Genomic DNA, 57,671 nt, shown 5'->3' on the forward strand with positions numbered 1-57,671 from the left:
AGCCACTCTAATGGGAAAATTACACATTATAAAGACTATTGGAATCCAATGGTCGTACTCGAATCGGACTTAGGAGGTAACAAGCATGATCAATGATAAACCGTTGACACTTATTATAGGGGCTAATGGAAAAACGGGAAGCCGTGTTGCGGCCATACTTCAAAAGCATCATTATCCGGTGCGTTTGGCAGGAAGAACTAAACCATCTCTTTCTGATTCTGCCGATAACTATGTCTATTTTGATTGGTATGATTTCGAGACATATGCGCTAGCGCTGAAAAATGTGAATCAGGTGTACCTTGTCGTGCCAGTCATGGACATGACCCCAGAAGACGTCATGATTCCGTTCATCAAGGAAGCATTGTGGAACGGGGTTAAGCGATTCGTTTTACTTGGCAGTGCTTCGATCGATGAGAATGGTCCTATATTTGGCAAAGTACATCAGTATTTAAAAGCGCATGCTCCTGAGTGGGCCGTATTACAGCCTTCCTATTTTATGGAGAACTTTACGGAGGGGCCGCATCGGGAGACAACGAAACAACTCGGGAAAATTTACAGTGCTACGGGTGAAGGGAAAATTGGATTTGTTAGTGCAGATGATATCGCGGCGGTGGCCTTCCATGCTCTGACAGATGTAGTTCCTCATAATACGGAGCATATCATTACAGGGCCGGAGTCGTTGTCCTATGGACAGGTTGCAGACGTCTTGAGCCGTGTACTGGGTCAGTCCATCCAGCATGAATCTTTGTCCGATGATGAATTGAAAAACAGCATGATTCGCGCAGGAATGTCAGAAGAATACGCTGCTGCCCTGGCAGGACTGGATGTGCCTATCCGGGAGGAGGGGAGAGAAGATCAAACGACGGATACGGTGACAAAAATAACGGGGAATAACCCAATTTCATTCGAGCAATTTATTCAAAATCATATCGAAGTATGGAAATAATGGAAGAAATATTTTCATATTATGAGAAGACGGTGCCTAGTGCCCGTCTTTTTGCATGTCTACCAGCATGTTGACATCGTTGATTCAAATATGGATCTCTCCCTAACCAGGGACACTACGGAAAGCAGTGATTATACGAACACACTTTTGGGGAAATAGATGAGGATGAATGTTAGGGCGAGTTTTGAGAAACGCCCTAGATAAAGGGGCGAAGAGAGCGAATGATTCAGTTCGAAAATGTATCAAAACAATATCCTGATGGAACAACGGCTTTGCGTCAGGTTAACCTCAACATTAACAAGGGAGAACTGTTTGTCATGATTGGTCCGAGTGGATGTGGCAAAACCACCATGCTCAAAATGATCAATCGCCTGATTGAGCGAACAGATGGAATAGTGCGCATTAATAAACGCCCAATCGATGAATACAACATTCATGAATTGCGCTGGAATATCGGATATGTACTGCAACAGATTGCACTATTCCCGCATATGACAATTGCCGAAAATATTGCGGTTGTTCCTGAACTGCGAAAATGGAAGTCAGATCAAATCAAGGAGCGTATACATACGTTGCTGGACATGGTTGGTTTGCACGGAGATACGTACAGTGAGCGCAAACCTGCCGAACTATCAGGTGGACAACAGCAGAGAATAGGTGTGTTGCGTGCACTCGCTGCCGACCCCGAGATTGTATTGATGGATGAACCATTCAGTGCACTCGATCCGATGAGTCGGGAGAAATTACAGGACGATATTCTGGATATCCAGCGTCAGATGAAAAAAACAATTGTGTTTGTCACCCATGATATTCAGGAAGCGATGAAGCTGGGGGATCGCATCTGCATTATGAAGGATGGACAGGTTTTGCAGGTAGGCACCCCGGAAGAACTGATCCGACAGCCAGCTAATGATTTCGTACGTGAATTTGTTGGAGGTCCTAACACCGATACGAGTTCACAATCTGATTTTGATCTCGAATCCATCATGTCACCACTCTCACCGGGTCATGTGCCAAAATCAGCTAAAACTGCCGTTCCTGTATCCATTATGTTGACGGAGTTAGTTGATATCATGGCTTCCCATGACCATCTGCTGGTTGAACGTCACCGCCAGATTATTGGCGAGATCAGTCGAGTTGATCTGATGAAATACTGGTCTGGTCAGTTACAGGAACGAGGTGAAGGACATGAGTAGATTCACGGAGGTGTTCAGTGAGCGCAAAGGTCAGTTGTTGTCTGCTCTGCTGGAACATATTCAGATCTCATTTATTGCATTGTTCTTTGCTGTCCTCATTGCTATTCCGCTTGGTATATACCTTACTCGCAAACCAAGAGTGGCTGAACCAATTATCGGGGTCACAGCTGTGTTGCAGACGATACCTTCCCTGGCGCTTCTCGGATTGCTAATCCCGTTATTCGGCATAGGTACCCTTCCTGCAATCATTGCACTGGTAGTGTATGCGCTGCTTCCGGTACTCCGCAACACGTACACAGGCATATCCGAAGTTGATCCTTCCATGGTGGAAGCGGCGAATGCGATGGGCATGAATAGTTGGCAACGCCTAATCAAAGTGGAACTACCACTGGCGATGCCTGTTATTATGGCCGGAATTCGGACTGCTATGGTGCTTATTGTAGGAACGGCAACACTTGCTGCTTTAATTGGCGCAGGAGGTTTGGGTGCATTAATTTTGCTGGGCATTGATCGGAATGATACGGCACTGATCATCCTTGGAGCCATTCCGGCAGCCTTGTTGGCTATTTTGTTTGATGTACTATTGCGTCAATTCCAGCGGTTATCCTTCAAGAAAACATTGGTTACCTTGGGTTCGCTAGCTCTGATCGCGATACTTGTGATTACCATTCCCTTCGTGGCACGTGGTGGACAGAAGGATCTCGTCATTTCCGGGAAATTGGGGGCGGAACCGGAGATTCTGATTAACATGTACAAATTGTTGATTGAAAAAGACACAGACCTGACCGTTGAACTAAAACCCGGATTAGGCAAAACGCCATTCCTTTTCAATGCACTCAAGTCGGGTGATATTGACATCTATCCCGAATTTACTGGGACAGCGATCTCCGAATTCATGAAGGAAACAGCAGTCAGCACCGATCGGACCGAGGTGTACGAACAGGCAAGAGACGGAATGCTGAGCCAGTTCAACATGGTGCTGCTGAACCCTATGGATTACAACAATACGTATACGTTGGCCGTTCCAAAGAGCATCGCAGATCAATACAATCTCAAGACCATTTCGGATCTCAAACCGGTAGAACAGCAAATGAAGGCAGGATTCACGCTGGAATTCTCGGATCGGAAAGACGGTTACCTTGGCATTCAGAAGAAGTATGGGATTGAATTCCCGAACGTTGCAACAATGGAACCGAAGCTTCGCTATGGTGCTGTTCAACGTGGCGATATCAATCTGGTAGATGCCTACTCCACAGATAGTGAGTTGAGACAATATGAACTCGTTGTGCTGGAGGATGATCAGGAGTTATTCCCACCGTATCAAGGCGCGCCGATGCTTCGTCAAGAAACGGCAGATCAATACCCACAACTGGTTGAGGTGCTGAATCAGCTTGCTGGCAAAATTACGGATGATGAGATGCGTCAGATGAACTATGACGTGAACGTAGAGGGAGCGAATCCTGAACAGGTTGCAGCAGAGTACCTTAAACAGGCTGGATTGCTGTAACTTCAGGCATCCCTGCAATAGATGTACCAAAAGGATGAGGAGGAACCATGATGACACAAGAAACGTATGACTTGATTGCAATTGGAACAGGAAGCGCGGCAAGCTCTGTAATCACCCGTTGCGCTGAAGCTGGCTGGAGAGTTGCTGTAATTGATGAACGTGAGTTCGGCGGAACGTGTGCACTGCGTGGCTGTGATCCCAAGAAAGTGCTGGCTGGAGCGGCTGAGCTGATTGACTGGAATGAACGGATGCAAGGGAAAGGTATTCAGGGACAGGCGACCATCAACTGGTCTGAACTTATGGCCTTTAAACGCACCTTTACCGAAAGCATACCTAGAGCAAGTGAAGATCAATTCAAACAGGCCGGAATGGATACGTTCCATGGTAAAGCTTCATTTGTCGATGAAAACCATATTCAAGTGGGAGAAGAAGTGCTCCATGGCAAACACATTCTGATTGCTACTGGTGCAAGACCTGCGCCACTTGAGATTGAGGGCTCAGAGCATCTGATATATAGTGATGACTTTCTGGATCTGGAACAGCTGCCGGATCGATTAGTTCTGGTAGGCGGTGGATACATTGCATTTGAGTTTGCGCATATTGCGGCCAGAGCCGGGACGGAAGTCCACATCCTGCATCGGAGTGAGCAGCCTCTGAAGTCGTTTGATGCAGAGCTGGTAGAATCTTTGTTGCATAAATCAAAAGAGATCGGCATTCATGTTCACTTGAACGCGGAGGTGAAGTCCATACGGCAAGAGGGGAACGCCTATGTAGTTCATGGCACACGTAATGGTGCAGATCACCAGTGGCAGTGCGGACTTGTGGTTCATGGAGCCGGGCGTGTTCCTAATGTGGATGGGCTGGAATTGGAGAAAGCCAACGTCAGCTACAGCAAAAAGGGGATCACGGTGAACGAGTACTTGCAAAGTGAAAGTAATCCGAGAGTGTATGCTGCTGGCGATGTAACCGATACAAAAGGGTTGCCTTTAACCCCGTTAGCAGGTCAGGAATCCCGGGCTGTATCGTTCAATTTGTTGGAGGGAAATCAACACAAACCTAATTATAAAGTGATGCCTTCCATTGTGTTTACTGTCCCTGCCCTTGGAGCTGTAGGTATGAGCACAGAACAAGCCAAGAAAGAGGGCTATGAGGTGAAGGTAAATGATATGTCGAAATGGTATACTTACAAGCGAACTCATGAAAAATTTGCCATGGCCAAAGTGGTGATCGACAAATCAAGCGGGCGTATTCTGGGCGCGCATGTGCTCGGGAGCAAAACAGAAGAATTGATCAACCTTTTTGCAATGGCGATTCAGTTCAATCTGACTATCGATCAGTTAAACACCATGAATTTTGCATATCCTACTGCTGCATCGGACCTGGGTTCTTTAATTTAGAAGTGATGATGAACTCCCTTTAGGGACGGAAGGAAGGATGAAAACAACGATGTCATCGGATTTTATTGGGCTTCATAAAGGCAAGTGGACGAAGGAACCCGTTGCTGCACGGATGGATGGGGATCGTTTCGTTGTGGAAGCTCAGGAAGGCAGTGACTTCTGGGAGAACACATTCTACGGGTTCTGTCATCGGGATGGACATGCCATGCTTGCTCCATGGGACGGAACGGAAGCGATTGAGGTATCGTTTGATCTAAGCTCATTCACCGAATTATATGATCAGGCGGGATTAATGTTATGGTACGAAGAAGACCAATGGATCAAGGCCGGAGTTGAGGTTAATGATGGCGTGGCACATGTTGGAGCCGTCGTGACGGATACGTATTCGGATTGGTCACTCTCTCCTGTGCCAGAGTGGGGTGGACGAATCGTAACAATCAGAGCCTCCTACAGTAATGAGGCTGTTGTCATTCGTGCTCGCACAGATGAGCATCCTTGGCGTACGATTCGGGTTGCACGGTTTGCCTATCCGACGAACAAACACGCAGGTCCATTTTTGTGTTCACCGAAGCGTGCAGGGTTCGAAGTAGCCTTTACCAAGTGGAGGTCCACGACACCCGATCAAGACTTGCACACAGATCCACCGATTACAGATTAAAACAAGTTAAGATGCACGATAAACAATGAAACATGAACAGGTGTATCTGGCTTAGAAAGCAAGACAACACAAATAAGCGAGTCTTCCATTAACGGAGGACTTGCTTATTTGTGTGTTTAAACTTTGGACTATGAAGAGTCTCCAGTTACTCATTTCATCATTCACCGGGTTCAGCGAGTCCTTTTCACACATACAACAGAGTGCTTGCGAACTTTACTTGAGTTTAACGTTTATTTACTCGTGTCCGTATCCATGGACTGGGGTTCAGTCTCTTTTTCATCCTCATCATCATTGGATTTATTGAACTCCAGCATACGCTCCTCGTAATCGTCCAGAAACCATAATGGGTCCATACTGTCTTCCTCACCGTTGTAATTGATGACGATTTCTTCGCCAGCCTTGATGTCTGTATACGCGTAGAAGTCAAAGGTGTGGTTTTCAAAATTGATATCATAGGTAGCGTTAGGTTCATAGGAGTGGTTGATCAGACTACCGTATCCGAGCAGAATGGCGGTATGATTCGCTCCATATTCGAACACGTAATCTTCCAAAATCGTTTTTTCGACATGCTCATGATCTTCATTCGGGTAGGGCACAACGGGTGCCTGATGGATAAGCGTTCCTTTGGCAATATCAACAGTAGCAAATACCCCGCGGTTAAACTCACCACCATCACCCAACTTGGATTGTTTCACTTCAATCATATTTTTCACCTGATGCTCTTCGAAGAGCTCCGTTCTATATAGTAATAATTCGTTAAGGCAAAATTTTAACCCATACTTTCATATAAGGCAAATTTCAGACAAAAAGGTGTAATATTTTTTAATAGGGCGTTGAGTTGTGCAGGAGATAACGCTTATAATATACAAAGAATTAAGTCTATATAGAAAAGGTGTCATGAATGAGCATATTAAATGTAGAAAAATTAAGTCACGGTTTTGGTGACCGTGCTATCTTTAACGACGTTTCATTCCGCCTGTTGAAGGGCGAACATATTGGTCTGATCGGGGCTAATGGTGAAGGTAAATCCACCTTCATGAACATTATTACAGGAAAGCTTCAGCCGGATGAAGGCAAGGTGGAGTGGTCCAAACGGATGCGTGTTGGTTATCTGGACCAGCATGCTGTATTGAACAAAGGCCAATCGATCCGTGACGTTCTTCGCGGCGCGTTCCAGTATTTGTTTGACATGGAACAGGAAATGAATGATATGTATGGCAAAATGGGCGATGTGACTCCCGAGGAGCTTGAACAACTTCTTGAAGATGTGGGTACGATTCAGGATACGCTGACAAACCAGGATTTCTACATGATTGACGCCAAAGTGGATGAAACCGCACGTGGTCTGGGTCTGACAGATATTGGTCTGGATAAAGACGTCAATGATCTGAGTGGTGGACAGCGTACCAAAGTACTGCTTGCCAAGCTGCTGTTGGAAAAACCCGATATTTTGCTCCTCGATGAGCCTACGAACTATTTGGATGAATTGCATATCGAATGGCTGAAACGTTATCTGCAGGAATATGAGAATGCATTTATCCTCATTTCTCACGATATTCCGTTCCTGAACAGTGTAATCAACTTGATCTATCACATGGAGAACCAGAATCTAACTCGCTATGTGGGCGATTATGATCACTTCCAGGAAGTGCATGAGATGAGAAAACAGCAGTTGGAGTCGGCTTACAAGCGCCAACAACAAGAGATTGCTGACCTCAAGGATTTTGTAGCGCGTAACAAAGCAAGTGTAGCTACACGCAATATGGCGATGTCCAGACAGAAGAAACTCGACAAGATGGATGTCATCGAGATCGCCAAGGAGAAACCGAAACCGCAGTTCAACTTCCGTGATGCAAGAACATCCGGCAAGCTCATTTTCGAAACCAAAGGTCTTGTAATTGGATACAACGAACCGTTGTCCAGACCACTGGATCTGCGTATGGAGCGCGGACAGAAAATCGCCCTTGTTGGTGCGAACGGAATCGGTAAAACAACCCTGATGCGCAGTATTCTGGGTGAAATTCAGGCTCTGGAAGGAACCGTTCAACGTGGTGAACATCTGGAGATTGGTTACTTCCAGCAAGAGATGAAGGATGCCAACTACAATACATGTATTGAAGAGATCTGGCAGGAGTTCCCTTCCTATACCCAATTCGAAGTGCGTGCTGCACTTGCAAAATGTGGTTTGACTACAAAACACATTGAGAGCAAGGTAGCTGTACTAAGTGGTGGGGAGAAAGCCAAAGTGCGTCTCTGTAAGCTGATCAATAATGAAACCAACCTGCTTGTGCTCGATGAGCCGACAAACCATCTGGACGTTGATGCCAAGGAAGAGTTGAAACGTGCGCTCAAGGCTTACAAAGGCAGTATTCTTCTAATCTCCCACGAACCGGAATTCTACCGTGATGTAGTTACGGAGACGTGGAATTGTGAGTCGTGGACCACGAAAGTATTCTAAACAGAGGTTGTTCAAAAGTCACGGACTAATAATACGTGCGAGCTTGCGAACAAGCTCGAAGCGTGAGAAAAGGCGCGAATTTTGCTTGCAAAACAGGCAGAACTCGCGCTTTTTTGCGTGGTTTTAACGAAAAATGTTTGAATTGAATTCACAGTTGACAGCTGGAATAAGGCAATAATATAATTCAGGAAAGCGATTACATTTATATATTAAAAACCTGTTTCACTGCATAGGGGCAAGGAAGACACGGTATTCGTATGGGTATCATTGCACTTAGAAGGGAAGACGGGTCTTTTTTTTGCACTCTAATGAAACCGGTTTCATTAAAATGAGGAGGTGGACAAACGCTCGTTACTGACAACTGGTTGCTGAGGATAGGCTGAACAACAACACCGCGCGTTCAAGAACCATGCTTTCATCTTTCACGCCAAAGGAGAGAATGAACATTGGATAAACTCAGGAAACCCATGATATTTATGTTATCTGCAACACTTGCGCTGTCTTCGGGACCGTTGATGCTGCCGAGTAAGGCGTATGCCGAATTGAGCAGTATACCCCCCACGTTGTTGCAGGATGATTTTTCGGATGGGAATTACACAGAATCACCTGCGTGGAACGTAAGCTCAGGCGACTGGGAAGTGTTCGCTGACCCGACAGATGCGTCCAACTCCACGCTTTTCCAGAGCGATACCAATGAAGGCATCATCTCTACTGGAGACTCCATGTCGGACATGACCGTGTCCATGCGCTTTTATACAGGAGAAGGTAAAGGATTTCCGGGCATTTTGCCGCGGTTCCAAGATAAGAGCAACTTTTACTATTTTCAAATGCAGGTACCCAACAACAAACTCGTTTTCTCCAAACGGGTGAACGGAACAGATACTACTTTGAAAACGGTGGACTATGCGTTTGCCCAAAACACATGGTACACACTCAAAGTGGTGTTATCAGGTACCACCATTCGCGGGTATATCTCGGAAAACGGCTCCGATCGGTTGGTATTTGATCTGGTCGATCCTACATACGGGTCAGGTACCGTGGGCATTCGGAATAAGTGGCAGTCGGTACATGCAGATGACGTGATCATTGCGGAGCATCCGCCTGAGAACGACATTCAGCTCTCTATTGCTGAGCAGACAGCGTCTTCGGTTTCACTGCAATGGTCTGAAATCGTGGGTGCATCAGCCTATCGCTTGTATCGTTCCTCTACGCCTGAAGGCGGCTATTCCCTGGTAACCAATACCGGGACTTTAGGACACACGGATGAAGGATTAAGTGGGGATACGGTGTATTATTACAGGCTCGCTTATGAATACGGAGGCCTAACCGAATCATTATGGACTGCTCCGCTGGAAGTTCGGACGACTGCGTCGGCACCACAGGCTCCTGGCGAATTAAAGGCCGAAGCACTCAATGCTACAAGCGTGAAGCTATCTTGGTCTGCCGTGGACAAGTCAACGGGTTATCGCGTGGTTCGGGCCGAAGCTGGCAGTGAGCAATACGAGCAAATCTATGAAGGTAAAGGGCTCACATTCACGGATAATGCACTTGAGCCGGGCACCAGCTACAGCTATCGTGTGACAGCCTTTAATGCAGCTGGTGAGTCAGCGGCTGCTGTTGCTGAAGCTACGACATACTCCATTGACTCTCCAGCAGAGTTCGCTACCACAGCTGTGACGGACACATCAATCTCTCTGGGGTGGAATGTCCTGCCTGGATCTGATGTAACGTATACCGTGTCCCGTGCAACCAGTGCTACGGGTACGTATCAGCAGGTCTATAGTGGCAATGAAAACACGTTTAACGATAGTGGTCTGACGATGGGCACAGGATATTTTTACATCATTCAGGCGACCGTGGACGGCGTAACTTCTCCAGCATCCGCACCGTTGGGTGTTGCCACAGTTCGCACAAGCATTACACCAGGGCAATTGTGGCCAGATCTGGACGGGAAACCGATCGATGCACATGGGGCTGGTTTTTTCTATGATGAACAGACGGAGACTTATTACTGGTATGGCGAATATCATAAGGGCGGCTGGCCAGCAGTTGGTGTGCGTGTGTATTCATCCAAGGATCTGATGAATTGGACGGATGAAGGCATGGCTTTAACAACACTTCAATCCATGGATGATTTTGACAATGACCCGTTGATCTCCAAATTGTATGCGGGGCGTGAAGACCGCGTGGATATCTGGGCAGATATCCGCAAAGGACGGATCATTGAACGACCAAAGGTCATCTATAACGACAAAACAAAGAAATACGTGATGTGGGCCCACATGGACGGCGACAAAGACCCCTATAACGATAATGCGAATTACGGTAAGGCGAGGGCAGGTTATGCGATCAGCGACTCTCCAACAGGGCCTTTTGTGTATCAGAAGAGTTACCGGATGGACAGGGCTCCCGAAGGGGAGAAAGATTACTTCCCAAGTGATAAGGGCATGGCCCGTGACATGACGTTGTTCAAGGACGATGACGGTACCGGTTATCTGATCTACTCCAGCGAAGAAAACCTGACGCTCTATATCTCCAAACTGAATGAAGACTACAGTGACGTAACAGGGTGGCATAAGGAAGGACGAACGGATGACAAAGGCAATCCGGTACGAGATTCCACCTATCAGGCGGAATACGGCGTAGATTACGTGCGAGTGTTCCCGGGAGGGCAACGTGAAGCACCGGCGATGTTCAAGTATCAGGGGAAATATTATATTTTGACTTCCGGAGCTTCCGGCTGGGCCCCTAACGAAAACAAAGTGACGGTGGCGGATAACATTTTTGGCCCGTGGTCAACGCAGACCAATCCGTTCGTGCGCACGTTGCCAAGTGATCCCGATCCAGGCAAGGCATTTGGCACACAGACCACATCCGTCATTCCGGTCGATCCGGAAAAAGGCAAGTTCATTTACGTGGGGGATACGTGGAATGGTGGCAATTTCTCGAATGACGCCGCAAAATACGTGTTCTTGCCAATTGAGTTTGGAATAGGCTCCGATATCGCGATCAAGTGGTATAACAGTTGGAAACCTGAGCTGCTGAATTCGATGGGCAAGGTGGATATCGCTGATCCATTGCCAGAAGCCGTGGCGCTTGGCAAAGTACCATCCTTGCCAACGACATTGAACGTACGCGACGGTGGTGAACTGGTGTCAACACCAGCAGTATGGACGATTGATAACCGGGCCATGACTACAGAAGATTTTGCTAAGCCAGGACCGCTCACATTACAGGTAACGACACCGGAATATAACAACAAAAAGCAGGCGGTTCGTGTAAATGTCATTCCGGAGAATACACTATATTTTGTGAACAGCGGGGGTTACGAAACGGCTGATTACAGTCTCATAGGTGCTTATATGAAGGGAACGCTTGCGAACCCGGGAGCGGCCGATCAGATGTACGTTCCGGCTGAGGGAAGTAATTGGGGTTATGTCAGCGCAGATGCACTGCCATCCGGTTCGAATGGTGGGGATATATTCTCGACCGTACGTTATCTGAACGGTGGCAATATCAGCAATTCTCCTAAAGGCACAGACTTATCCTACAGATTTGATGTACCGAACGGAACATATGATGTGTACGCCGGATTCAACGATCCTTGGACGAATGCATCGCGCAGAGCCAATTTCATCATCAATGGCACCAATACCGGGGCTGTTACGTTTACGCCTGCCAGTGTTAGAGCCCACAAAGGCATCATTGTGTCGGACAACAAACTGGAGTTGACCGTGCGCAATACGGCATCGCAGGACCCGATGATTAGCTGGATTATGATCGTTAAGCCAGATGCTACGCCACCTGTTAATGACAGTGCTGGTCTCAATGCGGATGCGGTGGATTCAACGAGCGCAACGCTTCACTGGGATGCTCATCTTGGTGCAGCAAGCTACAAGCTCTACCGCGCAGATCGCGAGCAAGGTGAGTACAAGGTGGTCTATAACGGCAATGGACGGGAGTACACGGACAGTGAACTGAACCCCGGCACGGAATATTATTACAAAGTGGAAGCTTTGGATGCGACGGGGCAATCCATGAGAGGTGTATCTTCCGCTTATCAGGTGCATACGGCTCAGCAGAGCGCTGTAGATGTAGCTACAGGGATTACGGCGCTGGAACAGCCTTCCCCAGGTGCGAAGAAACTGAAGTTACCGATAGTGCCACAAGGTTTCACGGTGACGATTGCTTCCAGTTCGGTACTATCTGTCATTCAAACCGATGGAACGATTGTCCCGCCATCCAAGGAAACAACAGTAACACTGGAGTTGGAAATTACTCGAACTTCTGACGACAGTAAAGCCCTGACTGTACCGTTGACGGTGAAGGTGCAGGCATCTGCTCCTTCCCCTGGAGGCACGGACCCTGGTTCGGGCGGTAATCCAGGCGGCAGTTCCGGTGGAAATCCAGGAAATGGTTCTGGTTCATCCAGCAATGGCGGACAATCCGGAAGTGGTAACCCAAGTGCAGAGAATTCGGTACCACAACCTAAACCGGAGAAGGACCGTTCTGTTCTGGAGTTGCAGGGAAAGCCTGACCAGAAGGGTGTAGTGCAGTCCAACGTGGATGCTTCAACGATCAAAGATGCTTTTAAAGTTGCCCCCGTAACAGATGCGGGTCGGCGCTTGGTCGAACTACGGTTGAAGCCGGTTTCGGGAGCAACGGCATATGAAGTATCTCTGCCTGCCTCTGCGTTAATAGATCAGGGAGAGTCACATGTGTTCAACATTGTTACAGAGCTGGGGATGTTGGAGCTTCCTGCCACACTATTAACGAAGGATATCGTTGGTGATGGGATTGCATCCATCCGATTGGTCAGAACGGAGTTACCACAAACAGTCGCAGATCAGCTTGGTACGCAATATGGAGTCCAGCTTGAACTTCAACTGGATGGTCAACCATGGCCATCGGAAAGCCAGTTAATACTTCGTCTGCCTTACCAATCATCACAAAATGCTCAGCCGGATCGAATTGTAGCATTTGCCATTGGCGCGAACGGTGTGGCAAGCCCCTTGCCGCAAAGTTACTACGATCCAAAGAGCGGGCAGCTTGTATTTTCCGTAACATCACTCACAGGAAATTATGCTGTTATGCCTGTGGAGCAGACATTCGCAGATCTTGCAGAAGTGCAGTGGGCCAAGAAGGCAATGGAGGCTTTGGCTGTCAGAGGTGTAATTGATGCAGAGGCAAAGGGTGATTCCACGCAGTTACATCCAAAACAGGAGATGACCCGCGGCCAATACATGCAATGGTTGATGACTGCACTGGGTTTGAATGTTTCTTCCGGGAATGCTTTCTCTGATGTAAACGAAAAGGCTCCGTACTACGAAGCAGTTACAGCTGCGCGTTCACTAGGTATCACCAGTGGTACTGGTGACGGGCGCTTCCTGCCAGAGTCCACGATCACTCGTCAGGAGATGATGACGTTGACAGTTAGAGCACTTGCAGCGGCTGGTCTGGTTGACGCCGAGACGGCTGCAACGGATAACCTTACTCGTTTCCGCGACGCTTCCGAGATTCGCTCCTATGCCCGTGATAGTGTGGCATTACTTGTGGATCTGGGCATCGCACACGGGTACAACGGTGAGGTGAAACCACTTGCTGAAGCGACACGAGCCGAATCGGCTACGTTGTTATATGCGATGATGAGCAAACTGGTATGGAATAAATGATGTTACACCAAAATCGTAGCGTATGAAAAAGAAGGCTTACTCTGACCTGGAACACAGGTTGGAGTAAGCCTTCTTGATTGTACGCCCCCAATGGGTGAAAAGTAGGCTACTCAACGAACGAGTAACTTCCTATGCTTTTGCAGTAGTTAATTGTAATGTTAGTGCATTGTTAATTGTAGTTTTTTCCGATTTGATAGGCTTGTTCCAGCAAGCCTTCGATATGTTCTTTGGATTCTGAGATCGTTTCATAGAGAAATTCGACTCGGGATTCCTGCATTCTTGCATAACCCGCGATCCCGTTATTCAGATAATTGGAAATCATGTTGTAATAGTCGTATTTATGGAATGAAGCCTCCGTTCCTCCAGCTAGTGCAATCCACAGTGCCTTTTTGGAGTTAGCCTTGTTCAGCAGCCCCATGTTCCATACCTTGTCTAGATAAGCTTTGAGCATGGAGGGGACGTTGTACCACCAGATCGGGAAAACAAATACAATGGCATCAGCCGCAAGCACACGATCCAGCTCTTTGCGAATCACAGGGGCATGTTGTTTATCGGGATTTTGCCAGTCTCGCTCATCTTCTACGCCATATAATGGATCGAATCCGTCATGATATAGATCGAGGATATCAATTTCATGGGAATTCTCCTGCATACCTTCTATAAAACGATTCATCACGGCAAATGTTAGGGAATCCTGTCTTGGGTGAGTAACGACCAGTTTAACTTTCATGTAGGAGTAACCATCCTTTTTTCTTTTTTTGGTTAAACATTCTGACCAATGTTATTATAAGATTCATGACATCGTATTGAGAAGTACGCACCTTCGAGTGCTGTAGATACCTTGAGGTTCTTCGGTTACTTTTAATAATAGGTATACATATATGTGAATTATGGGGGAGTACAAGTGGAACAAGAAATGAAAAAATATGAGAGTGGTGTGCAGGCGATGCTGGAACTGGTCGGTGGAAAATGGAGGATTCTTATTCTGCATCAGCTGATATCAGGTAAAAAACGAACAAGCGAACTTCGCAGAGCCATTCCTGACATTACCCAGAAGGTCTTAACCCAGCAGCTGCGTGAACTGGAAAAGAATGAAATCATCCATCGAATCATCCATCCCCAGATTCCGCCCAAGGTAGAGTATGAGCTGACAGAGTACGGCTTGACACTACAGGAAATCATTGACCGCATATGTCTGTGGGGAGAGAATCACTTGGACAGAGTATACGGAGATAAAAGCAGAGTGCTTGGAAATCATTTTAGTGACTATATTCCACTTTCAACTTCAACTTGAGATGGCCGCCAAATTTAAAAATAAAACAAAACCGTCCTTGATTTGAAAAGGAGGGTTTTTGTTGTTTTTTGTCCTTTATCAGCGAAACTGATAAATGCTATAAAATCATTGAAATTGACCCTCAACACCCGGTGTGTTAGGTTTTAGAGAGAAGAAATTAAATTAATGTGATGATTTTAGTCGGAATTAAAATCGAAGCAATGCGCGAGGTGGCAAACAGTGGAACTTCAAGTGACAAACAGCCCTTTTAATCAAGAACAAGTTGAACTGCTTAATCGTCTTATTCCTACATTGACCGATGGACAACGTACTTGGTTGAGCGGATATATTGCAGCAATTCAGGCAAGCGCGACAATAGCGGCTCCAGCTAACCTGGTACAGGCTGTACCAACTACAGGTATTGCACCTGTCAGTGCTCCGCCAGTATCCCGAGAAGTTACCGTGCTCTTCGGTTCACAAACCGGGAATTCCAGTGGCCTATCGAAGAAGCTGGCCAAGAAACTTGAAGAGCAAGGTCTTCAGGTAACGTTGTCATCGATGGGAGATTTCAAACCGAACGGACTCAAGAAAATTGAAAATCTCCTTATCATTGTCAGTACGCATGGCGAAGGCGAACCACCAGATAATGCGATTCCGCTGCATGAATTCCTGAACAGCAAACGGGCTCCGAAGCTTGAAGGACTTCGTTACTCGGTGTTGGCTCTGGGAGATACCTCCTATGAGTTCTTTTGTCAGACAGGTAAGGACTTCGATAAACGATTGCAGGAGTTGGGTGGTACAGCCCTTGTACCGCGTGTGGACTGTGATGTTGATTTTGATGAAGCAGCTGCGGAATGGATGAATGAAGTACTGGCATCCTTAAGCAGTACATCTGCTGCTGCGAGTACGGTAACCACTGAGGCTGTTACAGCTGCGGTGAGCGGCGGGGAATCCGAATATGATCGCACGAATCCATTCAAGGCTGAAGTGTTGGAGAATCTCAATCTGAACGGCAGAGGATCGGACCGTGAAACACGCCACATTGAGTTGTCTTTGGAAGGCTCCAGCCTGGACTACGAGCCAGGTGACAGCCTTGGCGTATTCCCTGAGAATCATCCACGCCTTGTCGATGAATTGATTGCAGCCATGGGATGGAATGCCGATGAACGCGTGACCGTGAATAAAAACGGGGATCATGCATCTGTGCACGAAGCGTTGCTGCGTTATTTTGAAATTACAGCGGTGACGAAACCGGTCGTGGAACAACTTGCGAAACTTAATCCTGGGAGTGGCCTGACGGCGTTACTCGCAGATGATTCCGAATTCCGTACAGTCATGAATAGCTGTGATCTGCTGGATCTGGTTCAGGATTATAATCTGAAAGGAATTCCTGCTGCAGAATTCGTCGCTGCTCTTCGCAAAATTCCGGCACGTCTGTACTCCATAGCGAGTAGTTCGAAGTCTTTCCCGGATGAAGTCCATCTTACCGTTCGCTCGGTACGTTATGAAGCGCGTGGCAGAGAACGTTACGGTGTGTGCTCGGTACATCTGGCTGAACGAATCGAAGCTGGCGACACTCTGCCTGTATATATACAGCATAACCCGAATTTCAAGCTGCCTGAGAACCCGGATACACCGATCATCATGGTTGGCCCAGGTACAGGTGTAGCGCCGTTCAGATCTTTCCTTGGTGAGCGTGAAGAAACAGGAGCAGAGGGCAAGACATGGCTGTTCTACGGAGATCAGCATTTCGCCACTGACTTCTTGTACCAGACGGAATGGCAACGTTGGCTCAAAGATGGTGTGCTCACGAAAATGGATGTAGCCTTCTCGCGTGATACGGAACAGAAAGTGTATGTACAACATCGTATGCTGGAACACAGCAAAGAGTTGTACCAGTGGCTTCAGGAAGGTGCAAGCATATATATCTGTGGTGACGAGAAAAAAATGGCACATGATGTGCATGCTGCGCTCACCACGATTCTTGAACAAGAAGGCGGTTTATCGCCTGAGCAGGCATCGGAATATCTGACACGGTTGCAGCAGGAGAAACGTTATCAGCGGGACGTCTATTAATTACCGGCCCAGCCGGACTGCACCATCCCGCAGAGACGAGAGGAGAAAGCAGCATGGTTTATAATAACTTACTTAACCCACAGCGCACGAATAGCGATGTGGAAGATATAAAGATCAAAAGTGATTACTTGCGCGGAAGTCTGACCGAAACGTTGGCTGATCGCATCACGGGTGCAATTCCAGAGGACGACAACCGTCTGATGAAACACCACGGCAGTTATATGCAGGACGATCGCGACCTGCGTAATGAGCGTCACAAATCCAAGCTGGAGCCTGCGTACCAATTCATGTTGCGTGTGCGTGCTTCCGGTGGAATTGTAACCCCGGAGCAATGGTTGATGATGGACAGAGTGGCACATAAATATGCGAATGAGACAATTCGTCTGACCACACGTCAGTCTTTCCAACTGCATGGCGTACTGAAGTGGGATCTTAAGAACACCATTCGCGAAGTAAACGATTCGTTGCTAAGCACACTGGCTGCATGTGGGGACGTAAACCGTAACGTGATGTGTAACCCGAATCCAAATCAATCCGATGTGCATGCTGAAGTGTATGAGTGGGCATGTCAGGTGAGTAATCATTTGGACCCTCGCACGCGGGCTTATCATGAGCTGTGGCTGGACGGAGAGAAAGTGATTGATTCCCAGGACTCCGACGAAGAAGTTGAACCAATCTATGGCAAAGTGTATTTGCCACGGAAGTTCAAGATCGGTATTGCTGTACCACCATCCAATGATGTGGACGTCTATTCACAGGATCTTGGCTTTATTGCTATTGTGGAGAACGGCAAGCTGCAAGGCTTCAACGTTTCCGTTGGCGGTGGCATGGGGATGTCTCATGGTGACGCCAAAACCTATCCTCAGGTGTCCAAAGTCATTGGTTTCTGTACGCCGGAGCAAATGATTGATGTTGCAGAGAAAACAGTTATGATTCAGCGTGATTATGGAGATCGTGCAGTTCGTAAACATGCTCGTTTCAAATATACGCTGGATGATCGTGGTGTGGAGTGGTTTGTCGATGAGCTGACCAGCCGTCTGGGATGGAAACTGGATGCGGCACGTCCGTATCATTTTGAGACTAACGGAGATCGATACGGTTGGGTAAAAGGTAATAATGGCAAATGGCACTACACGCTGTTCATTCAGAATGGTCGTGTAAAAGATGTAGAGGGCTATCCGCTCATGACGGGTCTGCGTGAAATTGCCAAAGTGCATACGGGTGATTTCCGTCTCACTGCGAACCAAAATCTGATCATCGGTAATATCAGCAGCCAGAAGAAGAAAAAGATTGAAGCGCTGATTCAACAGTACAATCTGACCGATGGTGCGCATTACTCAGCGCTGCGCAGAAGTTCGATGGCTTGTGTTGCGCTTCCAACCTGCGGCCTTGCGATGGCTGAGTCCGAACGTTACTTGCCGTCTCTGATCGACAAACTGGAGCCAGTTCTGGACGAAGCCGGGCTGAGAGACGAAGAGATTGTCATTCGCATGACAGGCTGCCCGAACGGATGTGCAAGACCGATGCTGGCGGAGATTTCATTTATCGGTAAAGCACCAGGTAAATACAATATGTATCTTGGTGGCAGCTTCACCGGACATCGCTTGAATAAGCTGTATAAAGAAAACATTGGCGAAACCGAGATTCTGGACACGTTGACGCCAATGGTGAACCAATATGCCAAAGAGCGCTATGAAGGTGAACATTTCGGAGACTTTGTCATTCGTGCAGGCTATGTTCCTGAAGTGTTGGATGGTCGACAATTTCACGCTTAATTGACCGGGTAAGATGAACTGAAGTTAGGACTGATTTAGGGACGGAAGCATTCCTTATGGGGTGCTTCTTGTTTGTTATATATGGAGTGAGTAGAGGTAATGTTAGTTGTTGCTGAGAGATTATGAGAGGATAAACTGAGGCTAATCTTCAAATAGAGATGGATAATCACCGCAGTTACTCCCAGTTTTTCGTAGGTATTAACTTGTTGAAGTACGCTCAACAAGATATAATGGCATAGTAGAAAGCAGATTACATGTTGAAAGTGAGCGGAAACGATATGGGTCGTAAGTGGAATAATATCAAGGAAAAAAAAGCTTCAAAAGATGCAAACACGAGCCGGGTCTACGCTAAATTCGGCGTTGAGATCTATGTAGCTGCCAAGAAGGGCGAACCGGACCCGGAAGCGAACCGTGCACTGAAAGTCGTGCTGGAACGTGCCAAAACGTATAATGTACCCAAAGCCATCATTGATCGTGCGATGGAAAAAGCAAAAGGCAGCGGGGATGAGAACTATGAAGAGTTGCGTTATGAAGGCTTCGGACCGAATGGTGCGATGGTCATCGTTGATGCACTCACCAACAATGTGAATCGTACAGCGCCGGAAGTGCGCTCTGCGTTTAACAAAAACGCGGGTAACATGGGTGTCAGCGGTTCTGTTGCTTACATGTTTGATCCAACAGCGGTTATCGGTATAGAAGGCAAAAACTCCGAGGAAGTACTGGAACTTTTGCTCGAAGCAGATGTGGATGTACGTGATATCGTGGACGAAGACGATGCTGTAATTGTATATGCGGAACCGGATCAATTCCACGCTGTACAAGAAGCATTCAAAGCTGCTGGTATTACTGAGTTCACAGTAGCCGAGCTGACCATGCTTGCGCAAAACCATATTGAACTTCCAGAGGATGCACAAGTTCAATTCGAGAAACTGATTGATGCGCTTGAAGACCTTGAAGATGTTCAGCAGGTCTACCATAACGTGGAGTTCGTGTAAGAGAACGAGGCGATACGTGGTTTGATTGTATAAAAAGAGTGTCTGACCAATCTACGGGATTGGACGGACACTCTTTTTTTGTTCGTTTATGAGTCAGACTGAAGTGTTCCAGGGGACTGCTCTGTTTTTTCCGAATTCCCCCCACCGAACTTGAATAACACAATTCCGCCCACAATGACAAGTACACCGAGCAGTTGATTCCACGAAAAAGGAATTTGCTCCAGACCGAGCCACCCCATGGAATCAAACAATAGCGCAAAGCTCAGTTGGGACGTCAGCACGATGGAGATGGCATATGTGGGGCCAAGCAGCTTCATGCCTTGTACGAGACAGAAGACCACACCAACACCAATGGCTCCACTGAGCCAGTACCAGAGTTGCATATGCTGAAAGCTGAATGTATTCTTGCCCTCCACTAGCAGAGAGATGAGGAACGAAGCAATGAATCCGGTGAAAAGCACCAACGTTGTTGTGGACCATGAACCGGTGCGTTCATTGACTTTGCTATTAAAAATCGTTTGCAGACTGACAAGTGCACCTGCCAGTAGTGCAAGCGAAATTCCTGTAATTAACATGGTTGTCGAACTCCTTATTCATAAATGTTGTGACCTGCTATTTCCCTTAGACCGGCTCTATCCTTGATCATAATCAATCCCTGATGTCGTTCGATTAATCCGTCTGCACAGAGCTTCTGGATGACCCGATTCAGGTGTCGATAACTGGTGCCGATCAGATTCGCGATGTCGGTCAGATTGAATGCGTCCAGCTCTTCGTGAACGATACTGCCCGCTTCTTCTGTCGAGATGGAGAGCAGGTAGCTGGCTAGACGAACCTCAACGGGATACATCAGGTTGAAATTGGAAAAGTTCGAGTCAATGTAGAATTTGTGAGAGATAATTTTGAGCAAAAATTTAAGTAAAGGTGCATAATCGCTGGCAAGCTCAGCAAGCCATTGATAATGAATGCGAAGCATCACCACAGGTGACACGGCCTGAACCGTATTAACAATATCGCTTTCACGGACATACTCTATGTCACCGACAACTTCAAGCGGTGTTTTGAAGCAAAGCACCAGTGTTTTGTCCTGTGCGGAGGTGGTGAAAATCTTGATTTTACCCTCAACCAGTACGTACAAATATTCGGAAGTTTCCCCTTCACGACAGATCAGTTCACACTTCTCAATGTGGCATAACGTCATATGTGTACGCAGGGGCTCGTGAAATATCTTTTCGAGTTGATATTGCTTCAGATACTGCATTAATTGTTGCTCGTTATGGATCTCTTGCACGCTGTTATTCACCCCCGACGATATGTTTCAATTCTTCTCCAAAATCTATAGTTTCATAATAATGACACCAGTCACCATTAAGGCAATGCCCAGAAATTGCGGCAGTTTCATCTTTTGTTTCACCACGCCGAACCATCCGTTGCTATCCACCAGAAAAGTCAGGAACAGCTGAGCAATGAGCAGGGCCGAGATCGTGAATGTAACCCCAATTTGCTGAATGGCCGTCACTTCACTGAAAATAATGATGGCGCCAAAAGCACCTCCAGCCAGGTACATAGGTTTTACTTGTTTGAGTCCTTGAAGGTTGGTGTCTCTAACAAACATTAGGGTCAGCGCTGCTAATATGAATCCTGTCAGTTGTGTAATCGTAGCGGCCTGCCATGTGCCCATGTCGGTGCTAATCCGAGTATTGGCAACCCCTTGGAGCGTGATACACGCGCCGCCCAGTAATGCAAAAATAATTCCTCTCATATGTACGCTCCTTATTCAATCACTTCGACTTCTATTTAATGATAAACTCACCCCAAACGCCAAGGACAAATGTCCTGAGCTTTGAAGTCATAGCATCTAGAGTACAATAAAGAACCCGGGAAATCCAGATGGGGCATGAAGAGATGCGTGGCATATATGCTCAGTACTCATTTTTCATCATAGCTAGCTATCCAGGAAATGAAACGAGAGTCTGCCGAGCGTACCCCGGAGCATAGAAAGTATCCAAAGCTCCAGGGTAGGACAGGCAATGAGATTAGATGCAATACAATCAGCTAGAAAATCCTCTCCGTACAAATCAATGATTCTATTAGATCACAGTGTACACAGGCTTCTCGCCTACAAAACGAACAGACAATTCGGGAAAACGTTCTGCCAACCTGTCTGCCAATAGCTTCATTCCCGGAGCCTCGCTCTCAGCATGTCCCAGCATGATCAGTGCCTTGGACTTGCCTTGTTGTACGGCATCACGGATATATTCCGGTGTTTCCCACTCGAATCCTTCCCCAGCAATGATGAGGTCCAATTGCTCATTCTGAATCAAGGGAATCGTCACATGTCCATTACCACGAAAACCTACCAGTACCGCTGCGCGTCTACAGACTATTTCCGCATTGCCTGCAACGCGTACATAATCGATCCCCAGGGAACTTTTCACATGGTGAGCAATAGCTTCAACGGTTTGTCCTTCCGGAAAAGAAAGGACGTCTGCTTCCGGTAGTCGTTGCTCCACATAAGAGGACCACCCCAAGGCCTGAATCAGTCCTTCGGTAATGCCATCCGGTTGGAAGCGGTGGATGATATCATGACATCGATAGATGGAAATGCCTGCTTCGTCGATCAACTTTCTTTTGTCCATATAAACCGAATCATTTGCAAGCCAATCCGTATGACTGTGATGGTTATAAAACGGAGATTCATGCGCAATGATCAAGTTCGCACCGTGCTGTATGGCTTGTTCAATAACATAATGTGTGGGCATAAAAGCAAAGATAATACCTTTGACCTTACAATCAAGTGAGCCCGTAATGAGCTGATCTACCGTGTTTTCCGGCAATTCAATGTTATCTGTGAGGTGAAGCACAACGTCTTGAACAGTAAGATCCATAGAATGCATTCCTCCAGTGACAGGATATAAAGTTAGTGTACCATGTTGACATCTGAAATCTACTGCCTTCCAGATTATAGGGTCGTTTTTATTGTTTTCGGTTAATACTACAACATACGGATTACAGTCAGTTAAGATAACAACGGAGGAATGTATTGGGCTGTACACGGATGTTGGATTCATATAGTTTTCTCAAACAAGAATAAGTATACTTACATAGAGTCTTTGCTTGTATTAAATGGAGCTGAGTGCAAGGAAAGCAGTTTCCATTTCAATATACTGGGAATCAGTTGAGGATAAGTGTTCATTTGCAACAACAGAACAGATTGTGAAAGGGGATAACTACGATGACAGCAACAACTATTATGGAACGTCTGAAGAGCGAGACAGCTCATTATCACAGACAAGTAGAACAGAACCCTTATGCAAAAGCCATTATGAATCAAACTGTGACTATAGAAGAATATAGAACTTATTTAGAGAAATTTTATGGATTCCTGAAACCGCTGGAGGATCAGGCTGTGCAGCAGCCTTTCTGGGAAAGTACGGGACTGGATATTGAGATTAGAGGCAAGGCTGGACTCTTGGAAAAGGATTTACGAAATCTGGGTGCCAGTGAAGAAGAGATCACTCAACTTCCGCTCTGTGAAGAATTGCCAGATATTTCAACACCTGCGCGTTTGTTTGGATATCTGTATGTAATTGAGGGGTCCACGAACGGTGGACAGATTATGACCAAACGTTTGTCGCAGTTCCTGCCCATTGAAGCTGATCGTGGATTGGAATATTTCAATGCTTACGGCTCAGATACAAGAACAAGATGGAGCGAGTTTACAGGTTTGCTGCAGCAGTTCATCAGCACGCCAGAAGATCATGACAACATGGTACACAGTGCATCAGAGACATTCCGACTACTGGATCAATGGATTAATACGTAGGGCGAACTTTTTTTCATTATTTTAAAAGGTATCTATATAAGTTGAACTAATCATTTACACCTAACGGAGAGGACAGAAAAAAGCTGGAAAAGCGAAGCGTTCGCATTTATAACCGGATTTTTCCCTCTAGAAAGGGAATCGATAAAATCTGGGGATAACAGCGATTGGAAGGTTATTCTGTCATCGTAGTATCGTGTAAATAATTATTAATTCAACTTATATAACATCATGAGAGGGGATTTTCCTGGCCATGGCCGAACCGAAGTCCAAGAAAGAACAAAATTTGTTAAACCGCACATTGCTTCATCAGGGAACATACACAAATGATCCGATAGATCTGAATAACTGTGACAAAGAACCCATTCATATCCCCGGCTTTATTCAACCTCATGGTGTTCTTTTGGCCATCAATACCAGTCTTACGCCAACCATTGTTCAGTGTAGCCAAAATACGGAGGACCATCTGGGTATTGCCTATGAAGACGTTCTGGGCATGCCTTTGGAAAATCTGATCGGCGAGGAAGATGTACGCAAACTGTTGGCTAGCAGCTTCAATGCAGATGTAACCTCTGATTTGCATTACATGGATCTGACCATTAAGGTATCCGGTGAGAACCGGGTCTTCTCCTCTGTTCTTCATGAAAGTGAAGGTCTGCTTATTCTGGAGATCGAGCCTTTTTATGAAAAAGAGGACATGGAGACTACCGACTTTGAGTGGATATCCCGATTCTTCGGTCGAATCAAAAGTACAGATAGTCGCGTGGAAGCAAGTCAGATTGCGGCTGAACAGGTGAAGGAAATGCTCGGTTACGACCGGGTGATGATCTATGAGTTTGACGAGCAATGGAATGGTAAAGTTATTGCTGAAGCGCGTGAACAAGAACTCGAACCATTCCTGGGACATCACTATCCGGCATCGGATATACCAAAACAGGCTCGGGAGTTGTATCTTCGCAATTGGCTGCGAACGATTGTGAATGTAAATTATGCACCTGTGGGGATTGTGCCTATGCTTCAACCGCTCACAGGCAAACCGCTAAATTTGAGTCTTTCGGTCTTGCGCAGCGTATCTCCACTTCATATCGAATATTTGCATAATATGGGTGTAGGTGCGACTGTAACGATCTCGCTCATTCATAACAATCAACTGTGGGGACTCATTACATGCCATCATTATAAGGCCAGATATGTACCCCATCGCGTACGGAATCTGTGCAATTTCCTGGGCGCGTTTTTCTCGAATGAATTGTTTCAGCGTCAGCAACTCGATGATTATCAATCAGAGATTCAATCACGTGAAGCCGCTTCACGAATTGCCAACATTTTTATCGGTAACACAAGTCCTGCCCGAGTGCTTGAGGAATTACAGGGAGAAGAAGAGACGGTGTTAAATCTGATGGGTGCTACCGGAGCAGCAATCTGTTACCAGGACAAGTTGTTGTTGTATGGTGAAACGCCAAACAGTGGACAGATTCGTGAACTGGCAGGTTGGCTTGCAGGAAAGTCCGAGGATTATAGTTATCATACGTCGAAGCTGAGTGCAGAGTATGAAACATCCAAAGCTTATCAGGATAAGGCTTCCGGGGTTATTTATGTTGCCATTTCGCCTGGACAGCATAACTACATGCTCTGGTTCCGACCTGAGGTTGTCCAGGTTGTCGATTGGGCGGGTGACCCAGCCAAAGCGGTGCTCAAGACGGATGACGGCATGCGTCTGTCGCCTCGTAAATCATTCGAGAAATGGCGTGAGTTTGTAAAATCAACTTCGTATCCTTGGACATCCAAAGAGCTTAGCGTGTTACCTTTACTCAAAACCATTGTACGTCGGCAGACAGAGAACCAGTTGGTTCAGGCCGAAGAACAGGCGCTGCAGAATGCTCGTATTTTGCGACAAAATGAACAGCGTTATTTGCAGTTAATGGATTACTCGCCCGTGGCATTTTTTACTTTGACTGACGGCCAGACTATCTACTGTAATACGAAGGCTGCCGAGTTGCTCGGGTTCGAGAGTTCCAAAGACCTGATGGGCAAGGACTTCAGGGCGTTGTTACCTGAGCAAACGAGAGTGACGTTGCAACAGAATTTTGAGGAATTAAAGCACAATAACACAAGTTTGATTACCAGCCAGTCGTATTTCACCACAGCAGCAGGTACCTCATTGTTGCTTGAAATTACACTTGCTTCTGTTACGCACGCGGGTAAACCTTCTGTGATGGTCCTATTGCACAGCGGCGCTTCCCACCATGAACAGGACAATTACACTGAAACGACGAGCCAGCTTCAGAACTATCTGACGACAGATCCGTTAACGGATATGCCAATTCAGACGGTGTTCAAGTCACAGCTTCAAGCTGACTGGGATGACTGTTTACAGGAAAAATGCAGTCTGGGACTGCTCATTATAGATATTGACGATTTCCGTTCGTATAATGCAGCATACGGCCTTCAAGGAGGCGACCTTTGTCTGCAATGGATCGGTGAGGTGCTTACCGTGGTTAGCGAACAGCATGAAGCGCAGATCTCTCGTCTTGGCGGAGGTACATTCATGTTGAAATTAAAGAGCACAACGTCTGAATATGCAGCTAAACTTGCGGAAGAAATTAGACGGCACGTGCTCGCTCTCCAGATTCAGCGGGAATTAACGGGTCCGAGCGGAGTTGTCACTGTTAGTGTTGGCGGTGCAGTACTGGTGCCAGAAGAGCTTTTCGATGCATCCGACCTAATCGAAAAAGCGAGTCGAGCGTTGGCCCAAGCGAAAAGTGAAGGGAAAAATCGCGCAATTGTCGTGTGATTACGCCTGTGCAACGTTCGATTTGAAACGATACAATCATTATTTGAAAAAAGTTAAACAGACATGATAAAAAGAGGGCAGAAATGCCTTCTTTTTTGTGTCCAAGAATGTCTAAATTTCGTCACCGCAGACACAGGACAAGTGATATAATGATCCCTATGGATACACTTGTTCGTATTCTGTCTTGGAGGAGGGTGAGATAACGTTCTATGAAAGACAACTCAAGACAATTGGAATTTATGGAGATAGATCTGAGTGAAGAACCTGAAACAGCAGCAGTTCCAGTTCCTGATCGTTCAACCATTGTGCAGTCTGCACATGATACGATGCAGCATCGTGGAGGCATATTGTCCTCAGAGAAACGTTTTGTGGAGGAAGCAAAGCAGTGGGTAGAGATGGAGGGGGATGTATCCCCGTGGGTTCCCTTTATGAGTTACTGGCCAACGTATGGCGTGATGAACGAAGCCCAGCGCAAGTGGTATATGTTTTGGAGAAAGGAAGTACGTCAGGGGAGATACCCGGATACCGATCTGTCCTATCTATTTGTTCATATCTACGAGTTAATTAACGGCATTGGCTGGCAGAATCCTCAGGATGGTTATGATCAATTGAAGCAGCTATGGGTGAACTACCGTGAACGGCTGCCGCAATTAAATATATATATGCAAGAATGGATGGTCGATTATGTGCTGGTCCACCAGATGGAGATGTCCTTATCCGAGGTCATGGGCCTTTCGGGCGGATACCTGCCAGCAGAGATGCTAGATAGGGAGTTGCAACGTATTTTACAGGATAAGGTATCGGATATCTCGCTGAATATGCTGCAAAGATATTATGATTACGATATTACACTTAGTAAGTTCTACAGAGATGGCGGCAAAGAAGTGATGGAGCAGTACATCCCGCGGGTCATGGCCTTGGTTGATTCGTACTTGGAACGTACGCGACAAGTTGGACTGCTGCCTGAGTGTGATCCCAACGATGAACGTACGATGGAGCGCGTACTGTTTCGCAAAGCGGTCTATGATGATTCGATCTATGGAAGATCGGTATCTTTCAGGTATATGCCCATAGGTGAACAAGCTGAGTTTGTACAGATGGTTACGCGGATCTATCGATGTACTGAAAATAAACTTCGAGAACTGCTCGGATTCAGAGGCCGATTGCGTGGACAGGCATTAGAGCCTGAACTTGCAAATCTCATTGAACGTTACCTGGACAAAGCATATGCGACTGAGCAGGCCGAGACGGTGGAACAACCGGTGATTCGTATTGATACGGAAAAATTGGCATCGTTACAGCAAGAAAGTGAGTACGTGCGATTGGCGCTTACAATTGAGGATGATCACCCTTCTGAAGTGAAGGATGAAGAGGTTAACAACGCAAATGTAGCAAGTAATTCATTCGATATACTGGAAGCAAGGAATGAGATCGCTCCAACTGAAGGTTCCATGGAATCGGAGCCATCCGCAGTAGAGATTGCAACAGGAGCGCAAGTAGAATCTATTAGGTTGCAGTGGGACGAGTCTGCTGAGGCTGATCTGGATGAAGAATGGCTGCTCTTTGCCAAGGAACTCTCCCCTCAGCAGGTGCAAACGATTCATGTTCTACTTGGCGCAAGTCCAGATACGGAGCTGATGCGTCTGGCTGAGCAATATGGAACGATGCCTACGCTTCTGCTGGATGAAATTAATGATGTGGCTATGGAAACGATCGGTGATCTTCTGATTGATGCTGATCGGATTGTTCCTGATTATATAGATGTGTTCGAACATGTGAAGAGGTGATATTCAGTGACAGAACTTAAAATACCAAAGCGGCTGACCACCGCACTTGTAAATTCATTTACAGCTGGTGTTGTCCCGAGAATTGGACTGGAGCAGATTGCCGTTGGCCGGAAACCGGAAGTGGAAGCCATTTTGCGGGATATGGACAATATTGCGGAGGGTGGAGCAGCGTTTAAACTCATTACGGGTCGTTACGGCAGCGGTAAAAGCTTTCTTTTGCAGATGATTCGTAACTATGCGATGGATCGGGATTTTGTTGTGGCAGATGCGGATCTGTCACCTGAGCGTCGATTGGTGGGAACCAAAGGCCAGGGACTTGCCACATATCGCGAACTGATGACTCGTCTGTCTACACGCACACGCCCGGATGGGGGAGCGTTGGAGCCGATTTTGCAAAAATGGATCGCAGGGCTGCAACAATCCACGATGCAGAGTCAGAACCTGCGCCCGGATGATCCCGCTCTGCCGCTTGAGGTAGAGAAACAGATTTATGCGGTGACGGGGGAAATGCAGAATCTGGTTCACGGCTTTGATTTTGCCAAAGTACTGGCGTCATACTGGAACGGGTACAAGCTGGCTGATGATGATCGCAAACAGGCGGCCCTTCGCTGGCTTCGAGGAGAATTTGCAACCAAAACGGAAGCGAAAAAGGAACTGGCTGTTGGCGTTATCATTGACGATGACAACTGGTATGACTACTTCAAATTATGGTCTGAATTCACAGCGCGCATTGGTTACAAAGGATTGCTGTTGTTCATTGATGAAGCGGTGAATCTGTACAAAATTACAAACAGTGTCTCCCGTCAAAGCAACTATGAGAAATTGCTGACCATGTTCAATGATACGATGCAGGGCAAGGCAGAGCACCTGGGCATATTTGTAGGTGGTACGCCGCAATTTGTGGAGGATGAACGGCGCGGACTATACAGCTATGAAGCGCTTCGCTCCAGGCTTATTGATGGTCGTTATGCAGTTAAAGCGTATGCGAATTACACAGGTCCGATCCTAAAGCTGGCGATGTTATCGCATGAAGAGATTCTGATTCTGCTCCAGAAGCTGCGACAGATTCATGCCCTGCATTTTGGATACAGTGCAAGTCTTACGGATGAACAATTGGTTGATTTTATGCAAACGGCGGTGAACCGACTGGGTGCGGATGAATTGCTGACCACGCGTGAAGTGGTACGGGACTTTATGGATGTACTGCATACGCTACACCAGAATCCTGAAGTGACTTATAATCAATTACTTGGTGAGCGGGCTGCCAAACCTCAGGAAACGGGTAAAGGGGCAGATGCTTCACCAAATACGGATGATCTGGACGACTTTCTGGCGGAGTTTGAATTATGAGTGATAATCCATTCTATCGGCTGGCGCCATTCGTGCAGGAATTTATATATAAAAAAAGATGGGAATCGCTTCGTCCTGCCCAGATTGAGGCCTGCAATATCTGTTTTCATACCCCGCATCATATGCTGATTGCGGCGGGCACTGCCTCTGGCAAAACGGAGGCGGCTTTTTTTCCTGCATTGACCGAGCTGTATGAACGGCCTTCCAAATCAGTGGGCATTTTGTACATTGGACCTCTGAAAGCCCTGATTAACGACCAATTCGAACGTCTTAAGGATCTGTTAACCGAAGGAAATATTCCGGTTTGGCACTGGCATGGGGATGTGCCTCAGGCGGAGAAAACAAAACTGATGAAAAATCCGTCCGGTGTGCTTCAGATTACGCCAGAATCGCTGGAAGGTCTGCTCATGAATCGACCGAATGCGATCCCGGCGCTGTTTCATGATCTGCGCTATGTCATCATCGATGAGGTGCATGCTTTCATGGGAGCGGATCGGGGCATTCAAGTACTCAGCGAGCTTGCCAGAATCGAGCGTATGGCTGGTTGTGCACCGCGAAGAGTGGGCTTGTCCGCTACGCTTAGTGACTATGATGCGGCTACATCTTGGCTTGCTGCCGGAACGCAGCAGGGAGTGGATGTGGTCTCTTCTCCAGGTGGTCGCAAGCTGCGACTGCGGGTGGAACATTTCTCTTTTCCAGATGCGCAGGATGAAGAGCAGGCGGAGCAGCTTCATAACGCACGCAAAGCGTACTACGACTTCATCTATGAGAGCACACATCGTAAAAAAGCGTTGATCTTCACCAACAGCCGTACGGACGCTGAGGTCACTATTCTTGAGATGCGGCGGGTCGCTGCTCGCAGGCAAGAGCGTGATGTGTTCCATGTGCATCATGGAAGTATCTCCGCCATGCTGAGGGAGGAAACGGAAGCCGCCCTCCGTACTGGATCAGGCCCCGCGGTTGCTGCGGCAACGGTCACGCTTGAACTGGGTATCGATCTGGGCGAACTGGAACGTGTGGTTCAGCTCGGTGCACCCTATAGTGCTTCCAGCTTTGTACAGCGTCTGGGACGTTCAGGGAGACGAGAGGACATGGCATCGGAGATGCTTTTTGTATGTCCGGAGGAAGAGGACGAGGAAGCGCAATTGCCAGCACGTATGCCGTGGACGTTGATGCGTGCGATTGCTGTTATCGAACTGTATGTAAAAACGAAGTGGGTCGAGCCGCTTGAAGCCCGCAAAATACCCATAGGTGTGCTCTATCATCAGACGATGAGCATGTTGAAAAGTATGGGGGAGGCTGAGCCGAGAGATCTTGCAGAAGCCATCCTTTCGCTTGCTCCATTTGCGTTGATTAGACCTGATCAATATCAGGTTTTCCTGAATTACCTCATTGAGACGGATCATCTGCAATGGACAGAGGATCGAACATTGATCATCGGTCTGACAGGTGAGAAAATTGTGAATAATTATCGCTTCTACGCCGTGTTTAAAGACGATGAAGAACATAAAGTACTAAACGGCTCGGAAGAGATTGGTTCCATTACAACCGTGCCTCCACCTGGCTATTGCTTCTCGCTCGCGGGCAAACTGTGGAAAGTGGAAGAGGTCGATCACAAGCACAAGGCTGTGTATGTGAAGTCTGCAAAAGGTAAGGTAGATACGTTATGGCTTGGAGCGGGAGGAGATATTCATACGTCGGTGGTACAGAAAATGCGTGAAGTGTTGTCCGACTCAGTGATCTATCCTTACCTGTCACCACAAGCCGTCAATCGACTTGAACGGGCGCGCCGCCTAGCTCGTGAAAGCGGACTGTTGAAGCAGGTTGTCATTCCGGCAGGGGGAGATTCGATGTATGTTCTTCCTTGGGTGGGAAGTAAATCATTCCGTACATTGGAGCGCCTGATGAAGCATAATCTGTCCAAGAAACTTGCCTTGCGGTCCGTTGTGCCCATGGAGCCATATTATTTTGTGGTGTCCGGCAAGGTCGATGAACGAACATTGTTAGCCGAGATCATGAGTGAGTGTCGGACGGCTGAAGACGCATCTGCGTTACTGGCTGAAGATGAAGCTCCTTATCTGGGCAAGTATGATGAATTTGTCGCGCCGCCTTTGATCCGTGAGGCTTTTGCCGTGGATGGGCTGGATCTGGATGGATTGAAGGAAGGTTTACAGCAAACATTGGAGTGGGACTCTTCAGGCTCTAGTCGAACCTGACGTTTTTTTATACGGAATAGGGTTGACACCATCTCACCTCCCATGTAATATATGAAAAGTCGTCACACACGAAATACATCAAATTGCATATATCATTTCGTATAACCTCGCAGGCCGAAAGTGTACACAGGGCGAGGGTCTCTACGGGAAGCCTATACTTCCTAACTACGATGCCAAGGAATCAATGTATTCCTTGCTCGTAGTTAGGATTTTTTGCATTTAGATGGTGTCTGTGACCTTGGCATGAACCAACATGCGGGCGTATTTTTCTTATCATCAGGAGGTTTATTCACAATGAAATATTATCTGTCCGTTCTCGCGGGAGCGATGAGCTATGGCATATTATCCACGATTGTGGTTCTGGCGTATGGCGAAGGATATAAACTTGGAGAGGTTGTGGGAACACAGCTGATTACGGGTTTTCTTCTTTCCTGGATGCTGGCGCTATACACAAGATTTAGAGCAAAACGCAAGTCACAGGCAAATGGCAAAACATCAGGAGCCGTGGCACAGGTATTCAAGCGGTTGACGTGGAAACAACGTCTGTTATTGATGGCTGCCGGAACACCAACGGTAATTACAGGACTCGTGTATTATCAGTCTTTGCGTTATATCCCGGCTTCACTTGCCATTATCCTGTTGTTCCAGTTCACATGGATTAGCGTATTGATTCAGGCGATAAGCAAACGTCAACGTCCAGACAAAGTCACGTTCCTGACGTTGATCATTCTGTTTGGTGGAACCTTGCTGGCAGCGGGTTTCCTGGAACAGGGACTGGGTGAGTTCAACGGTCTGGGTATTGCTCTTGGACTAATGGCAGCCGTAAGTTATTCCCTGTTTGTATTGTTTAGCGGCAAAGCCGTACCTTCAGCGCATCCGGCGTTCCGCAGTGCGTGGATGGTTACAGGCGGATTGATCCTGCTGTGCATTTTGTTCCCGCCGACATTCCTCTTTAATGGATTGATCTGGAGCCAGTTGCTTGTATTTGGATTGTTACTTGGATTCTTCGGGGCATTCATTCCACCCGTACTGTTTGCTATCGGCGTGCCGCATATTGGAGGCGATATGGCCGGAATTCTGGGTGCAGTGGAGCTTCCAATTGCAGTACTGTTATCCTCTATCGTGCTCCATGAGCATGTCAGCGGATTGCAATGGTTCGGGGTTATCATTGTGCTTATTGGGGTTGCCCTGCCAGAGTTGTATAAATTACGCATGAAACGAAGTCGGAATACACCGATATATTCCTGAGTTATACAAAAAGGGATATTGCGAAGCATGAACGGGAATACCCGTAGATAAGCCTGAGAAATCAGGCTTTTTTTATTGAAGCAATATGGCTCAATCACAATAGCCCAGAGGGGTCATTTTCATTATCATGCGAATCAGGTATGCTTAAAGAATACACCCGTCTGTTGATTGAATATTGATGGGACATCAAATGAGGAGTGTTTACATGAAAAGCTGGTTTGGAAAAACATGGCCTTGGTTAACGCTGGGTCTGACCGTTGTTGTACTGCTTGGATCATTTTTGGTTTATTTTATGGGCAAAGACGTATCCCCGGGATCGGCAAGTGCTGTAACTGCACAAGCTGAGACACCGGAGGATCTGGAGGGATATGAAGTCATTGATGTGGATGTGAGCAACGATGGTTTTGGACCGGACGTTATCGAGGTGAAGGCTGGCGTACCGACCAAAATCAACTTTATTCTGACCCGGTCGGTGACACATGTGAAATCAGTGGGATCACAAAAGCTTGGCATGGATCTATACATGCAAAAGGGACCCAATTATTATACGGTCGACAAAGATCTGCCCAAGGGAGAATATGAGATTCATTGCGGCATGTACATGATATATGCAACGATTAAGGTCGTATAAGCAGAAGGAGCATGGTTTCGGGTTACCGAGCTTTGCTCCTTTTTTTGGTGCGTGATATCATGGGAAAGTGGGTAAAATCGATCAGGAGGTGGCGAAATGAAAGCGCTATTTATTGGAGGGACAGGCACCATCAGTACGGCCATTACGGAGATGCTTGCACAGCAAGGCTGTGAACTGTATTTGATTAATCGAGGCAATCATAACCATGACTTACCTAAGGAAATCAACGTACTTCAAGCGGACATTAATGACGAGACATGTGTAGCGGAACTGATCGCTGATCTGGAATTTGATGTTGTTGCAGACTTTATCGCCTTTGTACCATCTCAATTGGAGAGAGATTACCGTTTATTTAAGAATAAAACAAAGCAGTTTATTTTTATAAGCTCAGCATCTGCGTATCAGACACCTTTGGCTGATTACCGGATCACGGAAGGCACGCCATTATCGAATCCATACTGGGAGTATTCTCGCAACAAGATTGCATGTGAAGACTATCTGATGAAACAATACCGCGAGCATGGATTTCCAGTGACCATCGTGCGTCCGAGCCATACGTATGGCGACAAATCGGTACCTCTCGGTGTTCATGGTGCTCAAGGCAGCTGGCAGGTTCTCAAGCGCATACGTGAAGGCAAACCCGTTATCATCCATGGAGATGGTACCTCACTGTGGACCATTACGCACAATACTGATTTTGCCAAAGGGTTTATCGGGCTTATGGGAAATATCCATGCCATTGGTGAATCGGTACATATCACCTCAGATGAATCCGTCACCTGGAATCAGATTCATGAGATTATAGCTGGCGTGTTGGGAGTTAAGCTTCATGCGGTACATGTACCCTCTGAGTTCTTAGCTGCATGCAGTGACCAGGATCTTCGCGGCGGATTGCTGGGTGACAAAGCCAATACCGTTGTATTTGACAACAGTAAGCTGAAGCGGCTTGTTCCGGAATTTGTAGCAACGACAAGAGCTGATCAGGGCATTCGACGTACGATTGAGCACATTCTGGAGCATCCTGAATTACAGACCGAGGATCCGGAATTTGATGGTTGGTGTGACAAGGTCGTTGGCGCATTGGACGAAGCGTTATTAAAGATCAGAGATGAGAAATGAGAAGTAAGGCGATCATGATCAAATGTTTACATTCATGCGCTTAATCGTTATAATCAAGAAAAAATGACACTTGTTAGGGGAGGCACCCCAACTTAGGACATCGTTCCTTTGTTGGGGTGCCTTCCTTTTTTTGTGTGCCTAAAAGGAGAGTAGACGTTGAAAAAATCAGGAAAACGTGTGAAGAAACAAGCGGAACAGCTAACCAAGGTGGTGCTGGCATTTGCATTATTATCACCTCAAGCCCTGTTGCTTGAATGGGGCGCAACGACGGTAATGGCTGAAACGGTTGAAACGATCGGGATTGTATCCGATACGTCCAGCATGAAGGCTGTACAGTCCTCCAAGGTGAAAGTGGAGATGAACAGTGACGGTAAATACAGAATTGTATTACTACCAAACACAAATGTATTTTACGGTGGTGATACAGGGAATGTATCCACCATTATCGACCACAACGGATCCCCTGTGAACTTCAAAACATTGCCGCTGAATTATTACCGAATTAACAATAATGTGATTGAAATGTCCCGGCAAAAGGACAATGTGGAATATATTTTGCGTGTATCTATCGTTAATGCTACCTCACAAGGTGGTTACATGAAGGTTGAACTGGAAGCTATTAACCGAAGTGGAACGGCACTAAATTTGGGTGGAACGTTTTATTGGGATACGATGGTGAATGGCAATGATGCATCTCCGTTTGAAGTCATAGAGAATGGATGGCGCAATTATAGTGGTGGTGTTCAGGTAACGGCTTTTTATGCCAATACGTACAATGTTGTGAATGCAGATCGCATATATATGGGCCAGTACAGCAGCCCAGACAGCGCCCAACTCACAGGAGGGTCTTCACCTTCAGCGTTCACTCCAGGCCAGACCGTTACGGCGAGTGATACAGCTGCACAATTTTGGTGGGACGCCAAGACAACAGCGAATCAGGCTTCACGTAAATTTTCAACCATTGTGGGGATTGGCCCCAAAAATGCTCCACCTTCATTTACCTTAACAGCACCCTCTTCGGGTCAAACCTATTACAAAGGCGAGCAACTTCAGATCTCTGGTACAACGCGAGATACGGATGTAGGCGACCTATTGACCGTGAAATGGTCCATTGATGGTGGGTCCGAGAACATTCTTACCCAGATGACCGCAACGGGTTCAAATCAGTCTTTCAACACCAATTACACATTGCCTGATACCCTGCCAGATGGCACACACACATTGCAAGTATGGGTCATGGATGACAAAGGTGGGGTATCCTCCGCAGGAACCGTTAACTTTACGGTAAGAAGTTTTGTTGTGCCCGGAACGCCGACATATTCATTGGTTAATTCTAATAACTTGACGGTAAATTGGGATAAGAAGGCGAATGATGTATCCGTTACGTATGAACTGAAGAATATGACCACGAATCAGATCGTGGATACAGGTGCGTCAAACAGTCGGCAAGTGACAGGGCTCACTCCGAATACCAGTTATTCTTTTGCTGTACGTGCCAAAAATTCAAGTGGTTCCTTCACGGGGTACTCCAGTCCATCCACCAAATATACATTGGCCAATCCACCCGCTGCTGCGGGTGTGACACAATCAGGCAACTCTGTTACAGCGAGTTGGAATAATAATAGTAACCCTGACGGCACTCATTACAAAACCGAAATACGCAGTCCAGGTGGGCAAGTCCTCGCAACGGGAACAACAACTTCCACACGTACAGCGTTTGCCCTGACCGGACTCGCGGACGGAAAATATGAAGTATTTGTTGCGGCACTGAATGGAGAAGGGATACAGACCCCATTTATATCCGCTGGAGAGATGATGAAAGATACGACGGGCCCAACTGCTCCTTCTGTTACACTCACGCCATCCTCATGGACCAAGGAAGATGTTCTCGTCACGGTTGAAGAGGGGAAAGATGTCTTAAGCGGAACTCAGAAGACTGAAGTGAAAGTTGGTCCGGCAGGAGAATGGCGTGAATACAGCGCTCCGTTTACCGTAAGCAGTGAAGGCAACACAACGGTTATGGCACGCAGTATTGATGCGTTTGGTAATACAGGACAGGAAACGGCTGTGACAGCCAGAGTAGATCGGACGGCACCAACGCCTCCCGTCATATCGTTGAACCCGCCGGAATGGACAAAAGCGCTGGTAATCGTGACATTAACGGAGGGTACGGACGAAGCAAGTGGCATTGGTCTGACACAGTATAAGCTGGGAAGTGAGGGAGAATGGATCGACTACAAGGCTCCTTTTACACTGAATGAAGAAGGGATAACCGAGATTTACGCACGAAGTGTTGACTGGGCCGCCAATGTCAGTGCTTCCACTTCAGCAACAGCCAGAATCGACAAGACTGGGCCTGAGCAACCAACGATTACGTTAAGTGAAGAGGATTGGACGAATCAGGATGTAACTTTTGCAATAAACAGTGGTGAAGATTCTGGCAGTGGGCTTGCCAAGAGCCAATATCGACTTAACAAAGAAGGTCCTTGGATCGATTACAAGGGCGAAGTGACGGTTGCCGATGAGGGAGAAACGATCATATATGCACGCTCACTTGACCGTGTAGGCAATATAAGCACGTCCGCTCAGGCTACAGTTCGAATCGACACGACAGCTCCAACCGAGCCGGTGATTCGTTTAAGTTCTTCTGGATGGAGTAAAGAACATGTGCAATTCACGATCGCTGGTAGTGTCGATGAACGAGCGATATCCTATGAATACAGCATAAATGATGCCCCGTATATGACAGGAAATAGCGGTACAGTTAGTACAAACGGCGCTACCACCATTCGAGCCCGAGCAAGAGATACCGTTGGTAATGTGAGCAAGGAAGTGAGTCGAATCGCCTATGTGGATCAGATGGCTCCCACGATTACATTTGCACCGAACGGACATGGCTGGACGGACATGGACATATCCACTACCATTCAGTATGCCGACGCCTACTCAGGCATTCAAGAACTGGAACGATTCTATCAAGTTACGAACAGTGCAGAATCACCGGATCATTGGCTTGAAGCTCGCTCTGACGAGCATAAAATATCCATCGAATCGGAAGGCATATGGTACATCCATGCCAAAACCATGGACAGAGCAGGTAATACATATGAGACAACATCATCACCTTACCATATTCAACGCAAGCCCGAGCAACCGAGTCATGTGAGAATGACACAGATTGCTGAGACATCAGCTGAACTTACAGTGGATTTGCCAACAGGGGGAAGGTATACCAATGGATATCAGTATGAGATAACGAATAAAACGACAGGACAGTCATGGACACTGGACTACCCTAACCACAGTATAATCGATCACTCTCTAAGCGGTGGTCAAGTCTATGAATATGAAGTTAAAGTGAGAAACCATACCGGAGTAAGTGATGCAGTAAGCGCTCAAGTATTATTGATCCCGGCAGCTCCCGGAACGTTGCATGTTCGAAAATTAGATTCCCAGCCGCATTTGGCCGAAATCCAATTTGATTCAGTACAGGGAGCAGATGCTTACCGCATCATTGCTGCAACTGCGGACGGTGTCACCGTGTTTGATCAGACGGTATCTGACCCTGCAAACCTACCCTATATCAGCAACCTCGTTCCAGGAACCATTCATAACATTTCGGTAACGGCAATGAATGAAAGTGGAGCAGGTGGAAGCAGTAGAACCGGATTCCTCACACTGCCGGCAATGCCCGGTGAGTTTATGGCCGTTCAAATTCAGGAGCATGATATTTCATTAGAATGGGAGACAGTGACTTCTGCAACGTATTATGGTCTTTCACGCGATGGAACAGCCATATATGAAGGAGAACAGACGGAGTATCTGGACTCGGGTCTGGATAGCGGAACGGAGTACAGCTATACGTTAATTGCCGGAAATGAGACAGGAACAGGACCGTTGGCAGGATTACCTTTGCTCAAGACTTTACCTGGGCAGGTGTCCGGCTTACAGGTATCAGATGCTTCCACAGGGAGCCTGCGACTGAATTGGGAAGCAGTACGTGGAGCCGATCGTTATGAGTTATGGTTGAATGGAGAGAAGTCGGGAACGGTTCCTGCCGGAACCCAGGAATGGATCTTTCCGGGACTGAGTTCAGGAACATCTTATCAACTGGATGTACAAGCAGTGAACGGAAGTGGACAGGGGATGCGAAGCTCAGTATCAGGAACAACACTACCAGAGAGCCCGTCGGGACTTCACGTTGTTCAAGTAACTGAACAGGGAGCAATTTTGAGCTGGGAACCTGTAGGTGGGGCAACGAAATATCGGGTGGACATCGATGGACAGAGCCATGAAATATCAGATACACAACTCGCAGTTCACCACCTGTCAAGCAGTCGTGAGTATACCTATGAAGTACAGGCGGGCAATGCTGCCGGGTACGGTGCATCCACCAGTAGTACAATCCTTACGCTACCTAGCAGGCCGGAAGGACTGAATGTCACATCGACTGATGAGACAAGTATGGGACTTACATGGCAAGCTGTAGATACGGCGAATCTCTATATTGTGAAAATCAATGGAACAGAAGTGGGCAGAACATCAGAACTGGCCTACACGGTTGAGGGATTATTGCCAGGTACAGAGTACGCTTTAGAAGTTCAGGCTACGAATGCTACTGGTCTAGGTGAGACAGCGCAGCTCATACGATTGTCCAAACCTGTGTCGCCTGCCGAAGTACTTGTTAATCCAGGAGTACATCATGCAAAAGTTTCCTGGTCTGTCGTGGAAGGTGCCGCTGAATACGTGATTGAGCAGAAGGGCAAGGAGATCTATAGAGGAATGGAGAATGAAGCAATGATTACAGGGCTCCAGGATGGAACCTGGCATCATTATCAACTATGGGCAGTCAACAGACAGGGAACCCGTTCTGAAGCCACGGATGTATCTCTGCTGACTTTGCCTGAGAAACCCGTTAAGGTTGCAGTATATGATGTGGCAAAAAACAGCCTGGGTCTGGATTTCAGTAACACTGGTGTCCAAGGGGCGAATCATTACGTCATTGAACGGGATGGAAGAGAGATCGCTCAGATGGATTCAAGTGAAACCCAATTTGTAGACAAGCATCTGTCGCCAGGAACGAAATACACTTATGTAATTCGGGCAGTCAATGCGAGTGGAACGAGTGGGCCGCTTACTTTCAGTGTAATGACTCAAACGTTGCCATTGATTGCAGAAAGTATAACAGTGAAAGCCGGAACACATGCGGTGGATCTGGCTTGGGATGTTGTTAAGGGAGCGGCTGCATATGAGATTCGTAATCAGGTAACGGGAGATGTACAGAGCGTCTCTGAACCGTCTGTACATCTCATTAGCATGCTGGATGGCACAGCGTATGAATTCGAACTCGTCGCGATTAATGAAGATGGTCATCGGTCAGAGTCTATTCAGATTCAGGTTTTAACAAAACCTATATCACCTCAGACGGCAGGCATAACACACATCACCGATCAGACTGCGGTGCTGGATCTGACTGGAAGCTCTACACGGGGAGCAGAGCAATTCATCATTATGCGGGATGGTGTTGAAGTCGCTAAGGTTCCAGCAGATCAAGCTTCATTTGAAGATCATGGACTGACACCAGGAGAGCATTACATGTATACCATCAAAACATCGAATGCAACGGGTGAGAGTGACACAGGTTTCGAAGTTCACGTGCGAACGTTGCCTGCGACCAATAATGAACCTTTACATGCAAGCATGATTGGGGAAAAGGAGGGATTGATCTCTTGGCCAAAGGTACAAGGTGCGGAGGGATATACCATACGTATCGGAGATCAGATGTTCACCACTATTGAAGAAGGGGATATCACAGAGGTGAGATTAACTCATCTGGAGAGTGCAACCCGATATGATCAGGTACAGATTATTCCTTATAATACGGCTGGTTCAGGAAGCCCAATGACCGTGACTCCTTTTTATACCTTGCCTCATGTTGATTCACTGGAAATGAAGATATACCCGGAGACAGACCATGCCAAATTGGAATGGGACTTCCCTTATGGGAACGAAACATTCGTTGTATTGCTGGATGGTACAGAAGTATACCGTGGCAAGCAAAAAGAGTTTATCGTTGATCAACTGGATGCAGGCAAGCAGTACCAGATTGAAATTTACACGGAGAATGATCAGGGAGATGTATCGGAGATGAAGGCGTATTCTGTCCTGACCAAGCCAGCAGCTCCTGTCAAAGTGGAGTATCATTCGGCGAAGGACCACATTCGTCTTCTATTGGAACAGAGCCGGGTTGAAGGTGCCGAGCAGTTCATCATTGAGCGTGACGGTGTGGAGGTTGCTCGTGTTCCTGCTGACGAACTGTTCTATGACGACAAGGAACTTGAACCGGGCGTGAACTACAGCTATACAGTCAAGACCATGAATGCTTCGGGCAGTAGTGATGGTGGTTATTACCTTCATGCAATGACTTTGCCCGGTAGTGCTGCTTCACCTCCTGTAGTAGAGGGACGTTCCATGGTTGGTGCAGACATTGTGTGGGAACTGATTCCTGGTGCTGCGGGTTATCGAATCTATCGAAATGAAGAGCTTGTGGGAACAACAACGGAGACATCAATACATGTGTCTGAATTAATCAGTGCAGAGCGTTATACTGACTTTGCAATCATTCCATTTAATGAGGCAGGGGAGGGTGAGGCGCTAAAGGTTCCGGAATTCGAGACGTTGCCTTCCGAGGAACTGACAGTAGCAGCCATAGCACAAGGTACTAATACGATTAAGCTAACTTGGGAACTGGATTCAATGAATGAGGTGATTGTGATCACCCATAAAGATCGTGAGATCTACCGTGGCACACAGCGCAGTTATGTATGGACAGGACTGAATGCCGAGCAGCATTATGAGGTGGTTGTATGGACGGAGAATTCAGCAGGTGAGAAAAGTGAAAGCAAACGGGCCGCAGCCATGACTTTTCCGTATCCACCATCGGCCTGGAGCGGTAGTGGTACAGCTTCAAATCCAGCAGATACTTTGGTAAAAGCCGATGAGGTGAGTTCACAACCTGAACCTTCTGATGAGCAACCTGAGTTACCTGCGAAAAAAAGTATCAAATTTATCGATATCAGTCAAACATTCAATAAAGATCAGATTACCTGGCTTGCGGAACAAAATATCATTCAAGGTGTAAGTGAAACTCGCTTCGAGCCACGCCGTCTGATCACGCGTGCAGAATTTACCGCATTAATCGTGCGTCTGATGGGTGTGGATACAACGGTTAATGAACAACAACATGGATTTCAGGATGTAAACGACGACGATTGGTTTGCTCCTGAGATTAAGGCAGCCGTTCACCATGAGATGGTCCAAGGTATGGGGAATAGGAAATTCGCTCCACATGCGCTGGTGACACGGGAACAGGCATCCAAGATTATAGCCAATGTTGTCCGTAAAATCAGACCGGAACCGCTGACTTCCCCAAGAGCGTTTACCGACCAGACTGATGTATCTGATTGGGCCAAAGAAGAAGTACAGGAACTTACAGGTTTGTACATGATTACTGGATATGAAGACGGCAGCTTCCGTCCCATGCAGCACTTAAGCAGATCCGAAGCTGCAGCGCTGATCTTCCGTTTAAATAAGCTGATTCAAGTTATGGATGAGAAGCGTACAGATCAAGTGGAGAAAGCGTCAGCGTTCGATCGTCATATCTAGATTGAATTGATTCTTACATGTGATACTGTAATCATCGGCAGTAACGACATTACCGCTTGATTGGTTTTTAATGTTATAATAGGTTGCCAATATGATAAAAAAGGGTAATGAACAATGGTGATGAATAATGAATAATAAATTTATCCGGATATATGAAGATATTGCAGATCGTATTCGGACCGGAGAGATTGAGGCAGGAACGCTGCTTCAATCGGAACTGGATCTATCGGAAAGTTATCAAACGTCTCGAGAGACTATTCGCAAAGCATTGAAAATGTTGTACGAAGAAGGTTATATTCAGAAGATTCAAGGCAAGGGCTCGATTGTACTGGACATACGCAAGATCGATTTTCCCATCTCAGGTCTGGTTAGCTTCAAGGAATTAGCCAAAAAAATGGGACATCGCGCTCAAACGTATGTGAAGGTTTTCGAGGAGCAACAAGTGGATCAGGCGTTGCACAGGAAAATTAACTTTGGTCTGAATGAACAGGTCTGGGAGATCAGACGTGTGCGCAAAGTGGATGGAGAGCATGTCATACTGGACAAAGATTACATTAGCCAGCGGCTTGTTCCTGGGCTCAGCAAAGAGATCTGTAATGATTCCATCTATCAGTACATTGAGCAAGAGCTGGGGCTTTCCATTTCGTTTGCCAAAAAAGAGATTTTGGTGGAAGAACCCACCGCTGAGGACAGGGAATTACTTGACCTTGAAGGTTTCCACAATGTAGTTGTGGTGAGGAGCCAAGTCTACCTGGAGGATGCCAGTCAATTTCAGTATACGGAGTCGAGGCATCGACCGGACAAGTTCAGATTTGTGGATTTTGCACGTCGCAGATAAGTTAATCAAGATCGATCAGAGAGTACCTTTCACTGCATTATTCAGTGGATAGGTACTCTCTTTGGTTATGAGGGAATCCGAAGATCGTCCATCAAGAACCGCTTAATGTCAATGTTCTTCCTGCATGTCGGAGCGTATGATCACAATATATACGAGGCCGAGGAGTGAGCGAATTGAATCACGTGACAGCAAAATCAAATGTTCGCATATGGGAAGAAACCAGAGATATTCCAACCTATGGTACAGGTAAACCGGACAAAAATCCGATGTTTCTTGAAAAGCGAATCTATCAGGGAAGTTCGGGTAAGGTGTACCCACATCCCGTGATCGACAGCATTGAAGATGAAGCAAAAATGAAGTCGTATCGATTAATTATTCTCGAAAATGAATATGTACGTATTGAGATGATGCCCGAACTGGGTGGACGGATCTATCGCGCGCTGGATCGGACCAACAACTACGATTTTGTATATTATAACCGGGTAATTAAACCTGCACTTGTGGGTCTGGCAGGGCCATGGATTTCTGGGGGAATCGAATTCAACTGGCCACAGCATCATCGGCCCAACACGTTTGGTCCAGTCGATTATACATTTGGCAGTAATGAAGATGGAAGCGCTACCGTGTGGGTGGGTGAGATTGATCGCATGTATGGTACCAAAATGACCGCTGGCTTCACATTACATCCCGGCAAAGCCTATCTTGAAATCCATGCCGAGGTATACAATCGCACCAGCACACCTCAAACTTTTCTATGGTGGGCCAACCCGGCTGTAGCCGTCAACGATCATACGCAATCCGTCTTTCCACCTGATGTAACGGCTGTGCTGGACCACGGAAAACGGGACGTATCCCGCTTTCCCATCGCAACGGGCACTTATTACAAGATGGACTATTCCGAAGGTGTGGATATCTCGCGCTACAAAAACATACCGGTTCCAACATCCTATATGGCGTATAAGTCGGATTATAATTTTGTAGGGGGTTATGACCACGGGGTTCAGGCAGGCCTGCTGCATGTAGCCAATCATCATATTTCTCCGGGCAAGAAGCAATGGACCTGGGGGAATGGGGAATTCGGGCAAGCCTGGGATCGCCAGTTAACGGACGAGGATGGACCTTATATTGAATTAATGACCGGCATCTATACCGATAATCAGCCTGATTTTACGTGGTTACAGCCCTATGAAGCGAAATCATTCTCGCAGTATTTTATGCCGTATAAAGGAATTGGTATGGTCAAAAATGCAACGATTGATGCAGCAGTTAATCTGGAAATGGACGAAACGACCGGAATGGTAACCGTGATGGTATATGCGACGTCGGTTTTTGAACAAGCGACCGTTGAAGTGATAGGACCAATCGCGGTATATCTCCATGAGAGATGTAATATCTCACCTACGGAACTATATAAGTCTTCATTCCTGTGGAGCGGACAAGATGAATGGTATCAATTGAAGTTAAGTGTTCGAACTGCGGAAGGTAAAGTACTTGTTACCTATCAGCCTGAAAGGTCTGAGATACAGGAAGTGCCCGATCCGGCGAAACCACTTCCGCTACCATCTGAGATTCTTACGAATGAACAACTATATCTGGCTGGTCTTCATTTGGAGCAATATCGGCATGCCACGTATGAACCAGAACCTTATTATCTGGAAGGTTTGAAGCGTGATGCAACGGATATCCGTCTAAACATTGCGTATGGCACATTGCTGCTACGTAGAGGTCTGTTACAAGATGCAGAGAAGCATTTCAGACATGCCGTACAATCGTTGACGTGGAAAAATACGAATCCATATGATAGTGAAGCATTTTACCAACTCGGTCTGAGTTTGAAACTACAGGGGAAACAGGAAGAAGCCTACGCAGCACTGTATAAAGCCGTATGGTCTGCACAGTATCAGGATACAGGTTATTACATGCTTGCTCAGATCGATACGGCGTTACATCGGGACATCGAAGCGTTGGATCACATCGAACGTTCGCTGATTCGCAACACCAGAAATTATAAGGCTCGGCATCTGAAGGTGGCTCTGTTACGCAGAATGGGTCAAGATAAACAGGCGATCCAATATGCGCGTGAGACATTGGAACTGGACCCGGTTGATTTTGGAGCCGCACATGAATTAGTCCTGATCTACAGCGGAGTAACTGCACCTTCAGAGAGAGAACAAGCGGAGCAAGCACGTGAGCATTTCCATCGTCTGATGCGAGGAGACGTTTATAATTATCTGAATGTAGCCGCGGATTATGCGGATAGTGGGTTGTGTGAAGAAGCACTTACGGTACTCTCCTATGTTGAATCCGAAAATTCACGGCCGTATCCTATGGTTGGTTATGCTCAGGCCTACTTGTATCGTCAGCTGGGGGATGTTGAGCAGGCCCGGGAATGTCTAAGACAAGGGAGAGCTGCTCCAACGGATTATTGTTTTCCTAATACGTTATTTGAATTCATGGTGCTTCAGGATGCATTGGCAGTGGATTCGAATGATGCGCGTGCTCACTATTACCTGGGAAATTGGTTATATGATCATAAACGATACGAGGAAGCAATCACCCATTGGGAAACTTCACGCGAGGTGGATGCTGCATATTCGACTGTACATCGGAATCTGGGACTGGCTTATTATAACAAGTCGAATCGGCCCGATCTTGCACTGGCATCATTGGAGGAAGCTTTCCGGTTGGATTCGCAAGATGCAAGGATCTTCTACGAGTTGGATCAGCTGCGCAAGAAGGTGGGGTATTCCTGCGAGCATCGAATCAAACAGCTGGAACAACATATGGAGTTGGTTCACCACCGTGACGATCTGTACATTGAGTGGGTAACTTTATTGAATATGCAGGGTAGCCATCAAGAAGCATGGAATGCCCTTCAGACCCGGCGGTTTCATCCATGGGAGGGTGGAGAAGGCAAGGTAACTGGACAATATGTTACGGCACTGACGGAACTGGCGAAGCGAAATCTGGAGAAACAACAACCTGAACTGGCATTGGAGCTGTTGAAGAAGGCTTTGGTTTACCCGGAGAACTTAGGTGAAGGTAAATTGGAGGGAGCCGGAGACAACCCAGTTTACTTTTATCTTGGCTGTGCCTACCAGCAACTGAAGAATAATCAGGCGGCAGAGGAGAATTTCCACAGAGCATCCATCGGTTTGAATGAACCGGCAAGCGCGATGTTTTATAATGATCAACCGCCGGAATCCATCTATTATCAGGGTCTGGCCTGGCAGAAGCTTGGCAGTGTGAAGGAAGCCAACCGACGCTTTAACAAACTCATTGACTATGCGGAAAGACATATGCATGATCACATCCGAATGGATTATTTTGCGGTATCTCTGCCCGATTTCCTAGTGTTTGACGATGATCTCAACCAGCGTAATGAAGAACATTGCCGATACATGCGAGCATTAGGTCTTCTGGGGCTGGGTCGGACGAGTGAAGCCAAACTTGAGTTGGAGCGGGTATTGGAGAAAAACCCGAATCATCAAGGGGCAATCATCCATCGATAATTGATAATCGTTTCAACACAACCCATTTATATCGAAGGAGTTATATAACGCATGAATGATAATATAGCAGGTAGCCAGATTTGTTTCATATTGGATGCGGAAGATAAAGAGATTCGTGCGGGTCGCATGACTGGCAGTGGAGGCAAAAACCCACGAGGGGAATCGTATGATTTTACCAACTATTATATGACTCGTAATGCTAAACCTCATATTCCCGTGGTAGGTGAATTTCACTTCTCCAGATTCGCTTACTTACATTGGGAAGAAGAATTACTGAAGATGAAGGCAGGCGGAGTGAACATCGTCGCTTCGTATGTTTTCTGGAATTTTCACGAGGAGCAGGAAGGGGAATTTAATTGGTCAGGAAATCTGAATTTGCGGCACTTTGTGGATCTGTGTGGCAAACATGAACTGCCTCTGATCGTGCGAATTGGTCCATTCTGTCATGGGGAAGTGCGTAATGGTGGAATGCCGGATTGGTTGTTCAGTTATCCATTCGAAGTCAGGTCGAACGATGAAGGATATCTGCATTACGCCAAGCGATTATATCGGGAGATTGCCCGTCAACTCAACGGTTGTTTTTATCAGGAGGGTGGCCCCGTAATAGCCTTACAGTTGGAAAATGAGTATATGCACGCTGGGGCACCTATGGATGCCTGGGGTTACACACGTGAAAAATACATTTCCTCTGGCCGGGACGGTCGTGAACATCTGAAGGTGCTTCGCGGTATTGCCGAAGAAGTCGGTATGCACCCCATGTTCTATACTGCCACGGCCTGGGGTAATGCTGCGGTGCCTGAAGAAGGAACGCTGCCTATGCTTGCGGGGTATGCGTACACACCATGGATTCCCAATCAGCCTCCAAGCCGAGAGTATTTATTCCAGGATCTGCATATGAATCCTGTTGAAGTAGTGGATTATGACAGTCTGGAGTATCCTGCGGCGTATTGCGAACTAGCTGGTGGCATGCAGGTCAGTTATCACGCTCGGCCGGTTGTAGATGCGGACAGTGTTGAGGCGATGACCATTGTGAAGCTGGCAAATGGCAGTAATCTGGTTGGATATTATATGTATCACGGTGGAACCAATCCGGTAGGGCAAAAAACGTATATGAACGAACAGGCATTGCCTAAAATGACGTATGATTACCAAGCTCCGCTCGGAGAGTTTGGACGTATTGGTGAATCGTATGACCGCATTCGAACCTTGTCAATGTTTCTGGAAGCATACGGTGAGCTGCTTGCGCCAATGGGCAGTGTTATACCGGAAGAGCAACATTCGATAACACCGGAGAACATGATGGATCTGCGCTGGTCTGTTCGTCAACAAGAAGGCTCAGGATTCCTGTTCATGAATAATTATCAGGATCATGTGGCGTTGCCTGATCGAGATATACAATTGGAGCTGCATACCGGCAAAGGGACTGCTTTATATCCAAGAGAAGGCACGATGCAGCTAAAATCCGGTATGGCAGCCATTCTGCCTTTCCATATGAATCTGAATGGAATGAAGATCATTAGTGCTACCGTTCAGCCACTGACCCGGTTTATGGTAAATCAGGAGCTTACGGCTGTCTTTTACGCTCATGAAGGCATGAAGCCTGAGTATGTTATGGATATATCGTCTGTTACGAATGTGGATATGCCCGAAGGTGCCGTTTCCGAGCAGGGTAATGAAGTTATTATTCACCCGATGGCTGGCATGGACCATCATCTGCGTATCACAACATCGGTCGGTACGGTCATACGTATCATTACATTGACCCGTGAAGAGGCATTGCATGCCTACCGTTTCCGTGTGGGAGGAGAAGAGAGACTTGTGATTAGCAGCAGTCATCTGTATGTGCAGAATGAGATGCTCATATGCAACTCCCTGGAGCAAACAGAGTTTGAGGTATCCTTCTATCCGGCTCCAGAGCATGTTTCACCTTCTAAATATGCTGTGTCATCCCGGTCAAAGCGGGGAATATTCGGTACGTACACATTCCAGGTTTCGCCTTACGAGCCGGCTGTAGAGGTTGATTATCCGAAAGAGTATGCAGCAACATTGAGATTGGATACAGCGTGGCCGGAACAAGTAGATGACGTATGGGTTGAGATTGATTATGAAGGAGACGTTGCAGCAGCGCATATTCATCATCAGATGTTAACAGATCATATTCACTATGGGCATAGCTGGATGCTTGGTTTGAAGCAATCCCGTCATTTGCTAGCCGATCACGAGCTTCGTCTTTCCATAACTCCAATTCGAAGAGGAACGATCAAGAGTTATGTGAATCAGGCTTATGTGGAGCGGTTTGAGGGCGTGGAGATTGGGAAGTTTAATGAGATTCGGGTAAGACCACATTACCGGGTTGGGTTGATATTGGCGGGAGTTAGGGAAGACACTTAGTCTAAATCAAAGAGTACAAGAGTTAACTGACATTTAAAAATAAAGAGGGTTCTTTCTCCGAACGATTGTGAGGGGAGAGAACCTTTTTATTGCTGTGTGGTGTAAAAAGAAAAGATTGCTATTCAATGGTAAAAAAGACTTGCTTAGTAAGCGTTTTCATTTTATTATAAATTCATAACCTTATCGATAAAGTTTATTTATGGAGAATTGCATAACTTAATAAGGTTACTTATTGTTTGTTTACTAACAATAAAACTTCTATTACCACCGATTTTAGTTAACTTATTGCCTAGAGCTGGGTTAATTGAAATAAAAAAAACAAATACAGGAGGTTCCAAACGAATGGTTAATCTGAAAAAGTGTACCATCTTCACGGTTATTGCTGCTCTTATGTTCATGGTATTAGGGAGTGCAGCACCCAAAGCATCTGCTGCCACAGGATTTTATGTAAGCGGTAATAAGTTATACGATTCCACAGGCAAGGCTTTTGTCATGAGAGGTGTTAATCACGGACATTCCTGGTTCAAAAATGATCTGAATACCGCTATTCCTGCAATCGCCAAAACAGGTGCCAATACGGTACGCATTGTTCTTTCGAATGGTAGCCTGTACACCAAAGATGATCTGAACGCTGTTAAAAATATTATTAATGTGGTTAACCAAAATAAAATGATAGCTGTACTTGAAGTGCATGACGCCACAGGGAAAGATGATTATAATTCGTTGGATGCGGCAGTGAACTACTGGATTAGTATTAAGGAAGCTTTGATAGGCAAAGAAGATCGGGTAATCGTCAACATCGCCAATGAATGGTATGGAACGTGGAATGGAAGTGCGTGGGCTGATGGTTACAAAAAAGCCATTCCGAATCTCCGTAATGCGGGAATCAAAAATACGCTAATTGTGGATGCAGCCGGATGGGGACAGTTCCCTCAATCCATCGTGGATTATGGACAAAGTGTATTTGCAGCCGATTCTCAAAAGAATACCGTCTTCTCCATTCATATGTATGAGTATGCTGGCAAAGATGCTGCAACGGTCAAAGCCAATATGGAGAATGTGCTGAACAAAGGATTGGCTCTGATCATTGGTGAATTCGGGGGATATCACACAAACGGTGATGTGGACGAGTATGCCATCATGAGATATGGTCAGGAAAAAGGGGTAGGCTGGCTTGCTTGGTCCTGGTACGGAAACAGCTCTGGTCTGAACTATCTGGACATGGCCACAGGTCCGAACGGAAGCTTAACGAGCTTTGGCAACACCGTAGTTAATGATACCTATGGTATTAAAAACACTTCCCAAAAAGCGGGGATTTTCTAATCCACCGATGAAACAGGAACACTCTGACGGTTACGTCAGGGTGTTTTTTTAATAAAATAGCTCAATCTATGATGGCTTTTGAATATTTCCGTTTTGTTTTAAAATATTTTGTTTTCAAAATAAAACAAAGATGTTAAACTCGGATTAGGAATAAAACAAACATTATCGGAGGGAAACAAATGGTACAGAGTTTATGGAATGCATCGCAGGCATCTGAGAAAACAACAGGACTTGAGCAGTTGGTTTACCGATCCAATCTGATTGGATCTGATCGCAGTGTATGTAACATCTACGGTGGTAATACGTCTACCAAAACGACAGTGAAGGATTTTCGTGGTCGTGATGTAGAAGTAATGTATGTGAAGGGAAGCGGCTCTGATCTGGGTTCCATGGAAGCGAAACATTTTACCGGACTTGGGCTTGAAGACATTCGACCATTAATTGAACGTGAATCCATGTCGGATGAAGAGATGGTTGAATATCTGGGACATTGCATGATTGATGCCAAGCACCCGCGTGCCTCCATCGAGACTCTGCTGCATGCGTTCCTTCCATATAAACATGTGGATCATACACACCCGGATGCGATTATCAGCCTGTGTTGTGCGCATAACGGCAAGGAATTGGCGAAAGAGATCTACGGTGATCGATTTGTATGGGTGCCTTACGTACGTCCAGGGTTTACGTTATCTAAAATGATTGCTGAAAGCGTATTCTCGAATCCCGATGCCGAACTCGTACTGATGGAAAAACACGGACTTGTCACTTGGGGTGAAACATCCGAGGAATGTTACGCTCAAACGATCAAGATTATCAATGAAGCAGAAGCTTTCATCGAAGCACGAGTGAACGAAGAAAGTTTATTTGGTGGTGTGAAACACCCGGCACTTGCCGCTGATGTTCGTCGTCAGATCGTATCACGTGTGATGCCAACGATTCGTGGAGCGGTATCGGATAGTAAAAAAATGATTTTATCCTTTGATGATCAAGAGGACGTACTTACTTTTGTGGGCGGAGCAGATTCCCCGGAATTGTCTCAGGTGGGTGCAGCTTGCCCGGATCATCTGGTACATACCAAAGTGGTACCTCTGTTCATCGATTGGACACCGGATGCCGAAGATATCGAAGGCTTAAAAGCCAAGCTGGTAGAAGGTGTGGCTGCTTACAAAGAGCAATATCAACAGTATTTTGAGAGCAACAAAAACGAAGGTGATGTCATGTTCGAAGCGGCACCGCGCGTTATCCTCATTCCAGGTGTGGGCATGATCAACACAGGCAAGAGCTGGGCGCTTTCCCAAGTAAGCGGAGCGTTGTATCACAGAGCGATTGCTGTTATGCGTGGAGCTACTAGCTTGGGTCAATTTGTATCACTCAGCGCAAACGAGTCTTACAATGTGGAGTACTGGCCGCTGGAATTGTATAAATTGTCTCTGGCTCCGGCCGAAACCGAATTCTCCCGCAAAGTGGCGTTTATCACAGGCGGCGCAGGTGGTATCGGAAGTGAAACAGCACGCAGATTGGTATCTGAAGGCGCACATGTGGTGCTTGCTGATCTCAACCTGGAGGGCGCACAGAAGGTAGCACAGGAAATTAATGATCAATACGGTGCGAACCGTGCTTATGCGCTGAAAATGGACGTAACCGATGAGGAAGCCGTTCAATCTGCGTATGCAGATGTTGTGGTGCAATATGGCGGAGTGGATATCATCGTGAACAATGCGGGACTAGCGACATCAAGCCCATTTGACGAAACGTCCCTGAAGGAATGGAACCTGAACATGAATGTACTGGGTACAGGGTATTTCCTTGTGGCTCGTGAAGCGTTCAAGCTGATGAAACAGCAGGGTATTGGGGGAAGCATGGTATTTATCGGTTCCAAGAACTCGGTGTATGCAGGTAAAAGTGCTTCTGCTTACAGCTCAGCGAAAGCGCTGGAAGCACATCTGGCACGTTGTATTGCAGCAGAAGGTGGAGAGTATGGCATTCGTGTCAACACGATTCTTCCAGATGCCATTCTACAGGGTTCAGCAATCTGGAACGGTTCCTGGAGAAATGAACGAGCAGCTGCATATGGAATTGAACCGGATCAATTGGAAGAGTATTATCGCAAACGGACGACATTGCTCGTGAATATCTATCCAAGAGATATTGCGGAAGGAATTGCATTCTTTGCTTCTTCGAAATCCGAAAAAACAACCGGTTGCATGATGACCATTGATGGCGGTGTACCGGCAGCATTTACACGTTAAAATAGGAGGGTTCTTGCGGATGGATAACCAAGTCAAGCAAGCGTATGAAGCAGCCAAGGCATTGTATGCCCAACACGGAATAGATACGGACGAGGTGCTGAACAAACTCGCGGAGATCAAAGTATCCGTACACTGCTGGCAAGGCGATGATGTCAAAGGTTTTCTGAATAAAGATGGAGAGTTAACAGGGGGTATTTCCGTTACAGGTCAATATCCGGGGGCTGCGACCACACCAGCAGAACTTCGTAACGATCTGGAGCAAGCTTTTGCACTGATTCCCGGCAAACACAAGGTCAATCTGCACGCGATTTACACGGATACAGACGAGCAGGTTGAACTGGATCAGATTGAGCCAAAGCATTATGAGAACTGGGTGAAGTGGGCCAAAGAACAAGGACTCGGTCTGGACTTCAACCCAACATGTTTTTCCCATGAAAAATCAAGTGACGGGTTCACGCTCAGTCATCCAGACCCTGAAATTCGCAAGTTCTGGATTGATCACTGTAAGGCATCCCGCCGGATTGGTGCTTACTTCGGGGAACAGCTTGGTCAGACTTGTGTAACCAATGTATGGGTACCGGACGGATTCAAGGATAATCCGGTTGATCGGTTGACACCACGCAAACGTCTCAAAGAATCGCTGGATGAAGTATTCGCCGAATCACTTAACCCGGAGCACAACCTGGACGCGGTAGAGAGTAAGCTGTTTGGTCTGGGTTCGGAAGCATATGTGGTAGGTTCTCATGAATTTTATATGGGTTACGGTTTGCAAAATGATACGTTGATCTGTCTTGATGCGGGTCATTTCCATCCAACAGAGGTGATTTCCAATAAACTGTCGTCCTTGTCATTGTTTACAAGTGGCATCCTGCTTCACGTAAGCCGCCCGATGCGTTGGGATAGTGACCATGTGGTAATCATGGACGATGAGCTGCTGGAAATAGCCCGTGAACTGGTTCGACATGATCTGCTTGCGACCACACATATTGGACTGGATTTCTTTGATGCAAGTATTAATCGTGCAGCTGCATGGGTTGTGGGTACTCGCAACACGATCAAAGCCCTTCTCCGTGCGATGCTGGAACCGGTGGATGCCTTGAAACAAGCCGAGTTGGAAGGGGATTACACGTTGCGCCTTGCCTTAACGGAAGAGTTCAAATCCTATCCATTTGGCGCGATCTGGGACTACTATTGTGCTCAGCAAGGCGTTCCAGTCCGTGAAAAGTGGATCACCGATATCAAAACCTATGAACAAGACGTATTACTACAGCGTGATAAATCATTGGTGTAAGCGCATTTAATTTTCGTATACGAAATAGTCGTGAAATAAACATTGCATGCTTCATAATTTAAAGGCAACATTTTATTAACCACTGCGGAACGAAATTTCCGTGGTGGTTTTTTTGGCATAATTAATCTGAAATGAATTAAGTAGGGCGATTACTTCCATACTAGGAACATTGAATCCGTATTGCACAAGTTTGCACGCAAAGGAGGAGTAATAGCGTTGAATCTAGCCCATAACAAACTGTACATTGCTGCACTTGGCGGCGTGAATGAAATAGGAAAGAATATGTATTTTATTCAGTATAATCAGGATATTATCGTGATTGACTGTGGTTCGAAATTTCCGGATGAGACCTTGCCGGGGATTGATCTGATCATCCCGGATGTAACCTATCTGTTGGAGAATCTGGATAAAGTGAAGGCTCTTGTAGTTACTCACGGACATGAAGATCATATCGGAGGCATTCCCTATTTATTAAAACAAATGAACATCCCTGTATATGCTTCCAGACTTACACGCGGATTAATTGAACTTAAACTGAAAGAGCATGGCCTGCTGCGCAAGGCTGACTTGAATACGATCGATGCCAAGTCTACCATTACACTGGGAAGTATCGAGGTTTCCTTCTTTGCAACCAGTCATAGTATTCCGGACTGTCTAGGGATTTTCTTCCAGACACCAGTCGGTAATGTGGTACATACCGGGGATTTCAAATTTGATATGTCTCCGGTTAGCGGACCATTCCCGGATCTCCATCGGATGGCAGAGATAGGAAAACAGGGTGTTCATGTTTTGCTCTCCGAGAGTACCAACGCCGAAAGACCTGGATTCACACCATCTGAACGTGTAGTTGGAGATCACATTCTGGATGCTTTCATTCGCGCAAAAGAAAAAGTGTTTATTTCCACCTTTGCATCAAATGTCAGCAGGGTACAACAGATTGTCAATGCAGCATTCGAGACAGGGCGCAAACTTGCACTGCTGGGTCGAAGTATGGTGAACGTGGTATCGGTTGCGAGTGAATTGGGTTATTTGCAAGTTCCCGACGGATTGTTAATTGATGCCATAGACGCCAATCAGTATCCACCTGATCAAGTGGTTATATTATGTACTGGAAGTCAAGGTGAGGCCATGGCTGCACTGTCTCGATTGGCAACAGGCAAACATCCTCATTTAAGAGTGGAGGCTGGAGATACCGTTATTATTGCAGCTGGTGCGATTCCGGGCAATGAACGCAATTTGGCTCATGTCATTGATAATCTGTATGTTCTGGGTGCACGCGTAATTTACGGTTCAAGTGGTGCAGCAGGGATGCACGTGTCTGGGCACGGGAGTCAGGAAGAACTTAAATTGATGCTGACACTCATGAAACCGGATTATCTGATACCAATCCATGGGGAGTTCCGCATGTTGTACCAGCACAGACTGCTTGCCGAGTCCGTAGGTATAGAGCGTGATCATGTCTTTATTGTGAATAACGGAGATATGGTTCAATACAAAGACGGCGTGGCTTCTCATGGTCCCAAAATAACATCGGGGAACAGTCTCGTGGATGGTCTGATCATCGGCGACGTAGGTAATATTGTACTGCGTGATCGCAGGCAATTATCCTCTGACGGGATGCTGGTGATTGTCACTACACTGAGCAAGACGGAGAAACAGATGGTGGCATCACCCGAAATCATCTCCAGGGGGTTTGTGTTTGTGAAGGATTCGGAAGAATTTATGAAGGAAATCCATGGATTGGTTCTAAGCAGGATGGATGAGTTAACCGGTGCGGGTGTGAATCAGTGGAATGTGATGAAAAGAAAGCTGAAGGATGATATCGGCCACTATATCTATGCTCAAACAAAGCGAAGACCCATGATCTTGCCTATTATTATTGAAGTTTGAGTTATCGGAAGTAGCGAGTGTTTTTGTGTTAGTGATCTGAGCATAAAGTGTATATGAAAGCTTAACAGCCTGATGAATGTGGGATCATACTTCTGTATGAACGTCACATTGCCATCGGGCTTTTGCTATTTCATCGGAGTTAAACAACACGATGTACAATACACGGAGTTGAATCAAATTCGCCATGGGTTTGCGATCGAAGTATAATAAAAGGTAAAACAGTTAATGAAAATAAGAGGAGTCTTTATGAATAAAACGATTTCTGATATCGCTCAGATGGCAGGTGTGGCAAAAAGCACCGTCTCTCGCTTTCTGAATGGCGGATCGGTTAGTGAGGATACACGCCAGAAAATTGAGCGCATTATCAAACAATACAATTATGTTCCCAACACATTTGCACAGAGTTTAAAGGCCAAGAAAACCAGTATTATCGGCACGGTTGTGCCACGACTCGATTCTTTTGCGACATCCCAGACATTGATCGGGATTGATGAAGAACTGCGAAGTAATCAGTATCAGATGCTGATCGCTAATACGAGTCAGGATATGCAGCGCGAGATTGACGCCATATATGATTTTGCTAGACAGAAGGTATCGGGTATTATTCTGCTGGCTGCTGAAGTGACAGAAGCACATCTGAAAGCAGTAGAGGACATCGGTATTCCGGTGTTACTGGTGGGACAGCAGCATGAACAACTACATAGTCTGGTTCACAATGATGATCAGGCAGGTTATGAGATGGGTAGATACGTCGTCGAACAGGGTCATCGCAAGATCGTGTATATGGGGGTTAGCGAAAAGGATCGGGCGGTAGGGATCTATCGTAAACAAGGGTTCCAGCGAGCAATCGCAGAGTGTGGTGGATGTGAAGTGAAGTATTATGAGACAAGCTTTAAGATGTCTGAAGCCATCGTTACCGCTGAAGCCATCCTGAAAGAGATCACACCAACGATCATTGTAGGGGCCACGGATAATATCGCACTGGGTGTGATGAAGATTGCGTTCTCCAATAAAATCCGCATACCGCAAGACTTGTCTGTTACCGGATTTGGTGGATATGATATTACGGAGATGATTCATCCCACGCTGACGACTGTGAAATATCATTATTTGCAGGCGGGCAAAGTAGCGGCGAATCACATTATTCGTCTGGTGAAAGGCGAGTCGGTGGAGGAACGAACAACACTGGACGTAGAACTAATTCCTCGAGAAAGCGTTGACAAATTATAAAAACATCCTTTATGATAATTCCATCGAACCGGTTCCAATATGAATATCCAATGCGGATATGCGAACACGGGCAGGCATTAATGCCATATGGAATTATTTTTTTGTGACCGTTGGAACCGGTTCCTACATTTTGAATGGAGAACAGCTATGAAAATGACTAGAGAGCAACGCTACAGACGAATTGAACAAGCAGAGCCTGGAGAGATTGCAAAGCTTGAAGCACAGATATCCGTATGTTCATGGAGACAGAGTTATCACATTCAGCCGATAACAGGTCTGCTTAATGATCCTAACGGCTTTGTATATTATAAAGGCTATTATCATCTGTTCTATCAGTGGTTTCCACTTGGAACAGAACACGGCA

The 57,671-nt window shown here is 46.6% G+C and carries 36 protein-coding genes and 1 riboswitch (2 of these 37 running past the window's edge); of the genes, 30 read left to right on the forward strand and 6 right to left on the reverse strand.

Features of this window, described 5'->3' with window-relative positions:
- The 6 genes from J2X75_RS05615 to J2X75_RS05640 all read left to right on the forward strand — a co-directional run.
- On the forward strand, nucleotides 1-96 hold the 3' end of the coding sequence (locus J2X75_RS05615; RefSeq protein ID WP_310334847.1) for a nuclear transport factor 2 family protein. Its footprint begins 351 nt before the window's first position; 96 of the gene's 447 nt are visible here — the last part of the coding sequence; the start codon falls outside the window, past its left edge; it ends in the stop codon at nucleotides 94-96.
- Entirely contained in the window at nucleotides 86-946 is an 861-nt protein-coding gene (locus tag J2X75_RS05620; protein WP_310334848.1) for an ergot alkaloid biosynthesis protein, read from the forward strand. Before J2X75_RS05615 ends, J2X75_RS05620 begins: the two co-directional genes overlap by 11 nt.
- Nucleotides 947-1,167: 221 nt before the next feature.
- Nucleotides 1,168-2,142: an ABC transporter ATP-binding protein gene (locus J2X75_RS05625; RefSeq protein ID WP_310334849.1), complete on the forward strand. Its 975-nt coding sequence runs from the start codon at nucleotides 1,168-1,170 to the stop codon at nucleotides 2,140-2,142.
- Complete coding sequence (opuFB, locus tag J2X75_RS05630; RefSeq protein ID WP_310334851.1) at nucleotides 2,135-3,649, forward strand: osmoprotectant update ABC transporter permease/substrate-binding subunit OpuFB; 1,515 nt, start codon at nucleotides 2,135-2,137, stop codon at nucleotides 3,647-3,649. Before J2X75_RS05625 ends, opuFB begins: the two co-directional genes overlap by 8 nt.
- 50 nt (nucleotides 3,650-3,699) lie before the next feature.
- The gene (locus J2X75_RS05635) at nucleotides 3,700-5,046 is read left to right on the forward strand and encodes a dihydrolipoyl dehydrogenase family protein (protein WP_310336661.1); all 1,347 of its coding nucleotides are present in this window, start codon (nucleotides 3,700-3,702) and stop codon (nucleotides 5,044-5,046) included.
- 37 nt (nucleotides 5,047-5,083) lie between these two features.
- Nucleotides 5,084-5,704 (forward strand): DUF1349 domain-containing protein, encoded by a 621-nt coding sequence (locus J2X75_RS05640; protein WP_310334852.1) that lies wholly within the window; start codon nucleotides 5,084-5,086, stop codon nucleotides 5,702-5,704.
- 230 nt (nucleotides 5,705-5,934) lie between these two features.
- Here the strand turns inward: J2X75_RS05640 and J2X75_RS05645 are convergent, their stop codons facing one another.
- The gene (locus J2X75_RS05645; RefSeq protein WP_310334853.1) at nucleotides 5,935-6,408 is read right to left on the reverse strand and encodes an SET domain-containing protein; all 474 of its coding nucleotides are present in this window, start codon (nucleotides 6,406-6,408) and stop codon (nucleotides 5,935-5,937) included.
- Between the two features lie 197 nt (nucleotides 6,409-6,605).
- Between J2X75_RS05645 and J2X75_RS05650 the strand changes: the two genes are divergently transcribed.
- Together J2X75_RS05650 and J2X75_RS05655 are read left to right on the forward strand one after the other, a co-directional pair.
- A complete protein-coding gene (locus tag J2X75_RS05650; protein WP_017688769.1) occupies nucleotides 6,606-8,162 on the forward strand; it encodes an ABC-F family ATP-binding cassette domain-containing protein in 1,557 nt (518 codons plus the stop codon).
- A 446-nt stretch (nucleotides 8,163-8,608) separates the two neighbouring features.
- Nucleotides 8,609-13,834 (forward strand): S-layer homology domain-containing protein, encoded by a 5,226-nt coding sequence (locus J2X75_RS05655; RefSeq protein ID WP_310334858.1) that lies wholly within the window; start codon nucleotides 8,609-8,611, stop codon nucleotides 13,832-13,834.
- A gap of 169 nt (nucleotides 13,835-14,003) precedes the next feature.
- On the opposite strand, the gene J2X75_RS05660 is transcribed toward J2X75_RS05655, so the two are convergent.
- Nucleotides 14,004-14,564, reverse strand: coding sequence for an NAD(P)H oxidoreductase (locus J2X75_RS05660; protein ID WP_091016753.1), 561 nt, complete (start codon nucleotides 14,562-14,564; stop codon nucleotides 14,004-14,006).
- Nucleotides 14,565-14,738: 174 nt separating this feature from the next.
- Between J2X75_RS05660 and J2X75_RS05665 the strand changes: the two genes are divergently transcribed.
- The 4 genes from J2X75_RS05665 to J2X75_RS05680 all read left to right on the forward strand — a co-directional run bounded on the left by J2X75_RS05665 (nucleotide 14,739) and on the right by J2X75_RS05680 (nucleotide 19,953).
- Entirely contained in the window at nucleotides 14,739-15,128 is a 390-nt protein-coding gene (locus J2X75_RS05665) for a winged helix-turn-helix transcriptional regulator (RefSeq protein WP_310334861.1), read from the forward strand.
- A 219-nt stretch (nucleotides 15,129-15,347) separates the two neighbouring features.
- Nucleotides 15,348-17,183 (forward strand): assimilatory sulfite reductase (NADPH) flavoprotein subunit, encoded by a 1,836-nt coding sequence (locus J2X75_RS05670; RefSeq protein WP_310334863.1) that lies wholly within the window; start codon nucleotides 15,348-15,350, stop codon nucleotides 17,181-17,183.
- Between the two features lie 53 nt (nucleotides 17,184-17,236).
- The gene (gene cysI, locus J2X75_RS05675; RefSeq protein ID WP_310334865.1) at nucleotides 17,237-18,958 is read left to right on the forward strand and encodes an assimilatory sulfite reductase (NADPH) hemoprotein subunit; all 1,722 of its coding nucleotides are present in this window, start codon (nucleotides 17,237-17,239) and stop codon (nucleotides 18,956-18,958) included.
- A 278-nt stretch (nucleotides 18,959-19,236) separates the two neighbouring features.
- Complete coding sequence (locus tag J2X75_RS05680; RefSeq protein ID WP_310336662.1) at nucleotides 19,237-19,953, forward strand: YebC/PmpR family DNA-binding transcriptional regulator; 717 nt, start codon at nucleotides 19,237-19,239, stop codon at nucleotides 19,951-19,953.
- Nucleotides 19,954-20,039: 86 nt separating this feature from the next.
- Here J2X75_RS05680 and J2X75_RS05685 read toward each other — a convergent pair whose 3' ends face one another.
- From J2X75_RS05685 to J2X75_RS05700, 4 genes are all read right to left on the reverse strand, one after another.
- Nucleotides 20,040-20,528, reverse strand: a complete 489-nt coding sequence (locus J2X75_RS05685; protein WP_310334867.1) for a DMT family transporter — start codon at nucleotides 20,526-20,528, stop codon at nucleotides 20,040-20,042.
- Between the two features lie 14 nt (nucleotides 20,529-20,542).
- Nucleotides 20,543-21,241 (reverse strand): Crp/Fnr family transcriptional regulator, encoded by a 699-nt coding sequence (locus J2X75_RS05690; protein ID WP_310334869.1) that lies wholly within the window; start codon nucleotides 21,239-21,241, stop codon nucleotides 20,543-20,545.
- A 45-nt stretch (nucleotides 21,242-21,286) separates the two neighbouring features.
- Nucleotides 21,287-21,712 (reverse strand): DMT family transporter, encoded by a 426-nt coding sequence (locus J2X75_RS05695; protein ID WP_310334871.1) that lies wholly within the window; start codon nucleotides 21,710-21,712, stop codon nucleotides 21,287-21,289.
- A gap of 328 nt (nucleotides 21,713-22,040) precedes the next feature.
- Nucleotides 22,041-22,838, reverse strand: a complete 798-nt coding sequence (locus tag J2X75_RS05700; protein WP_310334873.1) for a Nif3-like dinuclear metal center hexameric protein — start codon at nucleotides 22,836-22,838, stop codon at nucleotides 22,041-22,043.
- A 347-nt stretch (nucleotides 22,839-23,185) separates the two neighbouring features.
- Here J2X75_RS05700 and J2X75_RS05705 point away from each other — a divergent pair, with 347 nt between their 5' ends.
- The 18 genes from J2X75_RS05705 to J2X75_RS05790 form a co-directional block, all read left to right on the forward strand.
- Entirely contained in the window at nucleotides 23,186-23,776 is a 591-nt protein-coding gene (locus tag J2X75_RS05705; protein WP_310334875.1) for a biliverdin-producing heme oxygenase, read from the forward strand.
- Between the two features lie 250 nt (nucleotides 23,777-24,026).
- On the forward strand, nucleotides 24,027-26,567 hold the full coding sequence (locus tag J2X75_RS05710) for a diguanylate cyclase domain-containing protein (RefSeq protein ID WP_310334878.1): 2,541 nt from the start codon (nucleotides 24,027-24,029) through the stop codon (nucleotides 26,565-26,567).
- Between the two features lie 209 nt (nucleotides 26,568-26,776).
- On the forward strand, nucleotides 26,777-28,354 hold the full coding sequence (locus tag J2X75_RS05715) for a TerB N-terminal domain-containing protein (RefSeq protein ID WP_310334882.1): 1,578 nt from the start codon (nucleotides 26,777-26,779) through the stop codon (nucleotides 28,352-28,354).
- Nucleotides 28,355-28,360: 6 nt separating this feature from the next.
- Nucleotides 28,361-29,704, forward strand: a complete 1,344-nt coding sequence (locus J2X75_RS05720) for an ATP-binding protein (RefSeq protein WP_310334884.1) — start codon at nucleotides 28,361-28,363, stop codon at nucleotides 29,702-29,704.
- Nucleotides 29,701-31,920 (forward strand): DEAD/DEAH box helicase, encoded by a 2,220-nt coding sequence (locus J2X75_RS05725; RefSeq protein ID WP_310334886.1) that lies wholly within the window; start codon nucleotides 29,701-29,703, stop codon nucleotides 31,918-31,920. Before J2X75_RS05720 ends, J2X75_RS05725 begins: the two co-directional genes overlap by 4 nt.
- Before the next feature lie 77 nt (nucleotides 31,921-31,997).
- A riboswitch (purine riboswitch) is annotated at nucleotides 31,998-32,108 on the forward strand.
- A gap of 106 nt (nucleotides 32,109-32,214) precedes the next feature.
- The gene (locus J2X75_RS05730; RefSeq protein ID WP_310334888.1) at nucleotides 32,215-33,168 is read left to right on the forward strand and encodes an EamA family transporter; all 954 of its coding nucleotides are present in this window, start codon (nucleotides 32,215-32,217) and stop codon (nucleotides 33,166-33,168) included.
- A gap of 205 nt (nucleotides 33,169-33,373) precedes the next feature.
- On the forward strand, nucleotides 33,374-33,799 hold the full coding sequence (locus tag J2X75_RS05735; RefSeq protein ID WP_307537055.1) for a cupredoxin domain-containing protein: 426 nt from the start codon (nucleotides 33,374-33,376) through the stop codon (nucleotides 33,797-33,799).
- Nucleotides 33,800-33,895: 96 nt separating this feature from the next.
- Nucleotides 33,896-34,918, forward strand: a complete 1,023-nt coding sequence (locus tag J2X75_RS05740) for an SDR family oxidoreductase (RefSeq protein ID WP_310334892.1) — start codon at nucleotides 33,896-33,898, stop codon at nucleotides 34,916-34,918.
- Between the two features lie 156 nt (nucleotides 34,919-35,074).
- The gene (locus J2X75_RS05745; protein WP_310334894.1) at nucleotides 35,075-42,583 is read left to right on the forward strand and encodes a fibronectin type III domain-containing protein; all 7,509 of its coding nucleotides are present in this window, start codon (nucleotides 35,075-35,077) and stop codon (nucleotides 42,581-42,583) included.
- 127 nt (nucleotides 42,584-42,710) lie between these two features.
- On the forward strand, nucleotides 42,711-43,421 hold the full coding sequence (gene treR / locus J2X75_RS05750; protein ID WP_310334897.1) for a trehalose operon repressor: 711 nt from the start codon (nucleotides 42,711-42,713) through the stop codon (nucleotides 43,419-43,421).
- 173 nt (nucleotides 43,422-43,594) lie between these two features.
- Nucleotides 43,595-46,933 (forward strand): DUF5107 domain-containing protein, encoded by a 3,339-nt coding sequence (locus tag J2X75_RS05755; protein ID WP_310334900.1) that lies wholly within the window; start codon nucleotides 43,595-43,597, stop codon nucleotides 46,931-46,933.
- A 51-nt stretch (nucleotides 46,934-46,984) separates the two neighbouring features.
- Nucleotides 46,985-49,324: a beta-galactosidase gene (locus tag J2X75_RS05760; RefSeq protein WP_310334902.1), complete on the forward strand. Its 2,340-nt coding sequence runs from the start codon at nucleotides 46,985-46,987 to the stop codon at nucleotides 49,322-49,324.
- A 390-nt stretch (nucleotides 49,325-49,714) separates the two neighbouring features.
- Nucleotides 49,715-50,647: a glycoside hydrolase family 5 protein gene (locus tag J2X75_RS05765; protein ID WP_397383493.1), complete on the forward strand. Its 933-nt coding sequence runs from the start codon at nucleotides 49,715-49,717 to the stop codon at nucleotides 50,645-50,647.
- 179 nt (nucleotides 50,648-50,826) lie between these two features.
- Nucleotides 50,827-52,896 (forward strand): bifunctional aldolase/short-chain dehydrogenase, encoded by a 2,070-nt coding sequence (locus tag J2X75_RS05770; protein ID WP_310334907.1) that lies wholly within the window; start codon nucleotides 50,827-50,829, stop codon nucleotides 52,894-52,896.
- Nucleotides 52,897-52,915: 19 nt separating this feature from the next.
- Nucleotides 52,916-54,187, forward strand: coding sequence for an L-rhamnose isomerase (gene rhaA, locus J2X75_RS05775; RefSeq protein ID WP_310334910.1), 1,272 nt, complete (start codon nucleotides 52,916-52,918; stop codon nucleotides 54,185-54,187).
- 216 nt (nucleotides 54,188-54,403) lie between these two features.
- Nucleotides 54,404-56,077, forward strand: coding sequence for a ribonuclease J (locus J2X75_RS05780; protein WP_310334912.1), 1,674 nt, complete (start codon nucleotides 54,404-54,406; stop codon nucleotides 56,075-56,077).
- 246 nt (nucleotides 56,078-56,323) lie between these two features.
- Entirely contained in the window at nucleotides 56,324-57,307 is a 984-nt protein-coding gene (locus tag J2X75_RS05785; RefSeq protein ID WP_150367424.1) for a LacI family DNA-binding transcriptional regulator, read from the forward strand.
- Between the two features lie 147 nt (nucleotides 57,308-57,454).
- Nucleotides 57,455-57,671 carry the 5' portion of a glycoside hydrolase family 32 protein gene (locus J2X75_RS05790; protein ID WP_310334914.1) on the forward strand. The gene runs 1,259 nt beyond the window's last position, so only the first 217 of its 1,476 coding nucleotides appear in the window; the start codon lies at nucleotides 57,455-57,457; the stop codon falls past the right edge of the window.

It is taken from the genome of Paenibacillus sp. 2003 (genome assembly GCF_031455635.1).
GTDB lineage: Bacteria > Bacillota > Bacilli > Paenibacillales > Paenibacillaceae > Paenibacillus > Paenibacillus amylolyticus_B.

Excerpts from the sequence above, each read along its gene's own strand:
- J2X75_RS05620 (WP_310334848.1), top strand. The coding sequence starts at position 86 with ATGATCAATGATAAACCGTTGACACTTATTATAGGGGCTAATGGAAAA.
- J2X75_RS05625 (WP_310334849.1), top strand. The coding sequence starts at position 1,168 with ATGATTCAGTTCGAAAATGTATCAAAACAATATCCTGATGGAACAACG.
- opuFB (WP_310334851.1), top strand. The coding sequence starts at position 2,135 with ATGAGTAGATTCACGGAGGTGTTCAGTGAGCGCAAAGGTCAGTTGTTG.
- J2X75_RS05635 (WP_310336661.1), top strand. The coding sequence starts at position 3,700 with ATGACACAAGAAACGTATGACTTGATTGCAATTGGAACAGGAAGCGCG.
- J2X75_RS05640 (WP_310334852.1), top strand. The coding sequence starts at position 5,084 with ATGAAAACAACGATGTCATCGGATTTTATTGGGCTTCATAAAGGCAAG.
- J2X75_RS05645 (WP_310334853.1), bottom strand. The coding sequence starts at position 6,408 with ATGATTGAAGTGAAACAATCCAAGTTGGGTGATGGTGGTGAGTTTAAC.
- J2X75_RS05650 (WP_017688769.1), top strand. The coding sequence starts at position 6,606 with ATGAGCATATTAAATGTAGAAAAATTAAGTCACGGTTTTGGTGACCGT.
- J2X75_RS05660 (WP_091016753.1), bottom strand. The coding sequence starts at position 14,564 with ATGAAAGTTAAACTGGTCGTTACTCACCCAAGACAGGATTCCCTAACA.
- cysI (WP_310334865.1), top strand. The coding sequence starts at position 17,237 with ATGGTTTATAATAACTTACTTAACCCACAGCGCACGAATAGCGATGTG.
- J2X75_RS05680 (WP_310336662.1), top strand. The coding sequence starts at position 19,237 with ATGGGTCGTAAGTGGAATAATATCAAGGAAAAAAAAGCTTCAAAAGAT.
- J2X75_RS05685 (WP_310334867.1), bottom strand. The coding sequence starts at position 20,528 with ATGTTAATTACAGGAATTTCGCTTGCACTACTGGCAGGTGCACTTGTC.
- J2X75_RS05695 (WP_310334871.1), bottom strand. The coding sequence starts at position 21,712 with ATGAGAGGAATTATTTTTGCATTACTGGGCGGCGCGTGTATCACGCTC.
- J2X75_RS05700 (WP_310334873.1), bottom strand. The coding sequence starts at position 22,838 with ATGGATCTTACTGTTCAAGACGTTGTGCTTCACCTCACAGATAACATT.
- J2X75_RS05705 (WP_310334875.1), top strand. The coding sequence starts at position 23,186 with ATGACAGCAACAACTATTATGGAACGTCTGAAGAGCGAGACAGCTCAT.
- J2X75_RS05710 (WP_310334878.1), top strand. The coding sequence starts at position 24,027 with ATGGCCGAACCGAAGTCCAAGAAAGAACAAAATTTGTTAAACCGCACA.
- J2X75_RS05715 (WP_310334882.1), top strand. The coding sequence starts at position 26,777 with ATGAAAGACAACTCAAGACAATTGGAATTTATGGAGATAGATCTGAGT.
- J2X75_RS05725 (WP_310334886.1), top strand. The coding sequence starts at position 29,701 with ATGAGTGATAATCCATTCTATCGGCTGGCGCCATTCGTGCAGGAATTT.
- J2X75_RS05730 (WP_310334888.1), top strand. The coding sequence starts at position 32,215 with ATGAAATATTATCTGTCCGTTCTCGCGGGAGCGATGAGCTATGGCATA.
- J2X75_RS05735 (WP_307537055.1), top strand. The coding sequence starts at position 33,374 with ATGAAAAGCTGGTTTGGAAAAACATGGCCTTGGTTAACGCTGGGTCTG.
- J2X75_RS05740 (WP_310334892.1), top strand. The coding sequence starts at position 33,896 with ATGAAAGCGCTATTTATTGGAGGGACAGGCACCATCAGTACGGCCATT.
- treR (WP_310334897.1), top strand. The coding sequence starts at position 42,711 with ATGAATAATAAATTTATCCGGATATATGAAGATATTGCAGATCGTATT.
- J2X75_RS05760 (WP_310334902.1), top strand. The coding sequence starts at position 46,985 with ATGAATGATAATATAGCAGGTAGCCAGATTTGTTTCATATTGGATGCG.
- J2X75_RS05765 (WP_397383493.1), top strand. The coding sequence starts at position 49,715 with ATGTTCATGGTATTAGGGAGTGCAGCACCCAAAGCATCTGCTGCCACA.
- J2X75_RS05770 (WP_310334907.1), top strand. The coding sequence starts at position 50,827 with ATGGTACAGAGTTTATGGAATGCATCGCAGGCATCTGAGAAAACAACA.
- rhaA (WP_310334910.1), top strand. The coding sequence starts at position 52,916 with ATGGATAACCAAGTCAAGCAAGCGTATGAAGCAGCCAAGGCATTGTAT.
- J2X75_RS05785 (WP_150367424.1), top strand. The coding sequence starts at position 56,324 with ATGAATAAAACGATTTCTGATATCGCTCAGATGGCAGGTGTGGCAAAA.